The organism is Parafilimonas sp., from assembly GCF_051953455.1.
In the GTDB taxonomy this organism is placed as follows: Bacteria; Bacteroidota; Bacteroidia; order Chitinophagales; family Chitinophagaceae; genus Parafilimonas.
The window spans coordinates 1-57,671 of the sequence record NZ_JBQCIT010000012.1; the positions used below are offsets into that span (position 1 = coordinate 1).

Sequence of the window (57,671 nt, forward strand, 5' to 3'; positions counted from 1 at the left end):
GACCGGGCACGAGTGCTGGATGGCTGGCGCCAGCGAAATTGTGTACTCCATGCTCATGATGCAAAATAATTTTATAGCACCCAATATTAATTTTGAAAATCCTGATGAAGATTCGGCTAAATTGAATCTTGTAAAAAATACGCTGGAAAAAAATATAAATGTATTTTTGAGCAATTCCTTTGGGTTTGGAGGAACGAATTCATCAATTATTGTATTAAAACACTGAACCTTAACTGCCATGAATATGAATGGAGAAATAGTAGCGAAAATCAACAGTTTTCTTGCTGAAGAGTTTGAAGTGGAACCGGAGAAAATTGTTGCTGAGGGCAATTTAAAAGAAACACTCGATTTAGATAGCCTTGATTATATAGATCTTGTTGTTGTAATTGAAAACAATTTTCATTTTAAGGTTAAGCCGGGCGATTTCCTGCACATTCATACCTTCAGCGATTTTTATGATTATATAATTTCGCGGGTAAATTCAAAACAGCTTGTATAATGCCATCGTGGCAAGGCAAGAGTAAGGGCACCACTTTCGGATACAGCATTTTTGTAGCGGTCATCAAAAAATTTGGCGTAAGGCCTGCTTATGCATTGCTTGCAATCGTGGCGTTTTATTATTTTCTCTTCTCCTTTAAAACATCCAAAATTATTTACGGTTTTTACCGGGAGCGGCTGCATTACGGGCGCTTTTCATCCCTGCTTAAATTATATAGAAACTATTACCGCCTTGGGCAAACGCTGATTGATAAAATAGCCATCATGTCGGGCGCAGCCGTAAACTTTACTTTTAATTTTGACGGGGAAGAAAACCTGCGGCAAATATCAGCCTTACAAAAAGGCGGGCTTCTGTTAAGCGCCCATATTGGTAACTGGGAAATTGCCGGTTATTTATTAAAACGGTTGAACACCCGTATTAATATTGTAATGTTTGATGGTGAACATCAGAAAATAAAGGAATATCTCAAAAGCGTTACCGGCGAAACAACGGCTAAGATCATTGTTATAAAAAACGATCTCTCTCACATTTTTGAAATAAATGAAGCGCTTAAAAACAATGAACTGGTTTGCATGCACGCAGACCGTTTTGTGGAAGGCAACAAAACCGTTGAAGCTAATTTTTTAGGCAGCCCTGCTAAATTCCCGCTTGGCCCTTTTTTACTGGCGGCAAAATTTAAAGTGCCGGTAGCCTTTGTATTCGCATTAAAAGAAACAACGTTCCATTATCATTTTTTTTCAACCGAAGCCAAAGATTATTCAATGCATGAGAAAGACGAATCTGTAGCGCAAATGCTGAAAGGCTTTGCCAAGGCCATGGAAGAAAAAGTAAAAACTTATCCGGAGCAATGGTTTAATTATTATGATTTCTGGAAGCAATAACGCTTATATTAATAACCGCATCAACTCTGTAATGCCCTCTGTTGCAGGTTTTTCAATTACCGTAAGATTATATAAAGAAGCGTAAGGAATGTTTTTGTCAACTATAAACTTAGGTATAGCGCGTGGTGCATAGTTAATTAAACCAGCCGCAGGATAAACTACCAGCGAGGTGCCTATCACCGCAAAAATATCAGCTGTTGAAGCAACTTCAGCAGCACGTTCAATCATGGGTACCGGCTCTTCAAACCAAACAATATGCGGGCGCAACTGCGCACCATCTTCCGCTATATCACCCAATAAAATATCTTCCCTTATTTCATACACCAATGCTTCATCAAGTTCACTGCGCATTTTAAAAATTTCGCCATGCAGGTGCAAAACATTGGCGCTGCCGGCACGTTCATGCAGGTCATCAATATTTTGTGTTATGATATGTACATTAAAATCCTTTTCCAGTTCTGCCAAACCAAAATGCGCAGCATTAGGCTTAACCCCTAAAACATCGCGTCGGCGCATGTTATAAAAATCAAGCACTAATTGCTTATTCTTTTTCCAGGCACGAGGTGTTGCCACATCTTCTATATTATAACCATTCCATAAACCATCGCTGTCGCGGAAAGTTTTTAAACCGCTTTCCGCACTGATGCCGGCACCGGTGAGCACCACTAAATTTTTCTTCATAGTAATCAATCAAAGTTAAACAATCGCTTGGCCTGATGCTCCTGGCAATTTAAGGTTGCTGCATGGCTAAATGGAAAGAATAATTAGTGAATAAACAGCTTTTATTATTTTTAACGCAACTATATTATAACAATGAGCCGAGCATGATTATTTTCTCCCGCAAGGGAATGTATATAGCGAGGTTCCATGAGGCCATTAAAAATCAAACTTGCACGAATGAAAAAATGTTTGCTGCCCCTGCTGATCGTTTGCTTCACCGCACAGTTCTCTTTTTCCCAGGACAAAAAAATATTCAATGAAACGCCTGCACAAAAAGCTGAACGCCTGAAATGGTGGACAGATGCACGCTTCGGCATGTTCATTCATTGGGGATTATATGCCTTGCCTGCCCGCCATGAATGGGTGAAAAGCCATGAAAAGATTACCGATGCGGCTTATCAAAAATATTTTGACAATTTTAATCCCGATGAATTCGATCCAAAAAAATGGGCGAAGGAAGCAAAAGCTGCAGGCATGAAATATGCCGTGCTTACCACAAAACATCACGAAGGGTTTTGCCTGTTCGATTCAAAATACACAGATTATAAAGCAACCAATACAAAAGCGCACCGCGACCTCGTAAAAGAATTTGTGGAGGCTTTTCGTGCGGAGGGAATTAAAATCGGCTTTTACTATTCTTTGCTGGATTGGCATCATCCCGATTATACAATAGATGATGTGCACCCCCAACGCCCGCCGGATAGTTTAAAAGGCCAACAAAAAGATGATGCTTATGCTAAATTGAACAAGGGCCGCGACATGAATAAATACAGGCAGTATCTCAAAGACCAGATTACAGAACTGCTGACCAATTACGGCAAAATAGATATTCTCTGGCTCGACTGGACGTGGGGCCGCGATGATAAATACGGCAAACATTCTGAAGACTGGGATGCCGTTAATTTAATAAAACTGGTAAGAAAGTTACAGCCCGGCATCATTGTGAACAACCGCCTCGGGCTTGAAAATGACGGCTATGCTGATGGCGGCGATTTTGTAACACCGGAACAGGTGAAGCCAAAGGAATTGCTGCAATACAAAGGAAGATATTGGGAAACCTGCCAAACGTTTTCCGGCTCCTGGGGATACTACCGCGATGAAAATACCTGGAAGAACCAGGAACAGCTACTGGACCTCCTGATCACCTCCACGGCCAATGGCGGCAATCTTATTTTGAATGTAGGCCCAACGGCAAGAGGCGAATTTGATTTCCGTGCCACCAGGGCTTTAGACAGTTTGGCTTATTGGATGCATGAAAACAGCCAGGCCATTTATAACTGCACTTATCCTCCGGATGCATATAATCTGCCTGATTCTTCACAAAGGCTCACTTACAATCCTGCAACAAAAAGGTTATACCTGCACTTTTTGAATTATCCAGCAGATGGCAAATATGTGCTTCCCAACTACCACGGCAAAATCACGTATGCGCAGTTTTTGAATGATGATTCTGAGGTGCCATTTACAGTATCCGACAATGGTTCGGATTTAATATTAAAGCTTCCGGAAACAAAACCACCGTATGAAGTGCCCGTTGTGGAATTGATATTAAAATAAGCTTTGCTTTTTCTCATTTATTTTTGATGGGATGAAACGCCCATCTAAAAATCTTGTATAACATATTGGGCGTTATGGCAGGTTATAAAAATATAAAGCACATTGATGAAAACAGATATACTAGCATTTGGCGTACATCCCGATGATGTGGAATTAGGTTGCTCCGGCACATTGATAACGGCCGTGGCACAGGGAAAGAAAGTAGCAGTGATTGATCTTACCCGCGGTGAATTAGGCACCCGCGGCACTGCTGAAACCCGTCATGTTGAAGCCGCCAAAGCCGCTGGAGTAATGGGCATTCACGCAAGAGAAAACCTGGCAATGGCCGATGGTTTTTTTCAGAAAGATGAAGAAAATACCAGGAAAGTAATTGTTGCGATAAGAAAATATCAGCCGGAAATTGTTTTATGCAATGCACCCGAGGACAGGCATCCCGATCACGGCAGGAGTTCGGAACTCGTGGCCGATGCTGCTTTTCTCTCCGGCCTGCGGAAAATTAAAACAGAATATGAAGGCAAAGAACAGGAACACTGGCGGCCATCATACGTTTTTCATTACATACAGGACCGTTATTTAAAACCTGATTTTTTGTTTGATATTTCTGATGCTTACGAACAAAAAATAAAGGCCGTATTATGCTACACCACGCAGTTTAATACAACGGATACCAGCGAACCAGAAACCTATATTTCCAATCCTGATTTTTTAGATGTTATAAAAGCCCGTGCGCTGATGTTTGGCAAACGCATAGGCGTAAAATATGCCGAAGGATATTTAACTACAAAAATGATAGGCGTAAAAAGTTTTGATGCATTTATACAGCAGGTAACGTAAGAAGCTGTTTAAATAGCAACAGCGGTCTGACCAAAACAAAATACTAAACAGCTTATGGTTAAAATCCTCGGGATTAACAACATGTAACCGGATGAATAACAACATGAAATACGTACGTTACTTTATCATTATGTATGTATTGACTTTTCTATTACAAAGTTGCGGCTTTAGTGATTGGGAAGTTACAGAATTGTATGCTCAAAAAATTGAGGGTACTCCAAAAGTATTATATAAATATGATGCTTGGGGAGGGCTAGATGCGAATGCATCCGGTTATGTTATTCTTGATTCATCCGAAACGTTTAAAGTAAAAATACGTAATGATTTGCCATTTATGTATCTACAGGAAATTCCTGACAAAACAATCATCAAAGGCGTAAGTCATATTTGTGATAGTAGTTGTGGTGAAAATTATAATAAAGTAACTCCCATTTTTGTACCCGTCAAAAAAGAAAAGACTGAAAGCCAGAATATTAAAATTGTAAACAATATCTATCAGTATAAAGGATTTTCTGAAAGAACTAAGCTGTTAGAAACATTGCAATTTCAAAAGTTTAGAGAAACGAGAGACAGTCTATTTTTTTACAATTTAGATGATGTTGAAAGTGTAAATGGTAAACATCTTGATAGCTTGAAATTTAAAAAAACGGATATCACAATTAGGCAAACAAAGGCTCAGAAAATAAGTAATATAACAGTTGAAGATTTGGTGGTTAATCAAAATTCCAACGAGATTATTTTATGTCAGACCTATTTTTTAACACCTAAAGAAGAACTTAATTCTACGTTGTTTTCTGATTATGGAATCTTCAAGGAAGTAATTAAATAAAGCTATTATTAGAGGAGGATCATTAAGATTACTTACACGATAGGGAATAAGTTTCAGATGGTTTATGGTTTAATAAGGCATGATTTAAGATAACTCATAACTTTTTGCGCAAACGTTTGAAATGCATATCTACATTATTGTGTATTAAATTTGGTAAATGCTCAACGATGCCTGCAAAGCTTGATTGCACATCTTTATTTTTCAAAACCAATGCAGAAAAAAAATTTGTTCAAAGCCGTTTATCTGATTATTGCCATTCTTATTTCGTTTTCCGCAGCAGCGCAGCAGAAGCATGTATTCAGTCTTGGCAAAAACGATTTCCTGCTCGATGGCAAACCGCTGCAGATAATAAGCGGTGAAATGCACCCGGCGCGTATTCCGTATGAATACTGGCGCCAGCGCATACAAATGGCCAAAGCCATGGGCTGCAATACCATTGCAGCGTATGTTTTCTGGAATTACCAGCAACAACCCAATGGCAGTTTCGATTTTAAAACCAGTAATCATAATATAAAAGAATTTATAAAAATCTGCCAGGAAGAAGGCATGTGGGTATTGCTTCGCCCAGGCCCTTATGTTTGTGCCGAATGGGATTTTGGCGGCCTGCCCACCGCTCTTTTAAAAATACCTGATATAAAAATCCGCTGCCTCGATCCGCGCTATATGGAAGCCGTAACCAAATATGTAAAGGCATTGGCCGGAGAAGTAAAATCTTTGCAATGCACCAGCGGCGGCCCTGTTTTAATGGTGCAGGTAGAAAATGAATATGGCAGTTATGGCAACGATAAGGCATACCTTGAAGCATTGAGAAAATTATGGATAGATAACGGCATCAATGTTCCATTTTATACATCCGATGGGCCAACGCCTTACATGCTGGAAGCGGGTAATATTTTGGGCGCAGCCATTGGCCTCGACAGCGGCGGTAGCGATGCTGATTTTAATGAAGCTAAAAAACATAACCCTGATGTGCCGGTATTCAGCAGTGAAACCTATCCCGGCTGGCTTACGCACTGGAAAGAAAAATGGGCCCGCGTGGATTCTGCTTCTATCGTAAAGGAGGTAAAATGGCTGCTCGATAATAAAAAATCTTTCAATTTATATGTGATACATGGTGGTACCAATTTTGGTTTTACCGCCGGCGCCAATGCCTTCAGCCCAACGGCGTACCAGCCCGATATTACAAGCTACGATTATGATGCGCCAATAAACGAACAAGGCCAGGCAACGCCCAAATATTATGCATTGCGCAACCTTATCAGCCAATATGTAAGCTATAAAATTCCACCGGTGCCGGCAGCCATTCCCGCTATTGAAATACCGGCAATAAAGATGGAAAAGTTTGCCAGCCTCTGGAATATGCTGCCATCGCCCATACAATCGCCGCAGCCAAAACCTTTTGAAGATTTTGATCAGAACCAGGGCTGCATGTTATACCGAACCACCTTAACCGGCCACAAAAGCGGTACGCTTACCATTACCGAACCGCATGATTATGCATTGGTATTTTTAGATGGAAAATTTATTGATACCATTTTTCGCGATGGCGGCAAATGGAGTGTAAAGCTTCCGAAAACGGAGAGCAAAAACCCGGTGCTTGATATATTAATGGAAGGGATGGGCCACATCAATTTTGCGCAATACATGATAGATCGCAAAGGCATTACCGACCGCGTTACTTTAAACGGTATGACGCTGATGAACTGGCAGATATACCCTTTGCCGCTGGATGATAAATTCATTGCATCCATTAAACAAACAGCTTTTAACGGCCCGGAAAAAGGCTTGTTCTTTAAAGGCAAATTCAATTTAAGCTCAACCGGCGATACGTATTTTGATATGAGCCATTACACAAAGGGCAATGTGTATGTAAATGGTCATAATTTAGGGAGATATTGGAACGTTGGCCCGCAGCACAGTTTATATTGCCCTGCCTCGTGGCTGAAGAAAGGCGGGAATGAAATTGTGGTGTTTGATTTATTGCAGGAAGAAGCAGCGGATGTGAGCGGGATAAAGACGTTGAATTAGGAAATGCGGTCAGGCGCTTCAAAAGCGTCAGGCCGGTAGCAGGTAAAGTAAACCTGTGGCATACACCGGTAACATAACAATCATTTCATGCTATAAAAATTTACAAATGGAAAGAAGAAAATTTATTCAAAACACGGCAATGTCCACAGCAGCTTTTGCCATGGCTTCCAAAACCTCGTTTGCCGCACCGGCAGATGGTAAAGTAAAGATTGGATTAATCGGCACAGGCCTGCGGGGCGAAAGCCATTTATCGCTGTTGCTGAGAAGGGATGATGTGGATGTGGTGGCTATGTGCGATATAGATGCCAAAATGCTCGACCGCGCAAAAAATATTGTAAATAAGAGCAAGAAGAAAATGCCTGAGATATTTACAGGTAATGTATATGCATGGAAAGATATGCTCTCTAAAACCCAGCTTGACGGTGTTATAATTGCCACGCCCTGGGAATGGCATAACCCTATGATGCTGGGCGCCATGGATGCCGGCATAAAATATATAGGCTGCGAAGTGGTGATGGGCATTACGCTGGAAGATCACTGGAACCTGGTGCGGGCTGCCGAAAAGCACAATGCGCATGTAATGATGCTGGAAAATGTTTGTTACCGCCGCGATGTGATGGCAGTGCTGAATATGGTGCGCCAGAATATGTTTGGCGAGCTTATTCATTTGCAGGGCGGTTACCAGCACGACCTGCGCAGTGTGAAACTAAACAATCCAGACGGTGGCGTGGGCGCCGAATTTGGCGAAAAAGGTTTTAGTGAGGCCAAATGGAGAACCAACCACTCTGTTTTCCGCAATGGCGACATGTATCCCACGCATGGCATCGGGCCCATTGCCAATTATATCAATATTAATCATGGCAACCGTTTTCTTTCTTTATGCTCTTATGCCACCAAAACCAGGGGCCTGCATAATTATATTGTAAAAGTGGGCGGCGAAAATCATCCCAATGCCAAAGTGCGTTTTAAACTGGGCGATATTGTTACCACCATGATCCATTGCAACAATGGCGAAACCATTTTATTGCAGCATGATACTAATTTGCCCCGCCCTTATTCCCTCGGCTTCCGCGTGCAGGGCACTGAAGGTTTATGGATGGATGTAAACCACAGCATTTATATACAAGGCAAGTCGAAGGAAGAAGATGTGTGGGATGATGCAAAGGAATGGCTGGATAAATACGATCATCCTTTATGGGTTAAATACAGTAATGATGCGCAGGGCGCCGGTCATGGCGGCATGGACTTTTTTGTGGTGAATGCTTTTATTGAAAGCATTAAACGCAAAGAGCCCACACCCATTGACGTGTACGATTCAGCGGCCTGGAGCGCTATTACGCCGTTAAGCGAGCAATCTATTGAGCTGGGCCAGCAAACAGTGGAGTTTCCCGACTTTACCGGCGGGCAATGGATGTATCGTCAACCGGTTTTTGCGTTGAATAATGATTATTAATATTCAATTATGGTATAAACTTTTTTGTCCGGGCTTTTTATTGTTAGCAAAGGCAGCTGTTCCGGTTTTCCGGGGCAGCTTTTTATTTAATAACGGGTATTTATTGCTTGGGAAATGAATAAAAAGGCGGGAAAACGGGTAAAAGATTGAATTAAAAGAGTAGAATGGCCGGGCGAAGCCAGCAGCCTGTAGACTTAATCAACCCAATCAACTATTCAGCTACATTAAGCATTCCTTTACAATCTTTAAAGCCTTCACATGTAGTTTTAGATTAATTTCGCATCGAATTTTTTTTGCATGAAAAAGACGCACATTATAGCGCTGGTACTTATTGCTGTAGCCATTGCAACGCTTATAAGTTTTATGGGTAATGTTACTACGTATGAAACCATCGCTTCCGCCAAACAGAAACCGGGAAAATTTGTAAACCTCATTGCGAAAATGGATAAAAGCCAGCCGCTGAATTACGATCCCGTAAAAAATCCCAATTACTTAACCTTTACGGCTTTGGATACGTTGGGGCATTCCATACAGGTAGTGTACCATAATTCAAAACCCACCGATATGGAGAAAAGTGAAAGGCTTGTGCTGAAAGGCAAGGTGGAAGACGGTGTTTTTGAATGCAAGGAAATCTTGTTGAAATGCCCTTCAAAATATAAGGATGATGCGGAAAACAATTCAAAGAACGTAAGCGCCTCTGTACAATAAAACTGGCCGGCGAAAAACCTGCTGTTTAATTGAATATTATGCAGGCTTTCCAAATACCCCGGCAATAAAAATGGGGTTTTCATAAATGAAATACAACGGTGAGCACCTTTTTTATGGTGAGTTAGGACATTTTTTAGCAATACTTTCCCTGGTTGCTTCGCTTATTGCCACTATCGCTTATTTTAAAGCTTCGCGAAATAAATTACTGGAAGACCAGCGCGGCTGGATAAAATTTGCCCGCATGGCTTTTGCCGTGGAAACGGTGAGCGTACTTGGCATTTTTGTACTCATGTACCTTATTATTGCTAACCACTACCACGAATATTATTATGCCTGGAACCACTCATCGCGCAGCCTGGAAAAACAATATTTATTTGCCAGCTTCTGGGAAGGGCAGGAAGGCAGTTTTATGCTTTGGAACACCTGGCATTGCCTGCTGGGCTGGATATTGATATGGCGCAGCAAAAAATGGGAAGCCCCGGTAATGACGGTGGTGAGCTTTGCCCAATTTTGCATTGCCACCATGTTGCTGGGTATTTATATAGGCAGCCTGAAAATAGGCAGCAATCCCTTTGCCTTATTAAGACATGAATTGGATGCACCGATGCTTGTAAGCAACCCGGATTACCTGCAGTTTCCAAAGGTTTTTGAAGGTAACGATTTAAATGCCGCCCTGCAGAATTACTGGATGGTGATACACCCGCCCATTCTTTTCCTGGGTTTTGCCTCAACGGTGGTGCCGTTTGCTTATGCAGTGGGAGGATTGATTAAAAACGACCATACCTGGATTAAAGCTGCTATTCCCTGGGCTGCATTTTCCGGCGCGGTACTGGGTACCGGTATCATGATGGGCGCTGCCTGGGCGTATGAAGCATTGAACTTTGGCGGCTACTGGGCCTGGGACCCTGTTGAAAATGCATCGCTGGTGCCCTGGCTGGTTATGATTGCCGGCCTGCACACCAATATTGTGTATAAGAGCAGCGGCTACTCTCTAAAGAGCACTTATATCTTTTATATACTTTCTTTTTCACTGGTTTTATATTCATCGTTTTTAACCAAAAGCGGCATCCTGGGCGATACATCGGTGCACGCATTTACCGAGAAAGATACATCGGCGCAATTAATCAGTTTTGTGCTGGTATGCTTTATTCCTGCAATGGCTTTGTTTTTCTACAGGAGCAAATCTATTCCATCCATTAAAAAGGAAGAAAGCACTTACAGCCGCGAATTCTGGATGTTCATAGGCGCGTTGGTATTGTTTTTAGCAGCCATCATCATCATAGCCAAAACCTCTATACCTGTTTACAATAAAGTGCTTGGAACCAATGTGGCCATGCCGGAAGACACACTGTTTTCTTATAACCAGGTGCAAATATTCATTGCCATAATCCTCGGTATTCTTACGGCAGTAACGCAGTATTTTAAATATAAGAATACGGACAGCAAAACCTTTTATAAGAAGATTCTGCCTCCAACAATTATAGCCCTTGTTACAAGCCTTTGCATAAGCTTTATCGGCAATATTAATTATACCGATAAAGGCGCAGGTTTTATGGTGGCCATTCACGTGGCCATGTTTGCTGCGGTGTATGCGGTGGTAGCCAACGCTGTCTATATATGGGTAGGGCTGAAAGGAAAGATGAAATCAGCAGGCGCTTCTATTGCGCATATAGGTTTTGGGCTGGCGCTTATTGGCATCCTTATTTCTTCTAGCAGGAAAACAGTGCTGAGCCAGAATACCACCGGCATAGCATTGCTGCCAAAATCAAAAGACTATGATCCGCAGGAAAATATTACGCTGTTTAAAGGCGTGAAAACAGACATGGGTAAATATGATGTTACCTATACGCGTGACACGCTGAACACCTCAAACCGTAAACAATATTTTGAGCTGCAGTTTGTGAGCAAAGACGGCAAAGAAAACTTCAGCATATATCCCGACCTGATTAATAACAATAAGGGAATGGAAGGCCGTTCCGCCAATCCTGATAACAAGCATTACTGGAACCGCGACATTTTTGTATATGTATCGGCCGCACAGGATGGGAAACAGGATGATACCAGCCAATACAAAGCCGTGGAAATGCGGCCCGGCGATTCTGCCTTTTATTCAAACGGCATTATTGTAATGAACAGCGTGGTGAAAGAACTGGATTCACTTAAACAAAAACTGCTGCCGGGCGAAGTGGGTATTGGCATGAATATGACTGTAATTTCAAAGGATGGCATGCAGTATAAGGCCATGCCTGAAATTGCTTTAAAAGATAACCAGCTGCGCCAGATTCCCGATACAGTAATTGCACAAAGCCTGGTTATTAAATTCAATAAACTGGCTGACCCTGCTACCGGAAAAATTGAACTGGGCATAAAAGAAGACCAAAGCATACAGGATATTATAACCCTGAAGGTTTATCTCTTTCCTTTTGTTGGGTTGCTATGGATAGGTATTATAATCATGGTAGCCGGTTTTATTATTAGCATTGTGCAAAGGGTAAAAACAGGTTTTAAAACTGTTGCCAGGTAAGCACTTTGCGGCCTTCTTTCAAAAGAACATTAACCAATAATGTTGATGCAACCATATTACTGCATGCGTTGAATGTGCCTCCTTTAATACAAGCTTATTTTTTAAAGAAATTGCTGATAACCATAATTTTTTTTGGTAAACTGTTTTTTTTCAGCAAATTTGGTATGAGAAATCGTTCCTGTGTATTTGTGATTCCAATTTTCGCCTTCATAACGATTGAATTAATTTATGATGCACCACTAACCTTATGGATTGAGGAAGGCGAAGCCCTATTTATTTCTCCCATATATTCTTACCTGGTTTTATAAACTCCTTACTATTTTATGCTAAGCAATCGAATAGGTCAAACATGATCGGCTTAATAGTTACCTGTAACTGTTGAATTACTACATTCAGCATTATGATTTGAAAATGACCCGCAGAGAATAAACAGTTTAAAAGCGGGTGTGGATATCTGAATTGACAAGGTAAAGCCTGTAGTTATTAAATGCTTGCTTTTATCTTAAATCTTACTCTTTCTACTGCGCGTAATAAACGTTGCTGCCGCAAATTATTGACTAGCCTAAAACAATCCATGTGAAAAGAAAATCTACTGGTTCAAACCTTTTTTTATTCGTTGCAATCATTTCACTTATTTCCTGTACCCCCACTAAAAACATTCCCTATTTTGAAGATTTAAGCGATACATCAAAAATATATATACAGGCAATAAAAGAAACGTACGATGTTGTACTTCAGCCTGATGATCTTATCGGTATTTCTGTTTCAAGCAATAATCCGGATGCTACGGCAGTATTTAATATGGGTGGCAGTTTAATTCAGCCGCCGCAGAACATAACCGGGATTCCAACTCAAAGCCCTGCTGCAAACACAACCAGTAACCCGGTAAACAGTTATTTGCTAGACAAACAGGGAATGATTGATTTTCCTGTATTGGGTAAGTTAAGCGTGAAAGGACTTACTGTAACTCAATTTAAAGACAGCTTAAAAATTAAGCTTGATCAGTATCTGCAGGAACCTGTTGTAAACATAAGATTGTTGAATTATAAAATTACGGTTTTGGGAGAAGTTGTACGCCCCGCCACTTATTCTATACCAAGCGAACGCATTACAGTAATAGATGCCATTGGCATGGCCGGCGATCTTACCATTTATGGCAAGCGTGATAATGTGCTGCTTATACGCGAAGAAGCAGGTAAACGAAAATTCATACATCTTAATCTAAACTCCTCTAACATATTTGAATCGCCCTATTATTATCTTAAACAAAATGATATTATATACATTGAACCCGGCAAGGCCAAAGTTGCCGATTTAAATGCCAACACACTCAGAACAGTAACAGTTGTTGCTTCTGTTTTAAGTGTATTGGTGCTGGCCATTGCCAGACTAAAATAACCTTGACACCATTTTAATATGACAGACAACAGCAACGATCGCCAGAATTTATTAGTGCTTGAAATGACTGAACAAAAGTTCAATCTCAAAGAACTATTATTTAAGTATGTGAGACATTGGCCATGGATATTGCTTTCATTTATAATGTGCCTGCTTCTCGCCTTTTTATACCTGCGCTATTCCACATCTTCTTATAAAATAAATTCCAAAATTTTAATAAAAGATGACCAAAGCACAAGTGCTTCTTCTGAAGATATTCTAAGCGATATTGATATATTCAATACAAAAAATAATGTAAACAGTGAAATACAGGTTTTAAAAACACACTATTTATTAAGCAAGGTTGTAAACGAAATGAATTTAAACATACGGTATTTTACAAGTGGAAATATTAAATCAACTGAAATTTACGATAACCGGCCTTTTAAACTAAACCTGTATTATTTAAAAGATAGTATAAGGCCACAGGAATTTGATATAAAGTTTCCTCATAATGAAAATTCATTTACCATTAATAGTGATGAGATTAATGGCAAATTCAAATTTGGTGACACTGTTAAAACTGAAAACGTAAGGTTTAGTTTACAACCTGTTTTCAGCAAAAAGGGCGACTATGCTGTATCGATTAGTACCCCAGCAGCAAAGACTGAGGAGTATTACAATAAACTAACCACTGAAATTCCTGATAAGCAAGCCAATGTTATATTATTAACGCTGGAAGAAACGGTGCCCAAACGAGGTGAAGATATACTTAACAAATTGTATGAAGTATATACAAGAATAAACCAGGAAGACAAAAACACAATTGCCGACAGCACCATTGATTTTATTAATAGCCGTCTTGAAATTGTATCGAATGAATTATCAGGCGTTGAAAAAAATATAGAGCAGTTTAAAACAGCAAATAATGTATACAGCGATCTTGATCAGCAAGGTGCTTTAATTTTAAATAACGTGAATGACCTGCAGAAGCAATTAATACAGCAGCAGGTGCAAATAAGCGTGGTACAATCTATAGAAGATAATATAAAGAATAATCCGGGCAGGGTTGTACCAAACGTACTTGAAATACAAGACCCTACCTATATATCTACAGTAGAAAAATACAATAACCTTGTATTGGAAAGAGACCGGCAACTGCAAACATCCAAGCCGGATAATCCTTTGATAAAAAATTTAAACGTCCAGATTGAAACGGTGCGGGGCGATCTTTTAACCAGCCTTACTAATATTAAACAAAGCATGGTTATTGCGCAGAAGGAACTGGAAAAAAGCAATAGAAATTTATCAGGCCAGATAAAAACGGCACCTGCAAAAGAGCGTGTATATTTAGATATTTCCAGGCAGCAAAATGTAAAGCAACAACTGTATTTATACCTTTTGCAAAAAAGAGAAGAAACGGCAATATCAAAATCTGGCACCTTGTCTAATTCGCGCCTTATTGAGCCTGCAAAAAGCAACCTGCTTCCCTTTACACCCAATAAACAATTAATCTATCTCATAGCCTGCGCGATAGGTTTATTATTGCCTTTATTAATAATATCCTCCCGTGATTTTTTAAACAATAAGATAAGCGATAAAAAGGATATAACCGGTAATACAAAAGTGCCCATTTTAGGAGAGTTAGGACATAATAAAACTGGTGAGACAGTAATAATAAAAGAAGATTCGCGATCTGCATTATCTGAACAGTTCAGGATAATAAGAACCAACCTTCAATTTGTGCTTAAAGGAAATGACAGCCAGGTAATATTGGTTACTTCAAGTATGAGTAGTGAGGGAAAATCTTTCTTCTCTATTAATCTTGCGTCGTCCTTTGCTATATCTGGCAAAAGAGTGGTGCTCATGGAAATGGATTTGAGAAAACCTAAAATTGCCAAAGATTTAAAAATTTCCGGGGAAGATGGATTTACCAATTATATTATTTCCAATCTTCAAAAAGAGCAATTGGCCAAGCCTTCGGCGATACATCCAAACTTTTTTATCATTACTTCCGGCACTATTCCACCTAATCCTGCTGAATTATTATTGCATGATAAGGTAGATGAACTTTTTCGTTATCTTAAAACGCAGTTTGATTATATAATTATTGATACACCACCTGTGGCAATAGTTACCGATGCCATATTATTGGCCAAGTATGCAGATGGGGGTATTTACATTGTTCGCGAAAATTATACTTTAAAACAGCAGATAGATATTATAAACGATCTTTCTGTGCATTCAAAAATCCCTAATTTATCAATACTGCTAAATGATATAAAGCCTAAAAGAGCTTATCGTTATGGATATGGCTATCATTATGGCTATGCTTACTCAGGTTATTACACTGATGGAGAAGAAAAAAGGCACATGTTTGGCAAAGCCAAAAAAAGAAATAGCAACAAGGTTAATTCTTAACAGTCCAAATGCAGCATTTAAGTTTTAAAAAAAATTTTTCATGGGCATTGTTAGGCCAGTTAGCCACTGTTTCAACTCAATTTTTAATTATTACAACTATAGCGCGTATTGGCACTGTTACTGATGTTGGCCTTTACGGTTTAACTTCTGCACTTGTAAGTCCCATACAGCTATTTTTTTTAATGGATATTGGAAAATTAATTATAGTAGAAAAGGATTTTGAAACAAACCTTAAGCATTATCATGCTGCTTTTATAATAAACTGCCTGTTAATGCCAATAATATCAGGTGCTATCATATTAATAATTTATTATGATATTGCTACTCTCTTAAGTGCATTCAGTATTGCCGTTTATTGGTCATTAACCAATTACAGAGAATATTATTACAGTATCTATCAGCGTTTTCAGCGTTTGGATTTCCAGGGTAAATCTTCAGTAGTATATGCTGTTGTAAGCATAGCAGTTTTTACAATAATGTTTTACGTAACAAAAGTTATATATATAGCATTCTTTGCGTTAAGTATTGCTTACGGCGCAGTATTGCTGTTATACGAAAATAGAAAGGTAAAAAAACTCTGCAGCACTAAAATGACACTACAGTTTAGCTGGTCAGGGCAGAAAGCAATTTTTTCAAAAGGGATTTCACTTGGCACTACTGCTTTTTTCACTTCTTTCAAAGCAAATGTTCCGCGATATATAATTGAGTATATTTTAAAGAACAGAGAGCTGCTTGGATTTTATACTTTATGTGCTCAATGTGTTTTGGTTATAGGTACAATTAACTTAACTGCAGCAAAAAGTATTATGGGTAAATTTTCTGCTGTTTTCTACTCGGAGAGAAAAAAATTTAATACTTTATTGATAAATGCATGCCTTGCCAGTTTTATAAGTGGTGTTGTTGTATGGCTGCTTTGCCTGGCATTTGGCAAGATGGCTCTAAACATTCTTTTTGGCAAACAATATATACAGGCCAGCTTTATTCTTTCATGGCTTATGTTTTCAAGAATTTTTGTTATGCCATCAACTTATTTAAGAATTACGCAGATTCTCCTTTCGCAGATTCACAGCCAGTTGGCCATCATGTTTAGTAGTATTGCTGTAATAGGGCTATGTTATTTTTGTTTTTTTTCTCCTTTCAAAATCGATGGCTTGTTATATGCAGTTGTAATCAGCGATTTTTTTGTTTTGATACTAACGGCAATGATGGTTTATCTGGGTATAAAAAAGCCTGGTGCATTTGCCGTAATATAAGGGTTGTGGTGCTGGCTGGCAAGGCGCAAGCAATATCAGTCTTATTAACAAGTGTATAAACAAATCTCCGTACAGCAGAAAATGTTGAGTATTACAACTGCTAAATTTTAATTATGGGCGTTTACGATATATTGGTTACGGTGCTGTATTTTATTGTATTTCCCATTTATTTAAGATCGAAATATCCTTTAGTAATTGTATTACTTTTTTTTTATCATACCATATTTGTACTAACATATTGGAACAACCTAAAAGATTGCGGCGCTGATGCCTGCGTGTACTGGTTTATTACACGGTTTAACCTGACTTCTTCAGACACCTGGTTTAGCTATTTTGGATTATCAACTAACTTTATGTTGTTCATTGATTACCCCCTTGTAAAATTTTTGAAATTAGATTTTTTGTCAGGCTTTTTATTGTATGGCCTGGTTGGCTTTTGCGGTATCCTGAACTTATATAAAATACTTAAACATTACGACTATGGTAAAATAAATATTAAAGGCATTTCATTATGCATTATAATATTATTTTTTCCAAACATGCATTATTGGACCTGTGCTATTGGTAAAGATGCCTTATCGTTTTTCAGTATTTCTACCATTTTTTTATTTCTCGTAAAAAACAAAAAGATAGGAATTGAATTCTTTCTGATTTCCGCATTTTTGTTTTTAGTCAGGCCGCACGTTGCTGTTTTTCTATTATCTGCTATAGGCATTGTCTTTGTCTTAAATAATAAAAAGCTTTCAGTTAGCAAGCGGGTATTGCTGGGCGCAGTGGGTATAATAATAATACCGCTAATGGTATCAGCTACACTTTCATTTGTTGGCTTAAATGCAGATATGGATGAAATAACTGAAAATTTTCAGACTACCAGTTTCAAACTTGCCGCAAAAGCTGCATCGGCAATACCTATGAACGAATATAGTTTGCCCCTGAAGATTTTTACTTTTTTGTTCCGCCCGTTTATATTCGATATCAACAATGTTCAAACATTTATTTTAGTCGTTGAAAATACACTGGCATTGATATTATTTATATGGGCATTTAAACTAAGGCTGAAGTGGAAGATAAAATTACCTTATCAAATTCAGGCTATTTTACTTTTTTCGTTAATAGCAACTTTTTTTTACTCTTACAGAGATACTAACCTTGGCATTATTATAAGAATGAAAAACCAGTTATTCCCCTTTTTACTGGTTTTTCCATTCTACATTATTTCCTATTCAACTTTGGGAACACTTATAAAGTCAGGTAATAATAAATTAATTTATAAAAATTAAATTTTTTGTGATGTGGGACATGCGAATTTTAGTTGCAAAAATACTTATTGCTGCGTTTTGCGTTGCGTTGATTAATCCAGATGTGATAGCAGGGAATGATACTTTAAATATAAAAAGTTTTGGGGCAAAAGGCGATGGCAAAACAAACGATTATGAAGCTTTTATAAAAGCAATAGATGTAATAAATAATCGCGGTGGTAACTGTACTCTAATTGTACCCGCTGGCAATTATTTAATTGATGCCATCACTACCGTAAATAACAAATACCGGGATTTTGAATTTGACAGTTGTTCAGATTTATCAATCATCGGTTCGGCCGCCGTTATAAATTTAAAAGGCGGTTATAACAGGGCAGCTGATCGCGTTGCGGGCGTTAAAAAATCCTTTATCAGATCAGATACTTATTCAATCATCGCGTTCTCTTTTATTAACTGTAAAAATATTTTTCTGTCAGGGTTTGAAGTAAACGGCAATTCAGATAAAATAACAAGAGATCAGAGAGTTGTTGAAGCCCCTTCTCATTTATTAAGAATATGGGAATCGGAAAACGTTACCGTAACTAACATGTATTTGCATCATGGTATTTCAGATGGCATTTGCATAGGCGGAAAAAAGAAGTTTTCAACAAATATTAAGGTTACAAATGTTATTGCAGAAAGTAATGGACGGCAGGGTATGACGATAGTAGATGCCCGGGATGCTATATTTGAAAATTGTGCCTTTATCAATACAGGTATTAATAACGGGCAATATGGCAAACATAATCCAGGTGCCGGCGTCGATATTGAACCTATAAGACATTCAATCAACGGCATTAAAACAGGGAATATTAAATTTATTGCCTGCAGGTTTGAAAACAACAGCGGTGGCCAGATAAGAAACGGAAATGCAGTATCTGTTGATAGCGTTTATTTTATACGGGATACTATTCTCACCGGTTCTTCCCGCTCGAGGTACCAGCTTGTGCTAGGATGTGGTTATAGCGAGCTAAATGAATGTTATATAAAGATTGCCAACGGCACTTTTTATTCAAGCTCAATGCGCTCTGTTCAACCACAGCATTCGCTTATTCAAAACTCAACCATATACTTAAATAACAGCCAGATAATTTCCACTAAAGCACCTTCACCGGTTGCTGTTATACAGTTTATAAACAATAAAATTTACTGCACAGCACATAGTACTAATAATTGGTTTGATTTTAAATATGGAAATGTAAAGTTTATAAAAAACCGGGTTTATTTTCCTGAGGACTATTTACCGGCTGCCAAAAACCTGCTTATAAAAAATGAAAAATTAAACGTCGCCAACCAGTTATTAAAGCTTCCGTAATTAGTAAAGACGCGCTTGCACTACTTTGCCAGAAAATAAAAAAATAAATTGTTTTTTAATAGGTGTTCAAAAGGCAGGAACATCTTCTTTTTATAACTGGTTATCCCAGCATCCGCAAATAAATGCGCCAAAGGAAATGAAGGATACGCATTTTTTTTCACAGGAAAGATATTTGCAAAAAGGTGCGGCCTGGCTTGAATCATTTTATACAAACACTAATGCTGCACCAGTATTATTAAAAGGGGCAGTAAACTATATATATTTTCCACAGGTTGCAGCTACAATATATGATTATAATGATGAAAGCAAATTTATCCTCATCCTGCGAGACCCCGTTAAGCGGGCATTCAGCGCTTATAACTACATGTATAAATTAGGGCTGGAAAAAAGAAGCTTTAAGCAAAGCATAGAAGATGAACTTCAGCATAATTTCTTTTCAGAAGAAGCAAAAGGCAATTTTGCTTATCTCGGCCATGGCTATTATTACGACCAACTAAAAAACTGGCTTAACTATTTTGAACGAAACAGGTTTAGCATCCACATTTATGAAACACTTTTCCAGGAACCCCAAAAAGCCCTGCAGGAAACTTTTGAATTTTTAGGAATTGATAAAAACTTTACACCAAACCTCGTTAACGAAAATACGACCGGCGTAGTTAAATACAGGTGGATAAACAACTTGTTTTTTACCCATCCCCAACTCATAAAAGCTCTAAAAAAAATACACGTAGATAAAGTCATAGGTTATTCAGCACGAGTAAATTTTCTCAACTGGCTGAGAGATTGGAACACGAGCAGTAAAAAAAAACCTGGCGACCGGCTAACCCCTGAAATGTACGCTGCGTTATATAAACATTTTGAAGATGATATTTCCGGCTTATCGCAGTTATTGCAAACAAATTTAAAAACCTTATGGAAATATTAAGCCAGATAAGCCAGCTAAATAAAACAGGCGCTGTTATAAAAAAGCCCAACGTTGGTATCATTATCAGGTCATTTAACAGAGGTGGTGCAGAAGTTTTAATTAGGGAAATGTTTGACAATAAAAGGTTTAATGAAGCTACAGGCATTTGCGATTTAATTATACTTGACAGCAAGCGCCTTGAGTTATTAAAAGACCTGAAAAATGTAAACTATTATATCATAAACATATTCTCATCACCACTACTAAGTTTTTTTATTGAATATCGCAAACTATATAAATTATTGAAACTAAAACAATATGATGTATTGCATGTTCACCTGCCTAATGCCGCAATAATATTACGACTGCTGAAATTCTTGATGCCAAAACTAAGATTGGTTTATTCAGAACATAATATAGTTGATAGCTACAAAAAAATAACTTATTTACTAAGCGGGCTTACATACTACAAAGACAACCATACAATTTTTGTTTCCCGCGAAGTGGAAGCCTGTGTTAACAGGCATAGAAAAAGTAGCTTTTACAACTATAAAAACGGAAGTGTAATTATCAATGGCATTAATGTACATAAGTTTTACAGTACTGATAAAAATAATGGTCATTACACTAAAAATTACCTCACAGTTGGTACAGTGGTTAGCTTTCGCAAAGCAAAAAGATTAGACCGCTGGGTTGAAACTGCAGCAGCGGTAAGGGGAAAATATCCTTTACTCAACATTAAATTTATACTTGCGGGTATAGGCCCCGAAAAAGCTGCTATTGATGAAATGATATTGCAGAAAAAATTAACCGATTATATTGAAATGCCGGGGCTCGTGATAAACACGCCGGAAATATATAACAAACTGGATATTTTTTTAATGACAAGCGAATTTGAAGGCTTGCCGGTCGCTTTGCTAGAAGCTATGTCGTGTGCCTGTGTACCTGTAATTAGTAACGTTGGCGGCATTAGAGATCTTGACTTTGATGATTTTGGTTATAAGTATGAAAGTTTTGATGCAGATATTTTAGCAAACGTTATTGCAGATTATTATACCAACAAATCGAAAGTAATAGCAGAAAGAAATAAGGCAAGAAAGTTTATTGTAGAAAACAATAGTCTGGAAAAGCAAGTAGAGGGTTATTTAAATATATATAAAAATGTAATGGACAACTCTTAAAACTAATGCCCCGGGATTTATTGTATAAACCTATTATTTTAACAGGCGTTGGCCGATCAGGTACAACCATTATTGCGGAAATCCTTTTTCAGCATCAGGATCTTGCCTGGCCTTCCACTTATCAAAACAAGTTTCCGCAGGCTTTATGGATAAATAAAGTAAGACCATTAATGGATAATAAATTATGGAGCTTACGTGGGCAAAAAAAACAGGTAGATAAAATACCATTCTATAAAAATTATTTATTCCGGCCTTCCGAAGCAAATGCATTCTGGAAACACGTTACAAAGCCTGAAACAAATTTTTTGTATGATTTTTTATTGAATAAGCAGGTCTCTTCAGAAGAAAAACAATCCATTCGCAGCGTATTTAATAAATTAGTTAAATATCAAAAAAGAAAAAGGCTGGCGTTTAAACTTACAGGGCCGGGAAGGATTGGATATTTAAAAAGCATTTTTCCGGATGCTGTATTTATTGAAATTACAAGAGACCCGGTGGCTAATATACGCTCTCTTTTAAAAGTTCCCTTTTGGAAAACCAGGGGCATGCAAAAGCTTTGGTGGCAGGGGGCTTACACAAAAGAAGAACAGGAAAAAGTTTTAAACTGGAAGGGAAGACCTGCTCTGATAACGGCTATGCAATATGCAAGAATAAGAGAAAAAGTGAAGGAAGAAGCTGAATTACACAAAGCAGAATTATACTCATTTGCTTATGAAGATTTTGTGAAAGATCCACACAAAACAATAGCTGCAATCCTGGCTGTCACTGGCTTGTCACCAAGCAATGCAATAGATAATTATTTAAAATCGATCAAAATTCACGAAAGAAATGCAAGAGCGTTTGATTTTTTTGATGAGGCAGATAAAGAAGAATTAATAAATATCCTCAAGATACTTTAATCAGCCGGGCACGGAATAAAATACTGAGCATCTTAAAATTTTTGTGAGAAAAAAAATTATTCGTACTTCAACGGTTGCACGTTCAATGGATTCTTTTCTTGAAGGCCAATTATCTTTTTTAAATAATCATTTTCAAATAATAGCCGTTGCGGGCGAAGACCAAAATCTAAAAAATTTAAGGGAAAGAGAAAAAATTGAAACGCATGCCATCACCATGCAACGCCATATTTCCCCGTTGAAAGATTTTATTGCCTTAATTAAACTGTATTTGTTTTTTAGAAAACAAAAACCAGACATTGTCCATTCAATTACACCTAAAGCAGGATTGCTCAGCATGAGTGCCGCTTATCTTGCCCGGGTTCCGGTTAGGATGCATACGTTTACTGGTTTAATTTTTCCATCTAAGAAAGGTGCGATGAGAATGCTTTTATCTGGCATGGATAGATTATTATGCAGGTTTGCAACCCATGTTTATCCTGAAGGTTATGGCGTTAAAGAAGAGCTTATAAAAAACAAGATAACCCAAAAGCCATTGAAAGTTTTGGCAAACGGCAGCATTAAAGGAATAAATGTAGAATACTTTAACCCTGAAATGTATGATGCTGTTTTTAAAAATAATTTAAAAAAAACATTGAATATTGATGAGCAGGATTTTGTTTTCATTTATGTAGGCCGCCTGGTTAGAGATAAAGGGGTTAATGAATTGATAGATGGATTCAAAGCCTTATGTATTAAACATGCGCATGCAAAACTTATAATTGCCGGCGCTTTTGAGCATGATCTTGATCCATTGAAGTCCGAAACTGTTGAAACAATAAAAACACATCCTGATATAATTTACCTGGGTTACAAAAATGATGTACGGCCTTATTATGCAATTGCCGACGTTATGGTTTTTTTAAGCTACCGTGAAGGCTTTCCAAATGTTGTACTAGAAGCGGGTGCTATGGGCCTGCCTTGCATTGTTACCAACATCAGCGGTAGCAGTGAAATAATTGTACCGGATGAAAATGGCGTTATTATTCCTTCAAAAAACACCAAGGTACTCTTGGAAGTGATGCATAAACTTATTACAGATGCGGCGTATCCTAAAAATTTAAGGCTTAATGCAAGAAGCAAAATAATAAACAAATTTGAACAGCATTTAATCTGGAATGCATTACTGAAAGAATATCAGTTATTATCGGGCAATGCTTAAATTATTCTTTCAGGTTTTTTAACCTAAAACAATTGACCATTACTGCATTCATTTGTTATTATGTATAAAAAAATAATTAAAAGAATGTTAGACATAATACTTTCTGTAACACTTTTAATTATTCTTAGTCCTCTTCTGTTGGTCGTTTATCTCTTAATTAAGATAGATAGCAAGGGTCCTTTTCTTTTTGTACAAAAGCGGCTGGGTTATCAGGCAAGGGTGTTTAATGCTTATAAATTAAGAACAATGACGCATAAGATTCGTCATACACATACTCAGGTATACGGAAAACATCCGGATGTTACAAGGGTTGGCTTTTATTTACGAAAATATAAGATTGATGAACTGCCACAACTTATAAATATTTTTCGCGGCGAGATGTCTTTTGTCGGGCCAAGGCCAGGACTTCCCGAACAGCTTAAAAACTATAATGAGGTAGCTAAAACGAGGTTGCAAGTAAGGCCGGGTTTAACTGGTCTTGCCCAAATAAACGGGAATATTTATTTAACCTGGCCGGAAAGATGGATGTATGATGGATTATATGTTAAGCAACTCAGTTTTAAATTAGATATTTCAATTATAATAAAAACATTCCTCATTTTAATAAAGGGCGAAGATAAGTTTATAAAAAAGCCAAATGCTTAAAATTGTATTAGCCGGTTCTGTAAAAAGCAGCTTAGAAACACTTAAATCATTGGTAAAACACGAAATGAATGTAGCCGGTGTTTTTGGTTATGAACCCTCTGAGCATACAAATATAAGCGGATATATTTCTATGAAGCCGTTTTGTGAGGCGCATAACATACCATATTATGCCTTTGTAAAAATTAATACTGAACAAACAGTTGATATCTTAAAAAAATTGCAACCGGATATTTTATTTGTAGTTGGATTATCACAATTAGTATCTGATGAAATATTATCTATTGCCAAACTTGGCAATATTGGCTTTCATCCAACTGCATTACCCGCGGGCAGAGGGCGATCGCCAATAGCCTGGATGGTTTTAGAAGAAAAAGCCGGCGCTGCAAATTTTTTTTTAATGAGCAAAGGTGCAGATGAAGGACCCATTTTTGTTAAGGAAGACTTCTTGATAGAAGCTACAGATACGGCTGCCTCTGTTCAGGCTAAAATTTGGAAATCGCTGCATGTATGCCTGGACACGTGGCTACCTGCATTAAAAAAGGGTGAATGGATTTTTTCACCGCAAGATGAAAGCCTCGCTTCTTATTACGGAAAAAGAAACCCTGAAGATGGGATAATTTACTGGGATTCTACCGCTGACGAAATTGAAAAATTAATCCGTGCTTCTACTAAACCCAATCCTGGAGCTTATACATTTAAAGGCACTAATAAAATTTTAATATGGCATTCAAGAATTGAAAAGGAAATCAAAATAAAAGGTGTAACGGGCCGCGTTTTATTAGTTAAAAATAATGAGTTTCTTGTTCAGTGCGGTAGTGGTCTTTTATGGCTTACGCATACAACAGATGAAAGCCTGAACAAAACAACATTAAAGGTTGGAGAAAAACTGGGCTATTATCCAGAATTAGAAATTTATAACTTAAAAAGGGAAATACAACTTTTAAAAGAATGGATACAAAAAAAAACATCTTAATTGTTGCGCCGCATGCAGATGATGAAATTTTAGGATGCGGTGGAATAATTGCCAGGTATTCATCCGAAGGCAATAATGTTTTTATTGCAATTATGTGTAATGCACATGTTGGCGCACCCGATATGTTCCCGCTTGAAAAAATTCAAAAGATCAGAAGCGACGCTGTAAAAGCGCATCAGCTTTTAAAGGTTAAGCAAACTTTCTTTTTCGATTTCCCGGCTCCACGATTAGACACCTATCCTTCTTTTGAAATTTCTAATGTGGTGGCTAATCTGATTTTGGAAAATTCAATTGATATTTTATTTATACCACACAAAGGGGATATTCACCAGGATCATCGCGTTGTTCACCAAGCCTCTCTTGTGGCGGCAAGGCCTGTAAATAATTGCCCGGTAAAAGAAATTTATGCTTATGAAACTTTATCGGAAACAGAATGGTCATCACCAACCGGAACCGATGCTTTTGTACCAACCGTATTTATTGATATTACAGATTTCTTATCCAGCAAATTAGAAGCAATGTCTTGTTATACTACACAAATCAGGCTGGCGCCTCATTCAAGATCTTTGCCTGGCTTAACACACTTAGCACATTTCAGAGGTTCTACAATTGGTCGTAAATGCGCAGAAGCATTTATGCTCATACGGTCTATACAGTAAATCCTTAAGGGTATCTATAAATGCTGTAGCAGATAAGTCAATAATGAGAGAAGAACAGCAGTTTCTTGAACAGTTTAAAAAGGATATGGGTTTTGAAAAAATCCTTCAATCTGTGAATGAAAATTTGTTTGCGGCGGAAAATGCTTTGTACCAGGATTTGCCTGAAGAAAGGGCCACCATTCATATTATTGGTTCGCCAAGATCGGGAACTACTTTATTAAATCAATTGATCAGCTCCTGCCTGGATGTGGGGTATATTAATAATTTTATAGCAGCCTTTTGGAAAACGCCCGTGCACGGAATAATTCTTTCAAAAAAACTGATCGGCTTAAATTATGATTCGGACTATACTTCAGATTTTGGTAAAACCAATGCTATTACAGAACCGCATGAATACACCTATTTCTGGTGTTATTTTTTAAAGTATAATAAGATAGGCCAGATGCCGCCGGAACATGATAAAGAAATTAACTGGCAGCAGCTCAAACTTGTTTTACTAAATATGTGCCATGCCTTTAAAACCTCTATCGTTTTTAAGTCGCTGTTTCTTGGCTGGCACATGCCTTCTACGTTGAAAGTTTTACATAAAACCCTGTTCATCCTGGTTGAGCGGGATATTACTGATAACGCTTATTCGCTTTTGCAAATAAGAAAAAAATACTTTGGAACTTATGATACATGGGCTTCTATAAAGCCAATGCAGTACGAGGCGTTATCAGAATTGAATCCGTTTGAACAGGTAATTGGCCAGGTGTATTATTTAAATGAATCGTATAAGCAACAGCTTAACAACATTTCTCCTGACAACTTTCTGCATATAACTTATGAAGAAATATGCGCATCTCCTGCAACTGTTTTAAACAGCATCATAAAAAAGTTGGAAGTACTGCAGGTTAAACAAAGCATTATTAAACAGCCACCGGGATATTTTAATTCAAAATCTTGCGTCAGCAGGGAAGACAGGATGGCTTTACAAAAAGCAGCGCATACTTTTTTTAGCCGAACAGTCCACAACATTCTGTAAAATATGCAGCAAGAGTACGGCTCTGATTTTCATTTTATGGATTTTTCCGGATTACCCAAAAGCCCGGGAATTCAAGATATTTATGCGCAATCAAATTTATTTTTTTCAGGCCGTACTGCATTATACAACCTCATTCAAAAAGGCATTGCTTTATATAACTGGCAAAATATTTATTTACCCGAATATTATTGTCATGATGTGGATGCATTTATAAAAGCGCTGCCGGTAAATATTTTTTATTACAATGATGGCCCTTACAATACCGGAATAATTGATACAGCAGCATTGGATAAAGAAAATAATATTTTCATACACGTAAATTATTTTGGATTAAATACACAATCACGTTTACAACTGAAGAATGCATTTGTAATAGAAGATCATACACATGATCTTACATCTGAATGGGCGCTTAACAGCACTGCGCATTATTGTTTTGCCTCGTTACGAAAAAGCCTGCCGGTGGCTGCAGGCGGCATAGTATGGTCGCCGCAACAATTGGAACTGCCCCAGGTAACTGCGGAAAAGAATCTGGGTAATACTGCAGCTTACATGAAATTAGCTGCGATGTTCTTAAAAAAAGAATATTTGAATGAACATTACACAAACAAACAAGACTTCAGAAACTTATTTATCAACAGCGAATCATTATTTGAATCGCATGAAACAAATGGCGCACTTCCTCCGATTATTCAAAACGCCATCAATACAATTCCAATTGAATTATTACGCATACATAAAATAAATAATTATAAACAGCTAAGCAATGCCATACACGAAAAGGAAATTATATGGCAACAACAAATTCAGGATAGGTGTCCCTTTGGTTGTATGCTTTTTTTTAAAGAAGCACTGCAAAGAGATAAGATGAAAGCATACTTAATTAAGAACCATATTTATCCGGCGGTGTTGTGGCCGAATCAAAAAGAAGCCAAAGCCAAAGCATTTTCTGAAAAAGTATTGCTTATCCATTGCGATGTACGATACAATTCAGCAGATATGCAATGTATAGCGGACACCATTAATCATTACGCGCATGCAGGTTAAAATAGTTTCTGTTTTTGATACAGCTGAATGGAATACTGTTATCAGGCAATGTATTTATTATGATTTTTATCATTGCAATTCCTATAACAAATTAGACAGATCGGGCGAACCATTTCTGTTTATTGCCGAAGATGATAACGATCAGGTCGTATTGCCTTTAATAAAGCGATCCATTGGTGACTCCGGTTATTTCGACTGCACTTCAGTTTGGGGTTATCCCGGACCGGTTACAAGCAGGCTGCCGGAAGATCTATCACCAGAACTCATTCGTTTTTTTCAACAGCAACTGCAGCAATATTTGTATGAACAAAAGGTTGTCAGTGCTTTTTCGCGCCTGCATACTATTATTCCGCAGGAAATGCTTTTTAAAGATTTCGGAAGCATTATTCATTTAAATAAAACGGTGGCAATAGATCTCAGCCTTCCTCCTGATATTCAACGCCAGCAATACCGTAAAACAAATAAATCAGAGATCAATCAATTAAGGAGAAAAGGTTATTTCGTAAAAAAAGCAAATACAACTGAAGAAATAAATGCGTTTGTAGCTATATATACTGAAACAATGGAACGTGTAAATGCAGATGATTATTATTTTAATTGTTTTGATAACGAATATTTTCACAACCTGCTAAGCGCTGATGATTGTAAGCCTAACCTGCTGCTTGCATATAAGCAAAATGAAATAGCTGCGGGGGGAGTGTTTATGGCAACAAAAAAATTTATGCAATACCATGTTGCGGGCACAAAAAAAGCGTTTTATAAAGAAACACCTATGAAACTAATTGTTGATGAAGCAAGGCTGCTTGCAAACCGGTTACAATTAAATTATTTGCATCTTGGTGGTGGCGTTGGTGGCAGCGACAGTGATTCCTTATTCTGGTTTAAGTCGGGTTTTTCCGATCTTAATTTCACATTCAAAATATGGCGGCTTATAGTGAATGAAAAGATCTATAAAGACCTTGTAAATACACGCTCAAAAGAAAAAGTATTGAATGAAAATTATTTCCCGTTGTATAGGGGTTAACCTAATCAGCGCCAATTACAGATGATGGATAACGCTACAGAAAAATATTTTGATATCTGCTTTATAGGGGCGGGTTTATCCTGCAGTTATACGTTGTTGCATTATATTCAATTGCTTGAAAAATCTTCTCCAAAAACCAAGGTTAGCATTTGCATAATAGATAAAGCAAATGAATTCTGGACGGGTATTCCTTATGGCAAACGGTCTGGTGAACATTCTTTAATCATCACATCCATAAACGAATTTTTACCCGAACAGGAACGCGAAATTTTTATACACTGGCTTAATGAAAACTTTGAATCGATTTCAAAAGATTACATTCAAACCAATAATCATGCTGCGTTAACATGGTTAAAAAATAATGAGCAACTTATATCAACCAAACAATGGAATAAACTCTATATACCCCGGCAAATTTTCGGCAGGTTTTTAACAGAAAGAATGACGGCACTTATGGCGTCGGCTAAACAAAAAGGAATCCTGGAGTATGAATTGATGGTTGGCGAAGCAACGGATGTACAGCACCGCCCGAATAACTCCTTCGCTGTTTTTATTAAAGAATCCTCCGGCATTAATACAACCATTGCAAGCAAAAAAGTTATTTTATCTATCGGCAGCCCGCCCAAAAAAGGATTAATGATAGATGCGCAACCGGGCAACTCATTTATGTATGTACAGGATGTATATGATCCGTATATGCATTACAACATCAATAAAGTTTTTACTTTTCTTTCTTCTCTTGCAGCCGCTTCAAAAAACATTTTGATACTCGGTTCAAATGCCAGCTCGCTTGAAGTGATTTATAACCTGCAGCATACTAATCTGTCAGAAAAGTTTATCAATAAATTATTTATACTTTCTCCCAACGGCATGTTTCCCCATCGTATAAATGAAGATGAGATTAATATTAATTATGACCCGGTTCATTTAAACGCATTGCGTAAATCCAAAGAAAACACCTGCGTTCAAATTTTAGAGGCGGTTAAAAAAGATGTGCAAAAAGCTCAGGCAGAAAAAATAGAAATAGCCGGCATCTATCATGCTATGTCGCACGCTATTATAGGCTTGCTAAATGAGTTGAATGATTATGAGCAAAAGCAATTTGTTTATACTTATGGGGTAGAGATTGGTAAACTCCAGCGCCGTGCAGGCAGCGAGTACCTTGATGTTGCTAATGATTTATTAGCTGCAAACAAATTATCGCTAATACAAGGAAGATTTATAAAGCAGTTAAATAATAATAGCCGTTTTCAATTTGAATATGTTGATATACCCGCCAATACAAAAAAGATTTTTCCCGAAGCTGTTGACGTTATTATTAATTGTATCGGGTCTGAAGAATTAAATACCTCGCTTTCTCCGTTAATTCAAAATCTTATCAATAAAAAAATTTGTTCAGTAAATGGTTCAAATAAAGGTTTTGAAGTAGATGAAAATTTTCAAAGCAGCAAAAACTTTTTTGTAATGGGTCCGCTTTTGTCCGGAACCATAAACAGCAAATTAAGAATATGGCATGCTGAAAGTTGCCCACGCATTTATTTTTTAGGCCAGCAACTGGCCGAACACCTCATGAGCAGCTAACAAAGTTTTAATACTGATTTTATGAATGCCAAAATCTGGCTTTCTTCACCGCATATGTGTGGCAAAGAAAAAGAGTTTGTAGAGGATGCTTTCACCACCAACTGGATAGCACCTTTAGGGCCTAATGTAGACGGCTTTGAAAACGACCTGGAAACTTATCTTGGCGAAGGAATGCATGTTGCAGCCCTAAGCTCAGGCACAGCGGCCATTCATCTTGCGCTGATTTTATTGGGCGTACAAAATGGTGATGAAGTTATTTGCCAAAGCATGACCTTTTCGGGTTCTGCCAACCCTATTGTTTATCAGGGCGCAACGCCTGTATTTGTTGATAGTGAAAAAGAAACCTGGAATATGAGTCCTTCTTTTTTGGAAGAAGCCATTAAAGACAGGATTAAAAAAGGTAAAAAACCAAAGGCAATAATCCCGGTTCATTTATATGGAATGCCTTGTAAAATGCATGAAATTTTAAGTATTGCTAATGAATATGAAATACCTGTTATTGAAGATGCAGCAGAAGCATTGGGTTCAATGTATTTTGGTAAGAAAACAGGCACCTTTGGCACTATTTCGATTTTATCATTTAACGGCAATAAAATCATTACTACCTCTGGCGGTGGCGCAATCGTATCAAACAATAAAACTTATATAGAAAGGGCAAAATTTCTATCAACACAGGCAAGAGATCCTGCCCCGCATTACGAACATTCACACATTGGATATAACTACCGTATGAGTAATGTGTGTGCAGGCATTGGCAGAGGCCAGATGACTGTATTGGAAGATAGGGTAAAAAAGAAAAGAGCCATCTTTAAAAATTATCAGGCAGCACTAAATAATATTTCCGGAATCTCATTTCAAAATGAACCCGAAAATTTTTACAGCAACCGGTGGCTTACAACCATACTTATCGATTCAGCAAAAACACCCCATACAATAAATAACGAGCATATAAGGCTTGTACTTGAAAAAAGCAATATTGAATCAAGGCCATTATGGAAACCTATGCACCTGCAGCCCGTATTTAAAGATGCAGCCTTTTATGGTGACAGAACAAGCGACAAACTGTTTGAGCAGGGTCTTTGTTTGCCTTCAGGCAGTAACCTTACTGAAGAAGCTATTGAAACTGTGAAAAGTAAAATTTCACTCGCATTTACCCTGGAATCATTTTCTAACCTATAAGCTAGCCAGTAAAACACAAGTACTAAACTTTTCTCACCCCGGGAAAGGTATATTGTTCGTTTTATGCGACTGCTGAAAAACAAAATCCGGACGAATGAAGCCTTCAGCCATTTTAAAAATTGGCTATATGCCCAGGTGGTTTATAGCCAGCATGGATGCTGTACTTTCTTTCTTTTCCATCCTGCTTTCTTATCTGCTCCGTTTTAATTTTGAAACCCAAAAAATAGACAAGCATAAATTCATAGTAGCTATTGTTGCTACGTTAGTTGTCTATCTTATCTCTTTCTTTATTTTCAGGTCGTTTAAAGAAATTATCAGGCACACTACATTTAAAGGTGTGTTTAAAATTTTCCTCTCGGTATTTACTGCCAGCGCTGCTTTATTATGTATAAACCTGGTATTTTTTAAAGGCGATTATCTTGTTCCTATCTCCATAATCTGTATTAATTTTTTTATTTCATTTTGTTTATTAGGCGGCAGTCGCATGGCTATAAAAAATGTTTTTGAAGTAGCCGCAACAACAAAAAAACAACCGGTTATATTGTTTGGTGCAGGTGAAATGGGCAAAGCAGCATTAAATACAATCATATCAGACAAATTTAGTAACTGGAGGGTTGTTGGTATTGTTGATGACGATGTTTCCAAACTATACAAAAAAATCAGCGGGGTTTCAATTTATAATACTACAACCATTAACCGGGTTATAAAAAGAAATACTGTCAGGCGTGCTATCATTGCTGTGAACAATATTTCGCTGGAACGGCGGAACGAGGTTGCAGAATTGTTTATAGAAAAAGGATTAACGGTTTCGGTGCTGCCGCATAACCAGCAATGGCTCGAAGACCCGTTTAAGTTGCGCCGGTTAAGGGATATAAAGATTGAAGATTTATTACAGCGGGAACCCATTCAAATCAATAATACAGCCATTAGCAACGCACTTAAAAATAAATGTATTTTAGTTACAGGAGCAGCAGGCTCTATTGGCAGCGAAATTGTAAAACAGGTTGCTGTTTTTGAGCCATCAATGCTTTTGTTGTGCGATATGGCAGAATCGCCGCTGCATGATATTGGTTTGTACATGCATGAAAATACTTCCATAAAATATAAACTGATCTTAGGCAGCATTACCCAGGCAGATTATATGGAACAAGTGTTTTCCCTCCACAAACCTGATATTGTATTTCATGCCGCCGCTTACAAGCATGTACCATTGATGGAAGATCATCCGCGAGAGGCTATTTTAAACAATATATATGGCACCAAAATAATTGCTGATCTTTCTTTAAAATATAAAGTCAGCCGTTTCGTAATGGTATCTACAGATAAGGCGGTAAACCCTACCAACGTAATGGGCGCATCCAAACGCATTGCTGAAATGTATATTCAATCTTTATGCACAGCCGGCGGCACATTATTTATTACAACACGTTTTGGCAATGTGCTCGATTCAAATGGAAGTGTTATTCCAAGGTTTAGGTCTCAGCTTGCCAGGGGCGGGCCTATTACAATAACACACCCTGAAATTACCCGTTTTTTTATGACCATACCGGAAGCTTGCCAGTTAGTGCTGGAAGCTGGCGTTATGGCAAAAGGCACTGAAATTTTTGTATTTGATATGGGGCAGTCTGTTCGTATAAAAGATCTCGCTTATAAAATGATAATTCTAGCCGGGTTAAAACCGGGCGAGGATATAAAAATCCAATACACCGGGCTGCGGCCGGGAGAGAAGTTATATGAAGAGGTCTTAAACGATGCAGAAATTACGGCTGAAACCTATCATCCCAAAATCCGTATAGCCAGGGCCCGGCAGGTAAGTATCGATTTCCTTCAGCCGTATTTATCCAAACTCATTAGCAGCGTAAAGTATGATTCCGATTGGGAATGTGTCAGAAATATGAAAGTGCTGGTTCCGGAATTTGTAAGTAATAATTCCAAATTTGAAAAGCTTGACAAACTACCAGACAAGGAACAGGCATTAACTGATATTTAAATAAAATAACATTTTTATAAAGGTTACTTTCATTTACCATGCAGCATAAAATATGGGCAATCGTTCTATATTTACGTTATGCACACAAAAAGAAATACCTTTTTTTTCCGCCTGCTTGCATGTGTATTATGCACAGGTTTTGTGTTGCATGGTTTTAGCCAAACCCAACAGCCGCCGCGAATTATAAACCGAAATAATCTTGGCGTAAACGATACAATAATTGTCCAGGCATGTATTGAACCAAATGGGGATACCATTCCCTGCTCCTGGCTTGAAGATGAATATGTGTTGACGAAAATGACACGCGCCCAGCGCAAGCGTTATGTGGAATGGACGAGGTTGCGCAATGCCGTTTATGTAACTTATCCTTATGCTATAAAAGCATCTAAAGTAATGAATGAAATAAACGCGCAATTGGTAAATGTGAATGATAAAAAGAAGCGCAAGGCAATAATTATGTCGCGTGAAAAAGAGCTGAAAAAAGAATTTGCCGATAAGCTTACGCAGCTTTCTGTTTACCAGGGCAAGGTTTTAATGAAACTCATCTATCGCCAAACCGGCAATAACTGTTATGAAATAATTGAAAGCTACAAGGGTAAGTTCAATGCGGGCTTCTGGCAAACCGTGGCTTTGATTTTTGGTTCAAACCTTCGCCAGAATTATGATCCTTCAGGCTTAGATCACGATATGGAAACGATTGTGCAGGATGTAGAGAGGATGTATGGTATTCGCCGTGGTTAAAGCATTAGCAGTTGAGCAAGTAACGCTTCCCGTGAACTGATTATTTCAAAAAAATTACCGTAACTCTTATTAAAGTCCTTCTATAATTTTACCTAATTCCTTCATGGCTTCGCCGCTTTCTCCATATTCAACTATGCGCCCTGCCTCTTTACCATCTTTTAAAACAATAAATGTGGGCACTTCCGTAACATTAAATGTTTTTTCAAGATTATCAAACGTGGTTTTGTTATAGTCAACACCTATAAGCGAAATATTATTGTCCGGGTAACCCGCAGCATCTGTAAGACGATAAAATTCAGGTAAAAGGTTGTGGGTATCGGGGCACCAGGTACCGGCAAAAATCAGCATCTTAAAATCACCGGCATGTTGTTTAAAAGCAGCCACTGCTTTAGCATCGGGCCTGCCAAGTTTATAATTTTTTTGAAACCATGCAAAAGATGTATCACTTTCAATATCGCTGCGGGAAAGCAGGCCTTTTAAAATCTTTCCGTGCGTTGAATCGAAGCTTATTTCATAAGGATGAAATGCCTGCTGCGCTTTGCCTGTAACAATTACAGCCAGGCCGAATAAGAACAGGAAAATTTTTTTCATGCGCCTAAATTAGTGCGCAATTCCAAAAGAAAAGAGCGGAATTTTGTTAAGCTTTCCACCAACTGAACCTGCATAGCAGCTTTTTTCTGGTTATCTTTTAAATATTGCCTTGCCCCTTCAACAGAATATTTCTGCTGCCGTAATAAATAATAAATAAGACGCAGGTTTTTCACATCTTCCGGCCTGAAAAGGCGGTCGCCTTTTTTGTTCTTCCGTGGCTTCAGAATATCAAATTCATTCTCCCAAAACCTCAGTAAAGAAGGTTTCATATTAAACCATTGCGCCACTTCGCTTATGGAATAATATTGCTTTTGAAATAAGATTTCATCTTCTGGAATTTCGAGCAGCGCAACATCAAGATTAATTTCCTTTAAAGATTTACGGCCACGCTTTGAAGGCTGCTCTGCATTTTTTGAAAGCGGCTTGATAAGCTGAACAGGTTTTGTTTGCTCCTTGGGCTTATTATCTTCCTTTGGTTCAGGTTCTTCATTCACCTGTATAATAACAGGAGGTTTTACCGGTGTTACATTAGCTTTTTTTTCAGCAGGAGCTGCAATTTCAACCGCTTTTTTTTCCGGTTGTTTCTTAGGACGGATAACAGCAATTTTATCATTGTTGTTATTAAATAGATCTAATTGTTGCATGTTGTAAAACTACAAATAATTAAATGGCAATGCCGCTGTAAAAGATAAAGGAATAATCGTGCGTTTTCCTGAATAAATCAGCATCTTTATAACGCATAAATTTAAAATAAATTTTCTTGCCAGTGATTAAAACTATTTGTGTTTGCGGCGCCGGAACCATGGGCAGCGGAATTGCACAGGTTATTGCATCAAACAACATTCAAGTAATTCAATTTGATGTGAATGAAAATATGCTTGAAAAAAGCAAAACATCTATTACAAATAATTTGCAAAAGCTTGTTGACAAAGGCAGGCTGGAGCAAGCGCGAAGAAGCGATATTCTGCAACGCATTACGTTTACATCTTCTATAAAAGATTGTGTAGGTGAATTGATTATAGAAGCCGTTGTAGAAGATAAGTTGATCAAACAACATTTATTTGATAAGCTTGCTGCTATAAATACGGCCGATACCATTTTTGCAACCAATACATCATCTATTTCCATTACGGCATTAAGCAGCGGAAAGCAGTATGCCCCTCGTTTTGCGGGCCTGCATTTTTTTAACCCGGCAACTTTAATGAAACTGGTGGAAATTATCCGTACAGAGCATACAAATGATGCCGTTATTGATACCTTAAAACAGTTTACAGCCGCATTGGGTAAAACGGCCGTTGTTTGCAATGATGCGCCCGGATTTATTGTAAACCGTGTGGCAAGGCATTATTATCTTGAAGCGATGCAACTGGCTGAAAAAGGTATGGCAGACATAAAAACTATTGATACGATAATGGAAGCCACCGGCTTTAAAATGGGCCCGTTTAAATTGATGGACCTGATAGGGTTGGATGTAAATTATGCAGTAAGTAATATCGTATGGAAAGAACTCGGTAAGCCTGAACGTTTAAAGCCTTCACGTTTGCAAAAAGACAAAGTGGATGCAAACGAACTCGGTAAAAAAAATGGCAAAGGTTTTTACGAATATTAAAGGGGACAAGCTCCTTCCGCTGTTAAAAGATGACTGATTTATTTTTCAGGAATTAAATTTGCTTTCATTCGAAATAAAAAATATGCAGGAACTTATTGATAAACTCATAAATGAAGCCGGCCTTACCGATAAACAGGCTTTACAGGCCATAACGATTGTGAAAGATTTTGCGAAAAGTAAATTCCCTATGTTTGGCGGCGCCATAGAAAAAGCCTTTGCCAAACACAGTAAAAAAGAAGACGAAGATTTTCTTGATTAATCTTCCATTTATTTCTACCTAATGTTTAAGTTTTAATGGAGCTATTGCCTGGCAAAAAAATTTACTTTTTCTCCGATTTTCATCTGGGCGCTCCTGATTTTGCGGCAAGCCTGGTAAGGGAAAAAAAGATCGTTGCCTTCCTGGAAACTGTGCGGCATCATGCTGCAGCCATAATTATTGGCGGCGATGTTTTTGACTTTTGGTATGAATACAAAACCGTTGTTCCAAAACATTTTGTACGGCTACTTGGCAAGCTGGCAGAGATAACAGACAGCGGCATTCCCGTTATGCTTTTTGCAGGCAACCACGATATGTGGATGCGGGATTATTTTCAAACCGAATTAAACATACCGGTTTACTTTGAGCCCAGGACTTTTACGTGGAATAATAAAAAGTTTTTTATCGGCCATGGCGATGGTTTGGGGCCGGGAGATCATGGCTATAAATTCCTTAAAAAAATATTCAGAAATAAATTCTGCCAATGGTCGTTTGGCCAGTTGCATCCAACCTGGGGCATGCGGCTTGCCAATTATTTCAGCCGAAAAAGCAGGCAGAAAACAGGCTCGTCCGATGCTGTTTTTTTAGGGGAGGATAATGAATGGCTGGTTATTTTTTGCAGGGAAGTGCTGGCAAAAGAACATTTTGATTATTTCATTTTCGGCCATCGCCACCTGCCCTTAAAAATTAGGCTTAACGATAACGCTGAATATATTAATCTCGGCGACTGGATCACACATTTTACCTACGCTGTATTCGACGGCAGCACCGTTGAATTAAAGAAATGGGAAGAGTAGCAGCTTGTTATTTTATTTCAAAATATACCAGGCCAAAAAATTACCAGTAGTTTTGCATTGCTACAAACCCGTGCTATCGTTCCAATTTATTGGAAAGGAAAGTCCGGACAGCACAGGGCAGCCCACCATGTGTTAAGCATGGCTTTCCCGGTTTCGGGAAAAGAGAAAGTGCCACAGAAAATAACTGTTTCGCAATTAGCGGAATGAGGGTGAAAATGTGAGGTAAGAGCTCACGTTCTGTTGCAGTAATGTAACAGAAGGGTAAACCTTGGGCGCTGCAATGCCACGTAAAGAAGCCATAGAGCTGCCCGCTCTGCTTCGGGGTAGGCAGCACAGATAAATGATAGCTTAAAACAGAATCCGGCTTACGGGGTTTGTAGTTTTTTTTAAATTAATGACTGCCGGCAATACATAAATAAAAATGAAGCCGGTTTAATGCGGAGGCCTGCGTTTTAATACGCCCCCTGCTGTTTCCTTTATGGTGCTGGCAAATACAAAAGCCTTCGGGTCTTCAGCATATACGAGGTTTTTAAGCTTGCGCATTTCCAGCCTGCTTATTACGGTAAAGATGATATCAACATCGGTATGCACTTCATATTTACCGGGAAGAAAGCCGCGTTCGCCTTTATAAATAGTTATACCGCGGCCCATTTCGTTTACCAGCTTTTCTTTTATGCGCTCACTGTTGCCCGAAATAATAGTTACGCCGGTATAAGCTTCAATGCCTTCCACTACATAGTCCACTGTTTTGGACGCAGTAAAATAAGTTAGCATTGAATAGAGTGAAGTTTCCATACCAAACTGGAATGCAGCGATACTAAATATAATGATGTTAAGGCCCAACACAATTTCACTGATGGTAAAGCTTGTGTGCCTTAATGTGTATAATGCAAGTACTTCAATACCATCCACGGCGCAACCGCCGCGCATGGTAAGGCCGATGCCTATACCTAGAAAAAACCCGCCAAAAATAGATATGAGCAATTTATCTGAAGTAATAACAGGATATGGCACAAGGAAAAGACAGAGTCCTAACAGGATAATACAAATGAGTGTTTTTATAGCAAAATTCCTGCTGGCAACAAAAGCGCTCATAATTATAAGCGGTGCATTTACGGCGATAATTACTACTGCAAGATTTATATGATATATCTCATGAATAAGCAGCGATATACCCGTCATGCCGCCATCAAAAAAATGATTGGGTACAAGAAATCCTTTTAAAGCAAAACCTGCAGTGGCCACACCAAATATCATCAGTAAAATATCGGCAAAACTAAAATCGCGGTGGTTTTTTGTTTTTGTATGATGCTGGCGGCTGAGTTTTTTTAAGTTGGCCTCCTTACGTGCAGTAAGTTTTTCTTTCGCGCTTTCCGTAAAAAAATTATGCGACCTTAAAAAATCAACCTGCTTTTTTAACCATTCTTCATTGGTAAGATTGGGATCGCGGTATTTTAATTCACGGTAAAGCCTGTTTGAAAAAACGTTGTAATCATCTGTACCGATATAATACACATCAGCGTCGCAAAGAATTCTTGAAAGATGGTTCTTTGGCTGCTGCGGTACTTTTGTTGACATTATTATTTCACAAACAGCTTCCACCTGCGCGGGGTTATAATTGTATTGCGGCAATAGCTCCCGTGAAAGATTGCAGGATGTTTCTTCATGGGTTTCATAAGTTGATAAAAAACCTGCATCGTGCATAAGGGCAGCCGTTTGCAGAAGCTGCAATTCTTCAGTGCCCAATCCTTCCAGCTCGCCTAATTCAATAGCATTTCTTATTACAATTTCCGTATGTTCTGCATTGTGATAAGTTAGCCACTCAGGCAATTCCCGGTGCAGTTTTTCCAGTATATATGATTGTATTTTTTGTACTTCCATTAAGGAAATTTTGTGCTCCAATAAATTATAATAAGGAAGCTTTGTTAATTCAATACTTCAAACACTTCAAGTATTTCCTTTTTGTTTTTTACTTCAAGCTGGCCCACAGGCCTGCAATTAAATGATTCTTTTATTTTTTCGTACGATTTTGCCTCAATTAAAATTTGCCCGGGCTGCGCTTTGCTTTGCAGGCGCTGTGCTGTATTTACCACATCGCCAATAACGGTATAATCCAGCCTGCGCAAACCGGCTGCGCCAATATTGCCCGATATCATTTCACCACTGTTAGCGCCTATGGAAACTTCCGGCAAAAAACCTGCTATGCCTTTCTCCGGCGGCATATTGTGAATGGCATTGCGCACGGCAAGGCAGGCTTCTATGGCACGGTCGAGGTGATATTCGCCATGAAATACCGCCATTACAGCATCGCCTATAAACTTATCTACAAAACCATTCTGCGCTATTATTTCTTTTACAATAACATCAAAATAAGTATTAAGCAGGTGTACAACCACATCGGGTTTTTCTCTTTCTGTTATTGATGTGAAACCACATATATCAATGAATATAACAGTTGCTTCAATATTTTCATTTATGGTAAGCGATTGTTCAAATTCTTTTTTCTCCATAAACTTCAGCACCGATTCATCCACATACATTTTTAGAATATTGTTTTCTTTAATGGCCTGCAATGTTTGTTTTAACTGTGTAACATACTCAATTGTTTTTTTAAGCGTGAGTTCAAAATCTGCGAAGTTTACGGGCTTGGTTATAAAATCAAAAGCGCCGCGATTCATGGCGGTGCGTATATTTTCCATGTCGCCGTAAGCAGAAACAATTACTGTTTTAATAATGGGGCTTACATCGTGTAACCTTTCAAGCAGCGTTAAGCCATCCATTTCGGGCATATTAATATCGCTGAAAACAAGTTCTATATTTGGATCCTGCTGCAGTTTTTCAAGCGCTTCGCGGCCGGTTAATGCAAATACAAATTCGTATTGATGTTCCCTTATTTGTTTTCGGAATTTTTGTTTGATTAATATCTCAAGATCAGTTTCGTCGTCTGCCACTAATATTTTAGTCATGTACCTGCTTTTTTAATTTATCTTTTAAAAGAGTAAAGTCGAGGGGCTTGGTCAGGAAATCATCTGCGCCGAGGCTTAGCGACCTGTTGTAATTTTCTTCATCGCCGTAAGCGGTGATCATCATTACAACAGGCGGGGGCACGGCATACATCTGTTTTATTTTTTGCAATAGCTCCAGGCCGCTCATGCCAGGCATATTAATATCTGAAAGAATAAGTACCACTTCATGTTCATGATGGTTTAAATAAGCCAGCGCATCTTCTCCTGAATTGGAAAAAGCAAAAACAAACTCGCCATTCCTTATCTCTTTTCTAAAACGTTGTTCAAATAAAACTTTTACATCAGCCTCGTCATCCACAACCAAAATCTTCATATAAATATTTTTATTATCAAATATAATTTAAAGCAGTTTAGCCGAAGTTTTCTTTGTAGTATAAAGACAGCTTTCTCATTTAAACCTGCTGTTACAAATTTGCTTAATTGTTTTAAATACAGCTTTATAATTTGAGATTATTTATTGCCAGTAATTCATTGCATATTCTTTCCACGCTTTTGTGCAAAGGTGTATAGCTGAAAGCAGGCATCGCTTTCAATAATTTGCTGTTGTCGAAATATACTTTAGCCAGCGCCGTACGCGCCGTTTCTTTTGTAATGAAAGGCGCCTTGCCGGTAATAAAACTCTTTAATGCTTCAAACCGCCAAACCATGCCTGCCATAAAAGGCGTTATTTTTTTTGACGGTGCTTTTTTATGAAATGCTTCGGCAATAAGATCGAATAAATTTTTATAATCCGTGTTTTCTGCACTTAATATAAACCGCTCCCTGCAAATATTGCTTTGCATTAACGCTATCATGGCTTTTACAACATCCTGCACATCTACAAAGCCGGTTACGCCATCCGAGTAGTAAGGAAACTCTTTATATATGGTTTTAAAAATTTCCGAAGAGCCTGTATTCCAGTTGCCCGCCCCAAGAATAATCGACGGGTTCACAATCACCGCATTTAATCCTTCTGCCATGCCGCGCCACACTTCCATCTCTGCCAGGTATTTACTTTCCCCATATACGCTGTTGCTTGTTTCTTCGGTCCACTGCATTTCCTCCGTAATAATTGTGTTCTCCCGTATCCTGCCTAAAGCTGCAACAGAACTTACATGCAATAGTTTGCGCACGCCGGCATTTAAAGCCGCATTTACAATATTCGCCGTTCCTTCTGCATTGGTTTTAAAAAGCTGCCTTTTATCTTTTGGATTATAGGAAATTTTACCGGCGCAATGATATACCTCATCCACACCCTGCATTATTTCTTCCAGTAAAATCACGTCAAACAAATCTCCCTGTACCCATTCTATGGCAGGATGATGAAAAGGTATTTCTTTCCTGTATAAAGCCTTAATGCGAGGTTCATGCCCTGCAAGCGTTTTTGTTAAACATGAACCAAGCAACCCGGTTGCGCCGGTAATAAAAATCATTGCAGCACTTTTAAAATTTACAGTTTTTGCACCCGGTAAAAACCATATGGATTATAAAAGCTGTAAATGTAAACTGAAGTTGCCGGAAATTGAATTGCAAATAATAATCGGCTATTGCTGCATAATAATTATTTTTCTGATTGTACATTTATTATTTTGAACCACCAACAGCTTAAAATTGTATTAACAATTAAAATATGGACATGAGTCTGCAGTTTGCTCTGGTAATTATAATAGTTACTTACCTGCGCCGAACGCTTCAAACAAAAACAACAATGCCGGTATGGCATAAGCGGTTATCAATAATACTGTTTGCTGCTATCGGGTGCATGGTGCTTCAGCTTTCGGTAGCTTCTTTTAGCACAGTATTAAATATACTGTTTGTTATACTGGAGGATATATTGGTGGGCTTGCTGTTATATATAATTTATAAGTATGATGAATTTAAGCCTGTAAAATTTTTGCTAACAGCCTTATTACCTTACGCAATAGTTTCTTTTGTAGATGATCTGCTGCGCCTGCCCGGGAAAGATTTTTATTCCAGGGTATCTGATGTTTCCGGCCCCATTGTGCTGTTTGCTGTAATATGGGGATTTGGTGTTTGGCTCGTAAGCCGAAGGCAACAAAAAGAGTTAACAAAAGCCCGGCAGAGAGCACTGGACGAGCAGGAAAACAACAGGATTATAACTGCTATGAAAGCAGAGCTTGAAGTGCAGGTGGCCGAACGAACAGCTGAACTTACACAGCAGAAAGAAGCCCTTGAAAATACATTAAGCGAATTAAAAGCCACACAGGCGCAGCTTATACAATCTGAAAAAATGGCTTCACTGGGTGAGCTTACCGCCGGCATTGCACATGAAATTCAAAACCCGCTCAACTTCATTAATAATTTTTCTGAAGTAAATAATGAACTCATTGAAGAATTAAAACAGGAATGGCTGAAAACTGATGGAGAAAGAGATAAAACACTGGAAGATGAATTATTAGCTGATATTATTGGCAACAATGAAAAAATTGCATTTCATGGCAAACGTGCCGATGGTATTGTAAAAGGCATGTTGCAGCATTCAAGAAAAAGTTCAGGAACAAAAGAGCCCACCGATATTAATGCACTTTGCGATGAATATATGCGGCTGAGTTATCATGGTTTGCGGGCCAAAGATAAAAGCTTTAATGCCGAGTTTAAAACAGACCTTGATGAAAACATAGGCAGGATAAACATGGTTCCGCAGGATATTGGAAGGGTATTGCTTAACCTTTTGAACAACGCATTTTATGCAGTAAACGATAAGAAGAAAACCGCAGGCCCCGATTATAAACCCATGGTTATCATCCAGACAAAGAAAACCGGTGAAGAAGACATTGAAATAAAAGTTATTGATAATGGAAAAGGCATTCCGCAAAATGTTATTAATAAAATATTCCAACCTTTTTTTACAACAAAGCCCACCGGCGAAGGAACGGGTTTAGGCCTGAGCTTAACGTATGATATTATTACCAAGCAACATAACGGGACAATAAATGTTGAAAGCAAAGAAGGTGAAGGCACAACGTTTATTATCAATCTGCCTGTAACAGTTAGCCAAGCTTAAAACTAAAAAAGGAAATATACATAAATAAGGAAGCACAGGAGCCGCCATTTCACAATTGAATTATCTTTAAAGGATATTATTTACACCTTAGCTTACTATTATGAGATATTACCTTGCCGTATCCTTCAGCTTGTTATTGCATTGTGGCTTCACCCAAAATACCAAAATTGACAGCATAAACAACTTGATTGGTAAAGAAACATCCGATACTGCGCGCATTAAACTCATCAATCAAAAAATATTTTTTCTTAGCAATATAAACCTTGATTCGGCCATTGCACTTGGTAAGCAAAACATGCTGGCAGCGCAAAAAATAAATTTTTATGAGGGTGAAGTAGATGCACGGGCAAGACTGTCTGTAAACTATTGTTATAAGGGCAACTATGAAGCAGCAGAACAACAATTTCAATACCTCGAAAATTTTATTAAGCCGGATGATTCGATGAATATTGCTAATTTATATACCAATCGCGGGCTGATGTACGGCATGCAAAGCAAGTATGATTCATCAATAAAGGTTAGTGAAAAAGCAACCGGAATTTATGAAAGGCATAATTATACAAAAGAGTTACCAGCCCTGTACAGCAACATAGCCATTGGCTATCAGCAACTGTCAAACTTTCCCAGAGCGCTTGAGTATGGACAAAAGGGCTTAATGCTTGCAGAATCTTTACATGATGAAATAAGGCAGGCTTATGTAATTATGAATCTTGCGAATACGTATCAGAACATTGGCGATTCTGCTAAAGCTGAACAAGCCTTTCTAAAAGCAGTCAGTCTTGCCCTTAAAAAGAATTTAAAAAATGTTGAGCTGTATGGATATTCCAACCTGGCGTCCTTATATTCTGCGTACGAACAATGGAACAAAACTTATCAATATGGCATGAAAGCAGCTAACCTCGCAACAGCATTCGGAGACCAGGGCATCAAGGCGGCAAGCCTCTCCAAGGCTGCCTTGGCCCTTGCTAAATTAAATAAAATCACAGAGGCGATACAATTAAACAGGCAGGCAATTTTGGTTGCTGATTCCTCCAATCAAAAACTTAATATTTCGCAGGCTCAATCAACAATGGGCCAGATATATTATTTGAAAAAAGATTACAAAACTGCCATTGTACATTATGAAAAAAGTTTTGATGCGCTCAGTAGTTCTGATATTTATCTTGAGGCAAATGCAGAAGCATATAAAAATCTCTCAAGCTGTTATGAATTTACAGGTGATTACAAGAAAGCTCTGTTAAATCATAAATTATTCGCAGATATTATGGATTCTGTCCGCAGGAAAGACAATGTGAAGAAAGCTACAGAATTGTCTATGAATTATGATTTTGAAAAAAAACAGGCAGTTGCCAGGGCCGAGCAGGATAAAAAAGATGCGGAATCCAAACGCATAAAAAACCAGCAACTATTCATAATTGTTGCACTGGCCCTTGCAGTGCTTGCGGTTGTAATTATTGCCGTTATCCAATCGAGGAACAGTCGCAATAAACAGAAAGCAAACCTTTTACTTCAAAGGGAAAAGCAAAAAGTGGAAAGTGCTTTATCAGAATTAAAATCAGCCCAGGCGCAATTGATACAAAGCGAAAAAATGGCTTCGCTTGGCGAGTTCACCGCGGGCATTGCACATGAAATACAAAACCCGTTAAATTTCATTAATAATTTTAGCGAGGTGAACAGCGAATTAAGCAGCGAATTAATTGATGAAGTTGATAAGGGGAATTTTGATGAAGTGAAATTTATTGCAAATGACATTAAAGGGAATGAAGAAAAAATAAACCATCACGGTAAACGTGCCGATGCTATTGTAAAAAACATGCTGCAGCATTCAAGAAAAAGTTCAGGCGCAAAAGAGCCAGCTGATATTAATACTTTATGTGAAGAATATTTACGATTAAGCTATCACGGCCTGCGCGCAAAAGATAAAAGCTTTAATGCTGAGTTTAAAACTGAACTGGATGAAAGCATCGGTAAGATTGTTGTAGTGCCGCAGGATATTGGAAGGGCATTGCTTAATCTTTTTAATAATGCTTTTTACGCAGTGAATGAAAGGCGCAAAAATGAAGGCGAAGGATTTAAGGCTTTGGTTTCCGTTGCCACACGAAGGCTGCATAATTCCTCTTCAGGGGATGAGGGCGTGGAAATATGGGTTATGGATAATGGAAAAGGCATTCCCCAAAATATTATGAGCAAAATATTCCAGCCTTTTTTTACAACTAAGCCCACCGGCGAAGGAACGGGTTTGGGCCTTAGCCTGACTTATGACATTATTGCTAAACAACATAACGGAACAATAAATGTTGAAAGTAAAGAAGGCGAAGGCACAACATTTATAATTACGCTTCCTCTATAAATCACCGCTGTATTTTAATAATTTTTACGTGGTAATTAGGTTATATGTTTAAAATGTAATTGCCCGTTACCAGTTATCTTTCCAAACAACTACTTTTATTCGCAGAATGAAATATACAATTGCAGTACACGGTGGTGCAGGCACTATTCTTAAAGAGAATATGACGCCTGAACTTGAACAAAAATACCGGCACGGTTTACAACAGGCCTTAGATGCAGGCTATGCAGTTTTAGAAAAAGGTGGTACCGCAATGGATGCAGCAATTGCAGCAGTAGTTGTGCTGGAAGACGATATTTTATTCAATGCTGGCCGCGGCGCTGTATTCACTAAAAAAGGTTTGCATGAAATGGATGCAGCCGTAATGAACGGCGCAGATCTTATGGCAGGCGCCGTGTGTGGCGTTCAGCACATACGTAATCCTATAAAACTGGCAGAAGCAGTGATGCTGAAAACGGAACACGTAATGCTTAGTGGTGAAGGTGCTGCCCTCTTTGCCAAAGAACAGGGTTTTGAATTTGAGCCTGATGAATATTTCTTTTCAAAATTCAGGCATGACCAGTGGCAGGAGATGAAAGATTCTGACGCTTATCAGCTTGACCATTCTGTAAAAAATATAGATAAGAAATTTGGAACAGTTGGCGCCGTTGCCTGTGATAGGCAGGGCAATGTGGCTGCTGCTACAAGCACCGGTGGTATGACGAATAAAAATTATGGCCGCATTGGCGATAGCCCCTTAATTGGTTGCGGCACCTATGCCAATAATAAAACCTGTGCTGTAAGCTGCACCGGCCATGGCGAGTTATTTATAAAAGCCGTTGCTGCGTATGATGTAAGCTGCCTTATGGAATATGCGCACATGAATTTACATGATGCTATGAATAAAGTGGTGAATGAAAAACTGGTTGCCATAAACGGCGAAGGTGGTATGATTGGCGTTGATGCGAAGGGAAATTTTGCCTTGTTATTTAACAGCGAAGGCATGTATCGCGGTGTGAGAACAAGTGATGGATTGAACGAGGTTGCTATTTATAAATAAAGAATTTATATTGCCGGCTGCGCTGGTTCAATTGCAACATAATAGATCATTGATGGCTGCAGGTGTCATACACCTGCATTTTAACCACGAAATTTCAAACAACATCCATGAACAAACATAAAATTTACCGCCGCGATTTTTTACGCAATAGCGCTTCACTGCTTGCCTTAAGCGCATTAAATATTAACAAGCTAAACCTTCAGAACGCACCTTCTAAAAAGGTGGCGTTAATTGGTACAGGCTGGTATGGCAAAAGCGATTTGTTCAGGCTGATACAGGTTGCGCCTGTAGATGTGGTGGCCCTTTCCGATGTGGATGAAAACATGCTGAACCATGCGGCAGCAATGGTAAGCGAAAGGCAGCAAAGCCATCAGAAACCTAAGCTGTATAAAGATTACAAAAGGCTGCTGGACGAAGCAAAACCTGAAGTTGTTTTAATTGGTTCGCCCGATCACTGGCACGCATTGCAGGCGATAGATGCATTGCAAAGCGGCGCACATGTTTATTTGCAAAAGCCCATTAGTGTTGATGTGCTGGAAGGTGAAGCAATAGTGGCGGCAGCCAAAAAATATAACCGAGTGGTGCAGGTGGGTACCCAACGCAGAAGCACGCCGCATTTGGTAGAAGCCAAACAAAAAATTATTGATACTGGCATGCTCGGCAAAATCCATCATGCCGAAATGTGCTGCTATTATCACATGCGGGCAACAGGCAATCCTGCCGTACAACCTGTGCCATCTTTTTTTGATTATGATATGTGGACAGGCCCGGCACCCATGCGGCCGTTTACCGGTTTGCCGCACCGCCGCTGGCGTGCTTATATGGAATATGGAAACGGTATTATCGGCGATATGTGCATTCACATGTTTGATGCGGTGCGCTGGATGCTGGGTCTTGGCTGGCCAAAGAGCGTTACATCAACAGGCGGGATTTTTGTTGATAAAGAAAGCAGCAGTAATATCAGCGATACGCAAACCGCCATCTTCGCTTATGATGATATAGATTGCGTGTGGCAGCACCGCACCTGGGGCAGGCCTTCTGACCCTGATTATCCATGGGCATTTAAAATTTATGGCGATAAAGGAACGCTTTGCTGTGACGTATGGAAATATGATTTCTTTCCCACAGATAATAAAGAGCAGAAATTACATGGCGATGTGCTTTGGGAAAAAGAAAAATATCCTGAAGATTTAAAGGAGCCTGATATTGAATTGCACGTTGCTTCAGCAACAAGAAGGCATATGCAGAACTTTATGGAAGCGATAGATAAAGGCACAAAACCCGTTGCGCCCATTGAAGAAGGACATATTTCAACGGCGAGTTGCATTATGGCCAATCTTTCTATGGAATTACAAAGGCCGCTTAGTTACGATGCGGTAAAGCATGAAATCGCTGGTGATGAAGAAGCCACCAAACTATTGCAAAGAAGTTACCGCGGGCCATATAAGCATCCTTTAATTCAAACTGTGTAACAGCTTTTTAACCAGTTATTTTTTGATGCCGGCAAATCAAGAATGGCATCACGGTTGTGTCACTCACTGCATCTGCAGATCATTACTCAGCAATGGCTTCAGATACAAAACTTTAAATTATTTCAAACACCATCCCATAAAAATTCATAATTAATAAATCAATCAATGAAAAAATTTCTAACCATTGCAGCCATTACTATTTTAACCGCATGTAATAATCAACAGCAGCCATTAAATACTGCAACCAATTCCATACAAGGCACATGGAAACTTATTTCAGGAACAACCATTGAAAAGAATGACACGGCTGTTACAGATTATACAAAAGACAAATCATTCATTAAAGTTATTGATGCATCACATTTTGCATTTATGGGCCACGATCTTAATAAAGGCAAAGATTCGGCCACCGCTTTCTTTTCTTCAGGCGGCGGCAAATATGAGTTAAACGACAGCAATTACACAGAGCATCTTGAATATTGCAACGCAAGAGAATGGGAAGGCAACGATTTTCATTTCACTATAGCCATACATAATGATACGCTCACGCAGCAGGGCATTGAAAAAATTGACAGCATTGGCGTGAACAGAATAAACATTGAAAAATATGTGCGGCTGAAATAATTACGGGCCGGGAATAAGAGGCAGGTTTATTTGCGGCTGAAGCCTGATAAATTCAGGCTGCTGCATCATTCTTGCTTTATCATTAAAACCATTCGAAACCGCTTTCACCAGGTCGTCATGCGCTGCATTTGCATTGTTATTCCTTGCGTCCAAGACAGCAGCAAAATACCAGGCTTCGCTGTTGGTTGGGTCTGCCATTTTATATAGTGTTACAAAATAACCGGCAGCGTCATTTTGGTTTTGACTGATAAGCTGGTTGCTGATAGAATAAAACGCCAGTGATAAATATGCCAGCAAACGCTGGTTCATCGCAGCTTCTGGCGTTGTGCCTTTTGCTTTTGTATTTAAATCATTGATTGTTTTATTCCAGTAATTCATATCACCTTGCCGGAATTGCGCATTGTATTCCGCTTTTTTATTTTGTTCGATGGTAAATAGTTGTTGTTGCTGCTGCCACTGATCTTTATAAGCCGCACCAATTACAATAGCATTATTTTTTTCTTTGAAGAAAGCAGCACCAGTTATACCATCAAGTATATTCAAGGCAAGTATGCATTCATCAGATGCCTGCATGTAATCATTCTTTTTTAATGACGCTTCAATTCTTTTTTTGCTGTTACTGATAAATGCATTTATCAATGAATCATTTTTGGGAATAACGTTATTGCGCATTGCATCTAACTCCAATCCTGCAAAAGCAATGTTCATCGTACTTACAGGGCACCATTTATGTTTTCCATCAAACAAAATAAGCCGGTGACGCGTTTGTGTTTTGTCAAGATCATTATTTAAAGCAACAATATCTGTCATGTTCATATCGCCTTTACCCGCTATGCCTGTAAAACTAAAGTTGAAGTTAGCGGCAGGCGTTCCATCAGGCAAGCCAGCCCCACCCGCTATCACGGCCTTTATTTCAGGATGATGCAAGGCAAGATAGCTTGCGGCCTTTGCGCCGCCTGAAAATCCGCAAACGTAAACCCTGCCTGTATTTAAGGTTATCCTTTTTGTATCATTATATAAATTTTGCCATATATTTTCTGCAGTTTGAAAATCATTACCATTTTTAGAATTGTTACTTCCAATCAGTATAAAATTATATGCATCTGCCAGCGCTTTATATTTTTCCAAAGGCAGTGCGCCGGCTGCATGCGGATCGAAAAAATAAATAGCCGCATTGATTTTGTTAGATGGAATGTATAAAGCATAAGATTGTGCTGCATCATTTTTGCAAACAACATTTTCAATCAATTGTCCAACCGGCAATGTATCTGGCTTAATCACCGCCGGTGATGATATGGTGTCGTATTCAATACCTGCGTCATTGCTTTGCGATGGCTTACTGGTGCATGCAGTTATATTGAATAAAAAAATATTCAGCAGGATGATTTGTATACATCTCATGATGCTAAATTATTAATGCTTTATTTATAGTTATAAAATACTTATTATGCCATTGCATACAAACGCCCTTTTCGGTAAAAACTGTAACTTTAAAATAATCACATAAATTATTCTGCATATTGAAACAAAAATTTATTACACAAATGCTCGTCTGCCTATGTTTTGCTGCAATCTTTTTTGCTGCAGGCTGCAGGGATAATGTGCGCGAACAGGAGTTAAATAAAAGAGAACAAATATTACTTGAAAAAGAAAACCAGTTTGCGCTCAGGGAGGCCGATTACCAGTCGTTATTAAAAATGCGTGACAGCCTGCTTGCAAAAAAGGATACTATCATGCTGCCCGGTTGGCCAAACCAGATTGAAGGGCTTTGGAACAGTAAAGTTGTTTGCACAGAATCTAACTGCAGCGATTATATTGTTGGCGATCAGCGCTCCGACCTATGGGAATTTGGCAGCGATTCTTCTCAGTTGGTAACAAAGGTTATCAGTAATAACAAGCTTGTACGCATTTACCTGGCTGAATATTCCAATAATCAAATTAATCTTAATTTTTCAACAGATTCCACTGCGCCTAAAAAAGTAATGATGCATGTGCTTTTAAACGAAACCGCCCCCGACAAATTAAAAGGCACGCGCACCATACAAATAGACAGCGCCTGCACCGCAAAATTTTCAGTAGAGCTAAACAGAGTTTCAAACAAAGAATAATAACGAATGATCTTATTGAATGTCCTGGATATATCGTTGCCAATAGAAGAGCCGGTGTTGAAATTTTTGGTAGAGTTAATCATTATTCTTTTTGTACCGCTTCTTCTTAATAAAATAAAAGTGCCGCACTTAATTGGGCTCATCATTGCAGGTGCTGTTATTGGCCCCAATGGTTTTAATATACTTTCCCGCGACAGCAGCGTTGTGGTAATTGGTACAACAGGGTTGCTTTACATTATGTTTCTCGCGGGCCTTGAAATAGATATGGGCGATTTTAAAAGAAACAAATGGAAGAGCCTCACTTTTGGCTTCTATACTTTTGCCGCACCTTTTATACTTGGATTTATATGTGCTTATTACATACTCGGTTTTTCTATGCTTACTTCCATATTGTTTGCAAGCCTTTTTTCTTCACATACATTAATTGCTTACCCACTTGTAAGTAAAATGGGCATTTCTAAAAACCGGGCTATTAATATTACAGTGGGCGGAACCGTGATTACCGACCTTGTAACATTATTAGTATTGGCAGCGGTTGTGGGTGTGGCACAAGGACAGGCCGGCAAAGAATTCTGGTTTAACCTTACATTATCAATATTGGCTTTTGGATTAACTGTTTTGTTGGTTTTTCCTTTAATCGCCCGATGGTTTTTAAAAAATGTTAATGATAAAATATCTCAATACATTTTTGTGCTGGTAATGATTTATCTGGCAGCTATGCTGGCAGAAATAGCGGGCATAGAAGCCATCATCGGCGCATTTCTTGCAGGGCTTGCCCTTAACCGTCTTATACCCCGTACATCATCGCTAATGAACAGGGTTGAATTTGTAGGCAATGCTATTTTCATTCCTTTCTTTTTGATAAGTGTGGGCATGATCATCGACTTTAAAGTATTCTTTAGCAGTTGGGAAACAATTGAAGTAGCGGCAATAATGATGTTTGCATCTTTTTTCGGAAAATATATTGGGGCAAAGGCAACACAAAAAACTTTCAGACTTACTAAAAATGAAGGTGTAATGATATTTGGTTTGAGCTCAGGCTCTGCGGCTGCAACGCTGGCTACCGTAATGGTAGGCTATAATATCATTATCTCAGAAACAGAAACCGGCGAACCAATACGTTTATTAAACGATCATGTTTTGAACGGAAGCATTTTGCTTATTCTTATTTCCTGCACTTTGTCATCATTTGTGTCTGCAGCCGCAGCAAGAAAAATTGCGGAAGCAGATCAGGAAGATACTATTGCAGATAAGGATGATAAGGAAGAAGCCATGCTGCTTGCTGTAAATTACCCGGAGACTGTAGAACGAATGGTAAACCTGGCTACCATGATAAAAGCCAAAGCCAATACTGACAGGATATTTGCGTTGAATGTTATTAATGAAGAAAAAAATGAATCATCTGTAAAGAACGCAGAAAAAATATTGGATGAAGCCGTACATACAGCTTCGGCATCCGACGTAACACTCACGCCGCTTACACGTTATGATAATGATGTTATCAATGGTATCAACAATGTAGTGAAAGAAAAAAAGATCACGGATCTGCTTATAGCACTGGAAGAAGATAAAGGTTTCTCTGCCTCGTTTGCTTATAATTTATATAACGGCTACCTGCAAAATCAAACAATCAATGTATTAATTTATCATGCGGCGCAACCCATCTCAACCATTAAAAAATATATTGTTTTTATTCCACCGAAATTTGATACAGAACCAGGTTTCTTTTATGCATTGCTGCGGGTTTGGAATATAGCACGCAATTCAGGTGCGTTAATGGAATTTTATTCGTCAGCCAATATTCTCAGCATTCTTAAGAACATTATTAAAAAAGCCAATATTGAAGCAGAGTTTACTCCTGTTGAAAAATGGTCCGACGTAGAAAAAACAGCCAACAACGTAGATGATGATGAAGGCCTGATCGTATTAATGCCTAAGCGGGGCATGAGATCGTATTTGCCACAGATGCGCAGGTTTCCCGAAATGCTCAACAGGTATTTTAATGATAAAAATTACCTGCTTATCTATCCTTATACTGTATCGCCCGAAGACGATATGGAAGTGAGGCTGGTAAGTAATCACAGCGATTTTGTGGAGATTGGAAAATTAATCAGCAGGATATTTAAATAAGCTGGATTATAAAACCAAACGGGCTTTTGAGTAAATGTAATTGTTCTATATATTCACTTTATAAAATTACTGCTGCATGCAAACAGTTACGCCGCAATCAATCATTAATCATGTGTTGCAAAAAGACAGCTTCAGCCGATGGCTGGGCATTGAACTGATTGAAGCAGCCGAAGGTTACAGTAAAATAAAAATGCAGGTGCGGCAGGAAATGATGAATGGTTTGAATGTAGTGCACGGCGGCATTGCTTTTTCACTTGCCGACAGTGCCTTTGCTTTTGCCTGCAACAGTCGTAATAATTTATCGCTGGCTTTGGAAACAGCGATATCTTTTTTAAAGCCTGTTTATGTTGATGATGTGCTAACTGCTGAAGCCAAAGAAATACGCAATGGAAAAAATACCGGCGTTTATCTTGTTGAAATTAAAAACCAGCATGAACAATTAATCGGGCTGTTTAAAGGCACCTGTTACAGAACAGGTAAAAACCTGTTGTAGATTCTTGTAAAGATGATCAACCTTGAATAGGATTGCTGTTACTGCTTTTTCTTTTATTTCAGCCAGCCTTCACTGTTTAAATATTTAATCAATTGTTGATTGTTTACAGATAAAACAGGCAGCCACAAACCTATTCTTTCCCTTGTCCACCAAAGCTGTTGCGCATTCCCGGGTTTTGCAAAAGCATACTTATATAACACAGCCCGCACATATTTTGGCGGTTTAGCTTTAAAAGGATTTTTAGCAAAAAGACTCACGGCACTGGCATCATTGTGCAATAACTTCCAGGCAAGATTATACGTCCATGCATATTGATCTGCGGTTGACATAGAGGCAAACCACATTTGCCAGTCGAACCTTAAATGATAAGGGGCAATTTGCGGCGGCCGCTTATTTAATTCAACAGGAAGGCCTTTGTAAATATATGCCTGCCAGTTAGCCTTATCGGTTGAATCATTGTCCCATGTACCTTCAAAAACCACATTATAACGTTCCTGTCCAACCGTACCAAAAGCGCCGTAAGTATTTACAAGATCAAGCGGATCGAATGAAGTGTTCATGACCTGCCTGGAAGAAAATAAATTAATTACCGGGCCAACACTAAGAAATATTACAACAACAGTTACAATCCATGCGGTTGTTTTCATGGGTTTTGATGGCTCGCAACCTGCTTGTGCGGCTTTAGCCTTTTCAACAAGTTTGCGGGGTAATATTTTACTCCAGAATCCATCATCAAAACAGGCCAGCGCAGGAATAATGGTAAGCCAGTTTAAAAAAGAAAGATTGCCGCTGACAAAAATATTAAGTTGAAACAAAATCATAATTACTCCGGCAATATGCCTGGCTATCCTAGGCCAGAATGCAAACAGCGGCGCTATCAATTCTGCAAGAAAATTAAACCATACGCCGATTTTCAAAATAGGGTGTGGTAAAAAATGAAACCACCTGCTTAACGGCCCGGGCATAGGTTGTGTTTCAAAATGATAATACAATGCTGTGCCGTTGCGCCATATTTCATCACCACGTATTTTTATTAAACCCGAACCCAGCATGATGCGGCATATCAGCCATCGTAACAGTATGATGATTTGCAAAGGAGGTGCCTGCTTTGGAAAAGGCCGCATATTGATTAAAGGGCAAAGAAAAATGCATAAAAACCCTGTTTCAAGTAATTGTATTTCCCATCCGTAACTATACCAATCCTGCCCGAGATGCACAAACGACATATATAAAACCCAAAGCACAAAAAGTAGAATGGCATTTGCATATCCCGCGGCCACCATACAGGAAAGTATGAAACCAAGCCATGCAATAAAAAGCATCATGCTATCGGAATGATTGAACCAAAAAACAGATGGTAAACGTATAAAGCCTTCTGTTGCACCAATGACTTTTCGAATCATTTCAATGGCATTGCCTATTGGCAGCAAACCTTCTTCTCCTATTAATGGAATAATTTGATTAATAGCCGCCAAAAAAGCAATGGCATAAATTATTCCCAGCAGCCGCAATATTACAAAGCGGGTAAGCCAATAGCTTTGCGTTGAATTAACTGCGGATGGAAAAGAAATAAGCCCTCGATTGTATGCCGTTTCCATCATCTGTTATGCTTTGCCGCACAATTATATGAAGGTAAAAATTACCTTTATCATTCTGCTGTTAACTTGCATTACTAAACAGTTTAAATATTTTGCTTAAAAGAGATTTTGATGCCGTAATTGTTGGCTCGGGTCCAAATGGTTTTGCTGCTGCTATCACTTTGCAGCAACACGGTCTTTCCACATTATTGCTCGAAGCCAATACAACAGTTGGCGGCGGTATGCGCTCTGCAGCATTTACGCTGCCCGGCTTTGTACACGATGTGTGTTCTGCTATTCATCCACTGGCGGTGAGCTCTCCATTTTTTAACAGCTTACCATTAGCGGAATTTGGTTTAAACTTTATTGAACCAACTATTGCTGCCGCTCATCCTTTTGATAATGGCAAAGCCGCAGTTTTATATCAATCTATTCAAAAAACAATTGACAGGCTGGGCATTGATGGAAGTGTTTATGAAAAACTGGTAAGGCCTTTATATGAAAACTGCAGTAAGATATTGCCGTTTATTTTGGGGCCGCTTACATTTCCAAAACATCCTTTAATCATGGCGGGCTTTGGATTGAAAGCACTTCAACCTGCGGCCATTTTAGCGAAGACATTCAAAACAGAAGCAGCCAAAGGATTATTTGCCGGCATGGCGGCACATTCAATGCTGCCGTTTTCCAAAACTGCCACATCAGCAATTGGATTAGTGTTGCTGATGACGGCACATTATAAAGGATGGCCTTTAATAAAAGGCGGCTCGCAGCAACTTGCCAATACGCTGGCGGCTTATTATACATCACTTGGCGGAAAAATTGAAACGGGTTTTAATGTCAGCTCTTTGCAGCAGCTTCCTTCAAGCCATGCTGTTTTATTTGATGTATCGCCAAAACACTTGTTGCAGATAGCCGGCAACAAGTTTTCATCTTTATATACAAAGCAGTTAAACAATTTTAAATATGGCATGGGTGTTTATAAAATTGATTTTGCTTTATCGGAACCTATACCATTCACTGCGCCGGAATGCAGGCAGGCAGGCACTGTACACCTAGGAAATTCGATGAAAGAAATTGCTTTAAGCGAAGCGCTTGTATGGAATGGGAAACATGCCGGCAAGCCTTTTGTATTACTGGCGCAGCAAAGTTTATTTGATACTTCAAGAGCACCGCAGGGAAAACACACAGCCTGGGCTTACTGCCATGTGCCGAATAATTCAGAGAAGAATATAACTGATGTAATTGAGCAGCAGATTGAACGTTTTGCGCCGGGTTTTAAAGATTGCATTCTCGCCAAACACGAAATGAATGCAGCGGAGTTGCAGGCATATAATGCAAATTATATTGGCGGCGATATTAATGGCGGTGCACCTTTAATATCACAATTATTTACGCGGCCAGCTTTGCGGCTATCGCCTTATAAAACATCTGCGAAAGGGTTATATATCTGTTCCGCTTCCACGCCACCAGGTGGTGGCGTGCATGGCATGAACGGTTATCATGCAGCTAAAAAAGCATTGAAAGATGTGTTTGGAATAAAGCTTAAATAACGTGAGTCCGGCATAAGGAACGGGGCGCACGTCATTTCGACGACAGGAGAAATCTCCCGAATAACAACCTTCAAAAAATTATGAGACCTCTCTGTTGTCGAGTTGAAGGCTCACCTTCATAATAAAATTGAACAACTTTATATTCAAACTAAATCAATATTCTTATCCCGAACTCGCGTTAAATAACTAACCGATTTTACTTAATTCCAATCCCTTTATATCATTTAAAATATTCAACATTGCTGCATGTTTGTTTTTTGGAATACCGATCTCCATTAAACAAAACAATTGTAGTTCCTGTTTAAA

50 protein-coding genes, 1 other RNA gene and 1 pseudogene (1 of these 52 running past the window's edge) are annotated in these 57,671 nt (G+C 38.5%); 42 read left to right on the plus strand and 10 right to left on the minus strand.

Translation table 11 applies throughout. The annotated features are described in order from the left end of the window. The 3 genes and pseudogenes from ACTHN6_RS04305 to ACTHN6_RS04315 form a co-directional block, all read left to right on the plus strand. Positions 1-226, plus strand: a pseudogene (locus ACTHN6_RS04305) (beta-ketoacyl-[acyl-carrier-protein] synthase family protein); the annotation flags it as partial. 18 nt (positions 227-244) lie between these two features. After that, positions 245-499, plus strand: coding sequence for a phosphopantetheine-binding protein (locus tag ACTHN6_RS04310; protein ID WP_218148574.1), 255 nt, complete (start codon positions 245-247; stop codon positions 497-499). Further along, on the plus strand, positions 499-1,380 hold the full coding sequence (locus tag ACTHN6_RS04315) for an LpxL/LpxP family acyltransferase (RefSeq protein ID WP_440434488.1): 882 nt from the start codon (positions 499-501) through the stop codon (positions 1,378-1,380). Before ACTHN6_RS04310 ends, ACTHN6_RS04315 begins: the two co-directional genes overlap by 1 nt. A 3-nt stretch (positions 1,381-1,383) precedes the next feature. Here the strand turns inward: ACTHN6_RS04315 and ACTHN6_RS04320 are convergent, their stop codons facing one another. Continuing rightward, the gene (locus ACTHN6_RS04320) at positions 1,384-2,061 is read right to left on the minus strand and encodes an SIR2 family NAD-dependent protein deacylase (RefSeq protein WP_440434489.1); all 678 of its coding nucleotides are present in this window, start codon (positions 2,059-2,061) and stop codon (positions 1,384-1,386) included. Positions 2,062-2,277: 216 nt separating this feature from the next. Here ACTHN6_RS04320 and ACTHN6_RS04325 point away from each other — a divergent pair, with 216 nt between their 5' ends. The 26 genes from ACTHN6_RS04325 to ACTHN6_RS04450 all read left to right on the plus strand — a co-directional run bounded on the left by ACTHN6_RS04325 (position 2,278) and on the right by ACTHN6_RS04450 (position 34,742). Continuing rightward, positions 2,278-3,657: an alpha-L-fucosidase gene (locus ACTHN6_RS04325; protein WP_440434490.1), complete on the plus strand. Its 1,380-nt coding sequence runs from the start codon at positions 2,278-2,280 to the stop codon at positions 3,655-3,657. Between the two features lie 105 nt (positions 3,658-3,762). Beyond that, entirely contained in the window at positions 3,763-4,491 is a 729-nt protein-coding gene (gene bshB1, locus ACTHN6_RS04330) for a bacillithiol biosynthesis deacetylase BshB1 (protein WP_440434491.1), read from the plus strand. 103 nt (positions 4,492-4,594) lie between these two features. Further along, positions 4,595-5,320 carry a hypothetical protein gene (locus ACTHN6_RS04335; RefSeq protein ID WP_440434492.1) on the plus strand — a complete coding sequence of 242 codons (726 nt, stop codon included), beginning with the start codon at positions 4,595-4,597 and terminating at the stop codon, positions 5,318-5,320. A gap of 210 nt (positions 5,321-5,530) precedes the next feature. Continuing rightward, the gene (locus tag ACTHN6_RS04340; RefSeq protein WP_440434493.1) at positions 5,531-7,348 is read left to right on the plus strand and encodes a glycoside hydrolase family 35 protein; all 1,818 of its coding nucleotides are present in this window, start codon (positions 5,531-5,533) and stop codon (positions 7,346-7,348) included. Positions 7,349-7,454: 106 nt separating this feature from the next. Continuing rightward, positions 7,455-8,801 carry a Gfo/Idh/MocA family protein gene (locus ACTHN6_RS04345; RefSeq protein WP_440434494.1) on the plus strand — a complete coding sequence of 449 codons (1,347 nt, stop codon included), beginning with the start codon at positions 7,455-7,457 and terminating at the stop codon, positions 8,799-8,801. A 297-nt stretch (positions 8,802-9,098) separates the two neighbouring features. Beyond that, complete coding sequence (locus ACTHN6_RS04350; RefSeq protein WP_440434495.1) at positions 9,099-9,509, plus strand: cytochrome c maturation protein CcmE domain-containing protein; 411 nt, start codon at positions 9,099-9,101, stop codon at positions 9,507-9,509. Positions 9,510-9,594: 85 nt separating this feature from the next. Further along, positions 9,595-12,033 (plus strand): cytochrome c biogenesis protein CcsA, encoded by a 2,439-nt coding sequence (gene ccsA / locus ACTHN6_RS04355; RefSeq protein ID WP_440434496.1) that lies wholly within the window; start codon positions 9,595-9,597, stop codon positions 12,031-12,033. 576 nt (positions 12,034-12,609) lie between these two features. Next, positions 12,610-13,431 carry a polysaccharide biosynthesis/export family protein gene (locus tag ACTHN6_RS04360; RefSeq protein ID WP_440434497.1) on the plus strand — a complete coding sequence of 274 codons (822 nt, stop codon included), beginning with the start codon at positions 12,610-12,612 and terminating at the stop codon, positions 13,429-13,431. An 18-nt stretch (positions 13,432-13,449) separates the two neighbouring features. Continuing rightward, positions 13,450-15,831 carry a GumC family protein gene (locus tag ACTHN6_RS04365; RefSeq protein WP_440434498.1) on the plus strand — a complete coding sequence of 794 codons (2,382 nt, stop codon included), beginning with the start codon at positions 13,450-13,452 and terminating at the stop codon, positions 15,829-15,831. Between the two features lie 8 nt (positions 15,832-15,839). Then, entirely contained in the window at positions 15,840-17,084 is a 1,245-nt protein-coding gene (locus ACTHN6_RS04370) for an oligosaccharide flippase family protein (RefSeq protein WP_440434499.1), read from the plus strand. 113 nt (positions 17,085-17,197) lie between these two features. Continuing rightward, positions 17,198-18,364, plus strand: coding sequence for a hypothetical protein (locus tag ACTHN6_RS04375; protein WP_440434500.1), 1,167 nt, complete (start codon positions 17,198-17,200; stop codon positions 18,362-18,364). Positions 18,365-18,374: 10 nt separating this feature from the next. Then, a complete protein-coding gene (locus tag ACTHN6_RS04380; RefSeq protein ID WP_440434501.1) occupies positions 18,375-19,697 on the plus strand; it encodes a glycosyl hydrolase family 28-related protein in 1,323 nt (440 codons plus the stop codon). Between the two features lie 25 nt (positions 19,698-19,722). After that, entirely contained in the window at positions 19,723-20,622 is a 900-nt protein-coding gene (locus ACTHN6_RS04385) for a sulfotransferase family protein (RefSeq protein WP_440434502.1), read from the plus strand. Then, positions 20,610-21,782, plus strand: coding sequence for a glycosyltransferase (locus ACTHN6_RS04390; protein WP_440434503.1), 1,173 nt, complete (start codon positions 20,610-20,612; stop codon positions 21,780-21,782). The genes ACTHN6_RS04385 and ACTHN6_RS04390 overlap by 13 nt, the downstream gene beginning before the upstream one ends. A gap of 5 nt (positions 21,783-21,787) precedes the next feature. Beyond that, a complete protein-coding gene (locus tag ACTHN6_RS04395; RefSeq protein WP_440434504.1) occupies positions 21,788-22,681 on the plus strand; it encodes a sulfotransferase in 894 nt (297 codons plus the stop codon). Between the two features lie 43 nt (positions 22,682-22,724). Beyond that, the gene (locus tag ACTHN6_RS04400) at positions 22,725-23,879 is read left to right on the plus strand and encodes a glycosyltransferase family 4 protein (RefSeq protein WP_440434505.1); all 1,155 of its coding nucleotides are present in this window, start codon (positions 22,725-22,727) and stop codon (positions 23,877-23,879) included. Positions 23,880-23,939: 60 nt separating this feature from the next. Then, positions 23,940-24,524, plus strand: a complete 585-nt coding sequence (locus ACTHN6_RS04405; RefSeq protein ID WP_440434506.1) for a sugar transferase — start codon at positions 23,940-23,942, stop codon at positions 24,522-24,524. Further along, the gene (locus ACTHN6_RS04410; RefSeq protein ID WP_440434507.1) at positions 24,517-25,497 is read left to right on the plus strand and encodes a methionyl-tRNA formyltransferase; all 981 of its coding nucleotides are present in this window, start codon (positions 24,517-24,519) and stop codon (positions 25,495-25,497) included. Before ACTHN6_RS04405 ends, ACTHN6_RS04410 begins: the two co-directional genes overlap by 8 nt. Next, positions 25,473-26,156 carry a PIG-L deacetylase family protein gene (locus tag ACTHN6_RS04415; protein ID WP_440434508.1) on the plus strand — a complete coding sequence of 228 codons (684 nt, stop codon included), beginning with the start codon at positions 25,473-25,475 and terminating at the stop codon, positions 26,154-26,156. The genes ACTHN6_RS04410 and ACTHN6_RS04415 overlap by 25 nt, the downstream gene beginning before the upstream one ends. 43 nt (positions 26,157-26,199) lie before the next feature. After that, entirely contained in the window at positions 26,200-27,180 is a 981-nt protein-coding gene (locus tag ACTHN6_RS04420) for a sulfotransferase (RefSeq protein WP_440434509.1), read from the plus strand. Positions 27,181-27,183: 3 nt separating this feature from the next. Further along, entirely contained in the window at positions 27,184-28,227 is a 1,044-nt protein-coding gene (locus tag ACTHN6_RS04425) for a hypothetical protein (protein ID WP_440434510.1), read from the plus strand. After that, entirely contained in the window at positions 28,217-29,251 is a 1,035-nt protein-coding gene (locus ACTHN6_RS04430) for a hypothetical protein (RefSeq protein ID WP_440434511.1), read from the plus strand. The genes ACTHN6_RS04425 and ACTHN6_RS04430 overlap by 11 nt, the downstream gene beginning before the upstream one ends. 21 nt (positions 29,252-29,272) lie before the next feature. Then, entirely contained in the window at positions 29,273-30,832 is a 1,560-nt protein-coding gene (locus tag ACTHN6_RS04435; RefSeq protein WP_440434512.1) for an FAD/NAD(P)-binding protein, read from the plus strand. A gap of 21 nt (positions 30,833-30,853) precedes the next feature. Next, positions 30,854-32,011: an aminotransferase class I/II-fold pyridoxal phosphate-dependent enzyme gene (locus ACTHN6_RS04440; protein ID WP_440434513.1), complete on the plus strand. Its 1,158-nt coding sequence runs from the start codon at positions 30,854-30,856 to the stop codon at positions 32,009-32,011. A 94-nt stretch (positions 32,012-32,105) separates the two neighbouring features. Next, a complete protein-coding gene (locus tag ACTHN6_RS04445) occupies positions 32,106-34,001 on the plus strand; it encodes a polysaccharide biosynthesis protein (RefSeq protein ID WP_440434514.1) in 1,896 nt (631 codons plus the stop codon). 78 nt (positions 34,002-34,079) lie between these two features. After that, positions 34,080-34,742 carry a DUF4294 domain-containing protein gene (locus ACTHN6_RS04450; RefSeq protein ID WP_440434515.1) on the plus strand — a complete coding sequence of 221 codons (663 nt, stop codon included), beginning with the start codon at positions 34,080-34,082 and terminating at the stop codon, positions 34,740-34,742. A gap of 69 nt (positions 34,743-34,811) precedes the next feature. On the opposite strand, the gene ACTHN6_RS04455 is transcribed toward ACTHN6_RS04450, so the two are convergent. Continuing rightward, a complete protein-coding gene (locus ACTHN6_RS04455; RefSeq protein WP_440434516.1) occupies positions 34,812-35,333 on the minus strand; it encodes a TlpA family protein disulfide reductase in 522 nt (173 codons plus the stop codon). Then, the gene (locus tag ACTHN6_RS04460; protein ID WP_440434517.1) at positions 35,330-35,977 is read right to left on the minus strand and encodes a MerR family transcriptional regulator; all 648 of its coding nucleotides are present in this window, start codon (positions 35,975-35,977) and stop codon (positions 35,330-35,332) included. The genes ACTHN6_RS04455 and ACTHN6_RS04460 overlap by 4 nt, the downstream gene beginning before the upstream one ends. A 122-nt stretch (positions 35,978-36,099) precedes the next feature. Between ACTHN6_RS04460 and ACTHN6_RS04465 the strand changes: the two genes are divergently transcribed. The 4 genes from ACTHN6_RS04465 (at position 36,100) to rnpB (ending at position 38,379) form a co-directional block, all read left to right on the plus strand. After that, a complete protein-coding gene (locus ACTHN6_RS04465) occupies positions 36,100-36,942 on the plus strand; it encodes a 3-hydroxyacyl-CoA dehydrogenase family protein (protein ID WP_440434518.1) in 843 nt (280 codons plus the stop codon). A gap of 82 nt (positions 36,943-37,024) precedes the next feature. Beyond that, a complete protein-coding gene (locus ACTHN6_RS04470) occupies positions 37,025-37,201 on the plus strand; it encodes a hypothetical protein (RefSeq protein WP_440434519.1) in 177 nt (58 codons plus the stop codon). Between the two features lie 35 nt (positions 37,202-37,236). Beyond that, positions 37,237-37,995: a UDP-2,3-diacylglucosamine diphosphatase gene (locus ACTHN6_RS04475; RefSeq protein WP_440434520.1), complete on the plus strand. Its 759-nt coding sequence runs from the start codon at positions 37,237-37,239 to the stop codon at positions 37,993-37,995. 60 nt (positions 37,996-38,055) lie between these two features. Continuing rightward, positions 38,056-38,379, plus strand: an RNA gene (gene rnpB, locus ACTHN6_RS04480) — RNase P RNA component class A. A gap of 48 nt (positions 38,380-38,427) precedes the next feature. On the opposite strand, the gene ACTHN6_RS04485 is transcribed toward rnpB, so the two are convergent. The 4 genes from ACTHN6_RS04485 to ACTHN6_RS04500 form a co-directional block, all read right to left on the minus strand. After that, the gene (locus ACTHN6_RS04485; RefSeq protein WP_440434521.1) at positions 38,428-39,876 is read right to left on the minus strand and encodes a YitT family protein; all 1,449 of its coding nucleotides are present in this window, start codon (positions 39,874-39,876) and stop codon (positions 38,428-38,430) included. Between the two features lie 44 nt (positions 39,877-39,920). Beyond that, positions 39,921-40,961, minus strand: a complete 1,041-nt coding sequence (locus tag ACTHN6_RS04490) for an adenylate/guanylate cyclase domain-containing protein (protein WP_440434522.1) — start codon at positions 40,959-40,961, stop codon at positions 39,921-39,923. Next, on the minus strand, positions 40,954-41,334 hold the full coding sequence (locus ACTHN6_RS04495) for a response regulator (protein WP_440434523.1): 381 nt from the start codon (positions 41,332-41,334) through the stop codon (positions 40,954-40,956). Before ACTHN6_RS04495 ends, ACTHN6_RS04490 begins: the two co-directional genes overlap by 8 nt. Before the next feature lie 124 nt (positions 41,335-41,458). Beyond that, the gene (locus ACTHN6_RS04500) at positions 41,459-42,433 is read right to left on the minus strand and encodes an NAD-dependent epimerase/dehydratase family protein (RefSeq protein ID WP_440434524.1); all 975 of its coding nucleotides are present in this window, start codon (positions 42,431-42,433) and stop codon (positions 41,459-41,461) included. Positions 42,434-42,636: 203 nt separating this feature from the next. Here ACTHN6_RS04500 and ACTHN6_RS04505 point away from each other — a divergent pair, with 203 nt between their 5' ends. The 5 genes from ACTHN6_RS04505 to ACTHN6_RS04525 all read left to right on the plus strand — a co-directional run bounded on the left by ACTHN6_RS04505 (position 42,637) and on the right by ACTHN6_RS04525 (position 49,507). Continuing rightward, complete coding sequence (locus tag ACTHN6_RS04505) at positions 42,637-44,025, plus strand: sensor histidine kinase (protein ID WP_440434525.1); 1,389 nt, start codon at positions 42,637-42,639, stop codon at positions 44,023-44,025. A 100-nt stretch (positions 44,026-44,125) separates the two neighbouring features. Then, positions 44,126-46,375, plus strand: coding sequence for a tetratricopeptide repeat protein (locus ACTHN6_RS04510; protein WP_440434526.1), 2,250 nt, complete (start codon positions 44,126-44,128; stop codon positions 46,373-46,375). A 106-nt stretch (positions 46,376-46,481) separates the two neighbouring features. After that, entirely contained in the window at positions 46,482-47,411 is a 930-nt protein-coding gene (locus tag ACTHN6_RS04515; protein ID WP_440434527.1) for an isoaspartyl peptidase/L-asparaginase family protein, read from the plus strand. A 107-nt stretch (positions 47,412-47,518) separates the two neighbouring features. After that, positions 47,519-48,883, plus strand: a complete 1,365-nt coding sequence (locus tag ACTHN6_RS04520; RefSeq protein WP_440434528.1) for a Gfo/Idh/MocA family protein — start codon at positions 47,519-47,521, stop codon at positions 48,881-48,883. A gap of 165 nt (positions 48,884-49,048) precedes the next feature. Further along, complete coding sequence (locus tag ACTHN6_RS04525) at positions 49,049-49,507, plus strand: hypothetical protein (protein WP_440434529.1); 459 nt, start codon at positions 49,049-49,051, stop codon at positions 49,505-49,507. Here ACTHN6_RS04525 and ACTHN6_RS04530 read toward each other — a convergent pair whose 3' ends face one another. Continuing rightward, entirely contained in the window at positions 49,508-50,908 is a 1,401-nt protein-coding gene (locus ACTHN6_RS04530) for a hypothetical protein (protein ID WP_440434530.1), read from the minus strand. It abuts the gene before it with no gap. A gap of 143 nt (positions 50,909-51,051) precedes the next feature. Here ACTHN6_RS04530 and ACTHN6_RS04535 point away from each other — a divergent pair, with 143 nt between their 5' ends. The 3 genes from ACTHN6_RS04535 (at position 51,052) to paaI (ending at position 54,238) form a co-directional block, all read left to right on the plus strand. After that, the gene (locus ACTHN6_RS04535) at positions 51,052-51,615 is read left to right on the plus strand and encodes a hypothetical protein (protein ID WP_440434531.1); all 564 of its coding nucleotides are present in this window, start codon (positions 51,052-51,054) and stop codon (positions 51,613-51,615) included. 6 nt (positions 51,616-51,621) lie between these two features. Continuing rightward, on the plus strand, positions 51,622-53,745 hold the full coding sequence (locus ACTHN6_RS04540; RefSeq protein WP_440434532.1) for a cation:proton antiporter domain-containing protein: 2,124 nt from the start codon (positions 51,622-51,624) through the stop codon (positions 53,743-53,745). Between the two features lie 76 nt (positions 53,746-53,821). Then, the gene (gene paaI / locus ACTHN6_RS04545) at positions 53,822-54,238 is read left to right on the plus strand and encodes a hydroxyphenylacetyl-CoA thioesterase PaaI (RefSeq protein ID WP_440434533.1); all 417 of its coding nucleotides are present in this window, start codon (positions 53,822-53,824) and stop codon (positions 54,236-54,238) included. A gap of 53 nt (positions 54,239-54,291) precedes the next feature. Here the strand turns inward: paaI and ACTHN6_RS04550 are convergent, their stop codons facing one another. Then, positions 54,292-55,839, minus strand: a complete 1,548-nt coding sequence (locus ACTHN6_RS04550) for a lipase maturation factor family protein (RefSeq protein WP_440434534.1) — start codon at positions 55,837-55,839, stop codon at positions 54,292-54,294. A gap of 89 nt (positions 55,840-55,928) precedes the next feature. Between ACTHN6_RS04550 and ACTHN6_RS04555 the strand changes: the two genes are divergently transcribed. Then, positions 55,929-57,365 carry a phytoene desaturase family protein gene (locus ACTHN6_RS04555; RefSeq protein ID WP_440434535.1) on the plus strand — a complete coding sequence of 479 codons (1,437 nt, stop codon included), beginning with the start codon at positions 55,929-55,931 and terminating at the stop codon, positions 57,363-57,365. Positions 57,366-57,551: 186 nt separating this feature from the next. Here the strand turns inward: ACTHN6_RS04555 and ACTHN6_RS04560 are convergent, their stop codons facing one another. Continuing rightward, on the minus strand, positions 57,552-57,671 hold the end of the coding sequence (locus ACTHN6_RS04560; protein ID WP_440434536.1) for an IMPACT family protein. It continues 486 nt past the right edge of the window; 120 of the gene's 606 nt are visible here — the last part of the coding sequence; its start codon lies off the right edge, out of view; the stop codon is at positions 57,552-57,554.

Excerpts from the sequence above, each read along its gene's own strand:
- ACTHN6_RS04420 (WP_440434509.1), top strand. The coding sequence starts at position 26,200 with ATGAGAGAAGAACAGCAGTTTCTTGAACAGTTTAAAAAGGATATGGGT.
- ACTHN6_RS04500 (WP_440434524.1), bottom strand. The coding sequence starts at position 42,433 with ATGATTTTTATTACCGGCGCAACCGGGTTGCTTGGTTCATGTTTAACA.
- ACTHN6_RS04515 (WP_440434527.1), top strand. The coding sequence starts at position 46,482 with ATGAAATATACAATTGCAGTACACGGTGGTGCAGGCACTATTCTTAAA.
- ACTHN6_RS04470 (WP_440434519.1), top strand. The coding sequence starts at position 37,025 with ATGCAGGAACTTATTGATAAACTCATAAATGAAGCCGGCCTTACCGAT.
- ACTHN6_RS04375 (WP_440434500.1), top strand. The coding sequence starts at position 17,198 with ATGGGCGTTTACGATATATTGGTTACGGTGCTGTATTTTATTGTATTT.
- ACTHN6_RS04435 (WP_440434512.1), top strand. The coding sequence starts at position 29,273 with ATGATGGATAACGCTACAGAAAAATATTTTGATATCTGCTTTATAGGG.
- ACTHN6_RS04395 (WP_440434504.1), top strand. The coding sequence starts at position 21,788 with ATGCCCCGGGATTTATTGTATAAACCTATTATTTTAACAGGCGTTGGC.
- ACTHN6_RS04530 (WP_440434530.1), bottom strand. The coding sequence starts at position 50,908 with ATGAGATGTATACAAATCATCCTGCTGAATATTTTTTTATTCAATATA.
- ACTHN6_RS04415 (WP_440434508.1), top strand. The coding sequence starts at position 25,473 with ATGGATACAAAAAAAAACATCTTAATTGTTGCGCCGCATGCAGATGAT.
- ACTHN6_RS04390 (WP_440434503.1), top strand. The coding sequence starts at position 20,610 with ATGGAAATATTAAGCCAGATAAGCCAGCTAAATAAAACAGGCGCTGTT.
- ACTHN6_RS04310 (WP_218148574.1), top strand. The coding sequence starts at position 245 with ATGAATGGAGAAATAGTAGCGAAAATCAACAGTTTTCTTGCTGAAGAG.
- ACTHN6_RS04430 (WP_440434511.1), top strand. The coding sequence starts at position 28,217 with ATGCAGGTTAAAATAGTTTCTGTTTTTGATACAGCTGAATGGAATACT.
- ACTHN6_RS04320 (WP_440434489.1), bottom strand. The coding sequence starts at position 2,061 with ATGAAGAAAAATTTAGTGGTGCTCACCGGTGCCGGCATCAGTGCGGAA.
- ACTHN6_RS04550 (WP_440434534.1), bottom strand. The coding sequence starts at position 55,839 with ATGATGGAAACGGCATACAATCGAGGGCTTATTTCTTTTCCATCCGCA.
- ACTHN6_RS04370 (WP_440434499.1), top strand. The coding sequence starts at position 15,840 with ATGCAGCATTTAAGTTTTAAAAAAAATTTTTCATGGGCATTGTTAGGC.
- ACTHN6_RS04535 (WP_440434531.1), top strand. The coding sequence starts at position 51,052 with ATGCTCGTCTGCCTATGTTTTGCTGCAATCTTTTTTGCTGCAGGCTGC.
- ACTHN6_RS04440 (WP_440434513.1), top strand. The coding sequence starts at position 30,854 with ATGAATGCCAAAATCTGGCTTTCTTCACCGCATATGTGTGGCAAAGAA.
- ACTHN6_RS04450 (WP_440434515.1), top strand. The coding sequence starts at position 34,080 with ATGCACACAAAAAGAAATACCTTTTTTTTCCGCCTGCTTGCATGTGTA.
- ACTHN6_RS04520 (WP_440434528.1), top strand. The coding sequence starts at position 47,519 with ATGAACAAACATAAAATTTACCGCCGCGATTTTTTACGCAATAGCGCT.
- ACTHN6_RS04335 (WP_440434492.1), top strand. The coding sequence starts at position 4,595 with ATGAAATACGTACGTTACTTTATCATTATGTATGTATTGACTTTTCTA.
- ACTHN6_RS04350 (WP_440434495.1), top strand. The coding sequence starts at position 9,099 with ATGAAAAAGACGCACATTATAGCGCTGGTACTTATTGCTGTAGCCATT.
- ACTHN6_RS04325 (WP_440434490.1), top strand. The coding sequence starts at position 2,278 with ATGAAAAAATGTTTGCTGCCCCTGCTGATCGTTTGCTTCACCGCACAG.
- ccsA (WP_440434496.1), top strand. The coding sequence starts at position 9,595 with ATGAAATACAACGGTGAGCACCTTTTTTATGGTGAGTTAGGACATTTT.
- ACTHN6_RS04510 (WP_440434526.1), top strand. The coding sequence starts at position 44,126 with ATGAGATATTACCTTGCCGTATCCTTCAGCTTGTTATTGCATTGTGGC.
- ACTHN6_RS04340 (WP_440434493.1), top strand. The coding sequence starts at position 5,531 with ATGCAGAAAAAAAATTTGTTCAAAGCCGTTTATCTGATTATTGCCATT.
- ACTHN6_RS04445 (WP_440434514.1), top strand. The coding sequence starts at position 32,106 with ATGAAGCCTTCAGCCATTTTAAAAATTGGCTATATGCCCAGGTGGTTT.
- ACTHN6_RS04525 (WP_440434529.1), top strand. The coding sequence starts at position 49,049 with ATGAAAAAATTTCTAACCATTGCAGCCATTACTATTTTAACCGCATGT.
- paaI (WP_440434533.1), top strand. The coding sequence starts at position 53,822 with ATGCAAACAGTTACGCCGCAATCAATCATTAATCATGTGTTGCAAAAA.
- ACTHN6_RS04455 (WP_440434516.1), bottom strand. The coding sequence starts at position 35,333 with ATGAAAAAAATTTTCCTGTTCTTATTCGGCCTGGCTGTAATTGTTACA.
- ACTHN6_RS04410 (WP_440434507.1), top strand. The coding sequence starts at position 24,517 with ATGCTTAAAATTGTATTAGCCGGTTCTGTAAAAAGCAGCTTAGAAACA.
- ACTHN6_RS04475 (WP_440434520.1), top strand. The coding sequence starts at position 37,237 with ATGGAGCTATTGCCTGGCAAAAAAATTTACTTTTTCTCCGATTTTCAT.
- ACTHN6_RS04505 (WP_440434525.1), top strand. The coding sequence starts at position 42,637 with ATGAGTCTGCAGTTTGCTCTGGTAATTATAATAGTTACTTACCTGCGC.
- ACTHN6_RS04460 (WP_440434517.1), bottom strand. The coding sequence starts at position 35,977 with ATGCAACAATTAGATCTATTTAATAACAACAATGATAAAATTGCTGTT.
- ACTHN6_RS04495 (WP_440434523.1), bottom strand. The coding sequence starts at position 41,334 with ATGAAGATTTTGGTTGTGGATGACGAGGCTGATGTAAAAGTTTTATTT.
- ACTHN6_RS04540 (WP_440434532.1), top strand. The coding sequence starts at position 51,622 with ATGATCTTATTGAATGTCCTGGATATATCGTTGCCAATAGAAGAGCCG.
- ACTHN6_RS04490 (WP_440434522.1), bottom strand. The coding sequence starts at position 40,961 with ATGACTAAAATATTAGTGGCAGACGACGAAACTGATCTTGAGATATTA.
- ACTHN6_RS04315 (WP_440434488.1), top strand. The coding sequence starts at position 499 with ATGCCATCGTGGCAAGGCAAGAGTAAGGGCACCACTTTCGGATACAGC.
- ACTHN6_RS04345 (WP_440434494.1), top strand. The coding sequence starts at position 7,455 with ATGGAAAGAAGAAAATTTATTCAAAACACGGCAATGTCCACAGCAGCT.
- ACTHN6_RS04485 (WP_440434521.1), bottom strand. The coding sequence starts at position 39,876 with ATGGAAGTACAAAAAATACAATCATATATACTGGAAAAACTGCACCGG.
- ACTHN6_RS04365 (WP_440434498.1), top strand. The coding sequence starts at position 13,450 with ATGACAGACAACAGCAACGATCGCCAGAATTTATTAGTGCTTGAAATG.
- bshB1 (WP_440434491.1), top strand. The coding sequence starts at position 3,763 with ATGAAAACAGATATACTAGCATTTGGCGTACATCCCGATGATGTGGAA.
- ACTHN6_RS04380 (WP_440434501.1), top strand. The coding sequence starts at position 18,375 with ATGTGGGACATGCGAATTTTAGTTGCAAAAATACTTATTGCTGCGTTT.
- ACTHN6_RS04405 (WP_440434506.1), top strand. The coding sequence starts at position 23,940 with ATGTATAAAAAAATAATTAAAAGAATGTTAGACATAATACTTTCTGTA.
- ACTHN6_RS04425 (WP_440434510.1), top strand. The coding sequence starts at position 27,184 with ATGCAGCAAGAGTACGGCTCTGATTTTCATTTTATGGATTTTTCCGGA.